Source organism: Streptosporangium subroseum (assembly GCF_900188345.1).
GTDB classification, from domain to species: Bacteria; Actinomycetota; Actinomycetes; order Streptosporangiales; family Streptosporangiaceae; genus Streptosporangium; species Streptosporangium subroseum.
In genome coordinates this window covers 1-44,082 of the sequence record NZ_FZOD01000077.1, presented here as the reverse complement: position 1 = coordinate 44,082, position 44,082 = coordinate 1, and the positions used below count along the sequence as shown (strand labels likewise).

Annotated in this window: 46 protein-coding genes; 19 read left to right on the top strand and 27 right to left on the bottom strand. The window is 66.6% G+C overall.

Annotated features, from left to right (window positions below; all coding sequences use genetic code 11):
* Nucleotides 1-184: 184 nt before the first annotated feature.
* The 6 genes from CHC08_RS41720 to CHC08_RS41700 form a co-directional block, all read right to left on the bottom strand.
* Nucleotides 185-535, bottom strand: coding sequence for a PRC-barrel domain-containing protein (locus CHC08_RS41720; RefSeq protein WP_089212917.1), 351 nt, complete (start codon nt 533-535; stop codon nt 185-187).
* Nucleotides 532-696 carry a hypothetical protein gene (locus tag CHC08_RS50160; RefSeq protein WP_179282518.1) on the bottom strand — a complete coding sequence of 55 codons (165 nt, stop codon included), beginning with the start codon at nt 694-696 and terminating at the stop codon, nt 532-534. The genes CHC08_RS41720 and CHC08_RS50160 overlap by 4 nt, the downstream gene beginning before the upstream one ends.
* Nucleotides 697-951: 255 nt before the next feature.
* On the bottom strand, nt 952-1,659 hold the full coding sequence (locus tag CHC08_RS41715) for a VIT1/CCC1 transporter family protein (protein WP_245878897.1): 708 nt from the start codon (nt 1,657-1,659) through the stop codon (nt 952-954).
* 3 nt (nt 1,660-1,662) lie between these two features.
* A complete protein-coding gene (locus CHC08_RS41710; protein ID WP_089212916.1) occupies nt 1,663-1,872 on the bottom strand; it encodes a hypothetical protein in 210 nt (69 codons plus the stop codon).
* Nucleotides 1,869-2,651, bottom strand: a complete 783-nt coding sequence (locus CHC08_RS41705) for a COG4280 domain-containing protein (protein WP_089212915.1) — start codon at nt 2,649-2,651, stop codon at nt 1,869-1,871. Before CHC08_RS41705 ends, CHC08_RS41710 begins: the two co-directional genes overlap by 4 nt.
* A 141-nt stretch (nt 2,652-2,792) precedes the next feature.
* On the bottom strand, nt 2,793-4,001 hold the full coding sequence (locus CHC08_RS41700; protein WP_089212914.1) for a metal-dependent hydrolase family protein: 1,209 nt from the start codon (nt 3,999-4,001) through the stop codon (nt 2,793-2,795).
* Between the two features lie 347 nt (nt 4,002-4,348).
* Here CHC08_RS41700 and CHC08_RS41695 point away from each other — a divergent pair, with 347 nt between their 5' ends.
* Nucleotides 4,349-5,587 (top strand): MFS transporter, encoded by a 1,239-nt coding sequence (locus tag CHC08_RS41695; RefSeq protein WP_179282517.1) that lies wholly within the window; start codon nt 4,349-4,351, stop codon nt 5,585-5,587.
* Nucleotides 5,588-5,627: 40 nt separating this feature from the next.
* On the opposite strand, the gene CHC08_RS41690 is transcribed toward CHC08_RS41695, so the two are convergent.
* The 4 genes from CHC08_RS41690 to CHC08_RS41680 are packed head-to-tail and all read right to left on the bottom strand — an operon-like array spanning nt 5,628 to nt 9,132.
* A complete protein-coding gene (locus CHC08_RS41690) occupies nt 5,628-6,293 on the bottom strand; it encodes a Chromate resistance protein ChrB (protein WP_218825741.1) in 666 nt (221 codons plus the stop codon).
* 30 nt (nt 6,294-6,323) lie between these two features.
* Complete coding sequence (locus tag CHC08_RS41685; RefSeq protein WP_245878896.1) at nt 6,324-7,808, bottom strand: amidohydrolase family protein; 1,485 nt, start codon at nt 7,806-7,808, stop codon at nt 6,324-6,326.
* On the bottom strand, nt 7,805-8,029 hold the full coding sequence (locus CHC08_RS48955; RefSeq protein ID WP_143653581.1) for a hypothetical protein: 225 nt from the start codon (nt 8,027-8,029) through the stop codon (nt 7,805-7,807). The genes CHC08_RS41685 and CHC08_RS48955 overlap by 4 nt, the downstream gene beginning before the upstream one ends.
* Nucleotides 8,026-9,132, bottom strand: a complete 1,107-nt coding sequence (locus CHC08_RS41680; protein ID WP_089212912.1) for a threonine synthase — start codon at nt 9,130-9,132, stop codon at nt 8,026-8,028. Before CHC08_RS41680 ends, CHC08_RS48955 begins: the two co-directional genes overlap by 4 nt.
* A 53-nt stretch (nt 9,133-9,185) precedes the next feature.
* On the opposite strand from CHC08_RS41680, the gene CHC08_RS41675 reads away from it, so the two are divergent.
* Nucleotides 9,186-9,941: a Type 1 glutamine amidotransferase-like domain-containing protein gene (locus tag CHC08_RS41675; protein WP_089212911.1), complete on the top strand. Its 756-nt coding sequence runs from the start codon at nt 9,186-9,188 to the stop codon at nt 9,939-9,941.
* Nucleotides 9,942-11,297, top strand: coding sequence for a serine hydrolase (locus CHC08_RS41670; protein WP_089212910.1), 1,356 nt, complete (start codon nt 9,942-9,944; stop codon nt 11,295-11,297).
* 159 nt (nt 11,298-11,456) lie between these two features.
* Here the strand turns inward: CHC08_RS41670 and CHC08_RS41665 are convergent, their stop codons facing one another.
* The 3 genes from CHC08_RS41665 to CHC08_RS41655 are packed head-to-tail and all read right to left on the bottom strand — an operon-like array spanning nt 11,457 to nt 14,106.
* Nucleotides 11,457-12,788 carry an alpha/beta fold hydrolase gene (locus CHC08_RS41665; protein ID WP_143653580.1) on the bottom strand — a complete coding sequence of 444 codons (1,332 nt, stop codon included), beginning with the start codon at nt 12,786-12,788 and terminating at the stop codon, nt 11,457-11,459.
* Nucleotides 12,785-13,747 (bottom strand): threonine ammonia-lyase, encoded by a 963-nt coding sequence (locus CHC08_RS41660; protein WP_089212908.1) that lies wholly within the window; start codon nt 13,745-13,747, stop codon nt 12,785-12,787. Before CHC08_RS41660 ends, CHC08_RS41665 begins: the two co-directional genes overlap by 4 nt.
* Nucleotides 13,744-14,106, bottom strand: coding sequence for a RidA family protein (locus CHC08_RS41655; RefSeq protein WP_089212907.1), 363 nt, complete (start codon nt 14,104-14,106; stop codon nt 13,744-13,746). The genes CHC08_RS41660 and CHC08_RS41655 overlap by 4 nt, the downstream gene beginning before the upstream one ends.
* 110 nt (nt 14,107-14,216) lie before the next feature.
* On the opposite strand from CHC08_RS41655, the gene CHC08_RS41650 reads away from it, so the two are divergent.
* Both CHC08_RS41650 and CHC08_RS52645 read left to right on the top strand, forming a co-directional pair.
* Complete coding sequence (locus tag CHC08_RS41650; protein WP_143653578.1) at nt 14,217-15,770, top strand: PucR family transcriptional regulator; 1,554 nt, start codon at nt 14,217-14,219, stop codon at nt 15,768-15,770.
* Between the two features lie 15 nt (nt 15,771-15,785).
* Nucleotides 15,786-15,911, top strand: a complete 126-nt coding sequence (locus CHC08_RS52645) for a hypothetical protein (RefSeq protein WP_275937246.1) — start codon at nt 15,786-15,788, stop codon at nt 15,909-15,911.
* Nucleotides 15,912-16,264: 353 nt separating this feature from the next.
* Here the strand turns inward: CHC08_RS52645 and rph are convergent, their stop codons facing one another.
* Complete coding sequence (rph, locus tag CHC08_RS41645; protein WP_245878895.1) at nt 16,265-19,024, bottom strand: rifamycin-inactivating phosphotransferase; 2,760 nt, start codon at nt 19,022-19,024, stop codon at nt 16,265-16,267.
* A gap of 405 nt (nt 19,025-19,429) precedes the next feature.
* Between rph and CHC08_RS48940 the strand changes: the two genes are divergently transcribed.
* On the top strand, nt 19,430-19,669 hold the full coding sequence (locus CHC08_RS48940; RefSeq protein WP_143653577.1) for a hypothetical protein: 240 nt from the start codon (nt 19,430-19,432) through the stop codon (nt 19,667-19,669).
* A 351-nt stretch (nt 19,670-20,020) separates the two neighbouring features.
* Here the strand turns inward: CHC08_RS48940 and CHC08_RS41625 are convergent, their stop codons facing one another.
* Nucleotides 20,021-21,223: a hypothetical protein gene (locus CHC08_RS41625; RefSeq protein WP_143653576.1), complete on the bottom strand. Its 1,203-nt coding sequence runs from the start codon at nt 21,221-21,223 to the stop codon at nt 20,021-20,023.
* A 631-nt stretch (nt 21,224-21,854) separates the two neighbouring features.
* On the opposite strand from CHC08_RS41625, the gene CHC08_RS41615 reads away from it, so the two are divergent.
* On the top strand, nt 21,855-23,321 hold the full coding sequence (locus CHC08_RS41615) for a hypothetical protein (protein ID WP_245878894.1): 1,467 nt from the start codon (nt 21,855-21,857) through the stop codon (nt 23,319-23,321).
* A gap of 150 nt (nt 23,322-23,471) precedes the next feature.
* Here the strand turns inward: CHC08_RS41615 and CHC08_RS41610 are convergent, their stop codons facing one another.
* Together CHC08_RS41610 and CHC08_RS41605 are read right to left on the bottom strand one after the other, a co-directional pair.
* Nucleotides 23,472-24,320: a CU044_5270 family protein gene (locus tag CHC08_RS41610; protein ID WP_089212900.1), complete on the bottom strand. Its 849-nt coding sequence runs from the start codon at nt 24,318-24,320 to the stop codon at nt 23,472-23,474.
* Complete coding sequence (locus CHC08_RS41605; RefSeq protein ID WP_089212899.1) at nt 24,313-24,885, bottom strand: RNA polymerase sigma factor; 573 nt, start codon at nt 24,883-24,885, stop codon at nt 24,313-24,315. Before CHC08_RS41605 ends, CHC08_RS41610 begins: the two co-directional genes overlap by 8 nt.
* Before the next feature lie 473 nt (nt 24,886-25,358).
* On the opposite strand from CHC08_RS41605, the gene CHC08_RS41595 reads away from it, so the two are divergent.
* A complete protein-coding gene (locus CHC08_RS41595; RefSeq protein ID WP_179282512.1) occupies nt 25,359-26,576 on the top strand; it encodes a hypothetical protein in 1,218 nt (405 codons plus the stop codon).
* A 473-nt stretch (nt 26,577-27,049) separates the two neighbouring features.
* Complete coding sequence (locus CHC08_RS41590; RefSeq protein ID WP_218825740.1) at nt 27,050-27,844, top strand: alpha/beta fold hydrolase; 795 nt, start codon at nt 27,050-27,052, stop codon at nt 27,842-27,844.
* A gap of 333 nt (nt 27,845-28,177) precedes the next feature.
* Here CHC08_RS41590 and CHC08_RS41585 read toward each other — a convergent pair whose 3' ends face one another.
* Nucleotides 28,178-28,705, bottom strand: coding sequence for a GNAT family N-acetyltransferase (locus CHC08_RS41585; RefSeq protein ID WP_089212919.1), 528 nt, complete (start codon nt 28,703-28,705; stop codon nt 28,178-28,180).
* 414 nt (nt 28,706-29,119) lie between these two features.
* Here CHC08_RS41585 and CHC08_RS41580 point away from each other — a divergent pair, with 414 nt between their 5' ends.
* On the top strand, nt 29,120-30,169 hold the full coding sequence (locus tag CHC08_RS41580; RefSeq protein ID WP_143653575.1) for a TolB-like translocation protein: 1,050 nt from the start codon (nt 29,120-29,122) through the stop codon (nt 30,167-30,169).
* Between the two features lie 3 nt (nt 30,170-30,172).
* On the opposite strand, the gene CHC08_RS48930 is transcribed toward CHC08_RS41580, so the two are convergent.
* A complete protein-coding gene (locus CHC08_RS48930; RefSeq protein WP_143653574.1) occupies nt 30,173-30,406 on the bottom strand; it encodes a hypothetical protein in 234 nt (77 codons plus the stop codon).
* Nucleotides 30,407-30,517: 111 nt separating this feature from the next.
* Between CHC08_RS48930 and CHC08_RS52640 the strand changes: the two genes are divergently transcribed.
* A complete protein-coding gene (locus CHC08_RS52640; RefSeq protein WP_275937245.1) occupies nt 30,518-30,643 on the top strand; it encodes a hypothetical protein in 126 nt (41 codons plus the stop codon).
* Between the two features lie 153 nt (nt 30,644-30,796).
* On the opposite strand, the gene CHC08_RS41570 is transcribed toward CHC08_RS52640, so the two are convergent.
* Nucleotides 30,797-31,093, bottom strand: coding sequence for a DUF6204 family protein (locus CHC08_RS41570; protein WP_089212918.1), 297 nt, complete (start codon nt 31,091-31,093; stop codon nt 30,797-30,799).
* A gap of 4 nt (nt 31,094-31,097) precedes the next feature.
* Nucleotides 31,098-31,736, bottom strand: coding sequence for a TetR/AcrR family transcriptional regulator (locus CHC08_RS41565; RefSeq protein ID WP_089212893.1), 639 nt, complete (start codon nt 31,734-31,736; stop codon nt 31,098-31,100).
* A gap of 219 nt (nt 31,737-31,955) precedes the next feature.
* Here CHC08_RS41565 and CHC08_RS50155 point away from each other — a divergent pair, with 219 nt between their 5' ends.
* Both CHC08_RS50155 and CHC08_RS41560 read left to right on the top strand, forming a co-directional pair.
* On the top strand, nt 31,956-32,105 hold the full coding sequence (locus CHC08_RS50155; RefSeq protein WP_179282516.1) for a hypothetical protein: 150 nt from the start codon (nt 31,956-31,958) through the stop codon (nt 32,103-32,105).
* A gap of 432 nt (nt 32,106-32,537) precedes the next feature.
* Nucleotides 32,538-32,891, top strand: coding sequence for a hypothetical protein (locus tag CHC08_RS41560; RefSeq protein WP_143653573.1), 354 nt, complete (start codon nt 32,538-32,540; stop codon nt 32,889-32,891).
* A gap of 306 nt (nt 32,892-33,197) precedes the next feature.
* Here the strand turns inward: CHC08_RS41560 and CHC08_RS41555 are convergent, their stop codons facing one another.
* Nucleotides 33,198-33,383 (bottom strand): hypothetical protein, encoded by a 186-nt coding sequence (locus tag CHC08_RS41555; protein ID WP_089212891.1) that lies wholly within the window; start codon nt 33,381-33,383, stop codon nt 33,198-33,200.
* A gap of 99 nt (nt 33,384-33,482) precedes the next feature.
* On the opposite strand from CHC08_RS41555, the gene CHC08_RS41550 reads away from it, so the two are divergent.
* The 3 genes from CHC08_RS41550 (at nt 33,483) to CHC08_RS41545 (ending at nt 35,387) form a co-directional block, all read left to right on the top strand.
* Nucleotides 33,483-33,800, top strand: a complete 318-nt coding sequence (locus tag CHC08_RS41550) for a hypothetical protein (protein ID WP_089212890.1) — start codon at nt 33,483-33,485, stop codon at nt 33,798-33,800.
* A gap of 392 nt (nt 33,801-34,192) precedes the next feature.
* Nucleotides 34,193-34,504 (top strand): hypothetical protein, encoded by a 312-nt coding sequence (locus CHC08_RS48925; RefSeq protein ID WP_143653572.1) that lies wholly within the window; start codon nt 34,193-34,195, stop codon nt 34,502-34,504.
* On the top strand, nt 34,491-35,387 hold the full coding sequence (locus CHC08_RS41545) for a zeta toxin family protein (protein WP_089212889.1): 897 nt from the start codon (nt 34,491-34,493) through the stop codon (nt 35,385-35,387). The genes CHC08_RS48925 and CHC08_RS41545 overlap by 14 nt, the downstream gene beginning before the upstream one ends.
* 83 nt (nt 35,388-35,470) lie before the next feature.
* On the opposite strand, the gene CHC08_RS50150 is transcribed toward CHC08_RS41545, so the two are convergent.
* From CHC08_RS50150 to CHC08_RS41530, 4 genes are all read right to left on the bottom strand, one after another.
* On the bottom strand, nt 35,471-35,644 hold the full coding sequence (locus CHC08_RS50150; protein WP_179282515.1) for a hypothetical protein: 174 nt from the start codon (nt 35,642-35,644) through the stop codon (nt 35,471-35,473).
* Nucleotides 35,645-35,908: a hypothetical protein gene (locus CHC08_RS41540; protein ID WP_089212888.1), complete on the bottom strand. Its 264-nt coding sequence runs from the start codon at nt 35,906-35,908 to the stop codon at nt 35,645-35,647.
* A gap of 390 nt (nt 35,909-36,298) precedes the next feature.
* A complete protein-coding gene (locus tag CHC08_RS41535) occupies nt 36,299-36,949 on the bottom strand; it encodes an HAD family hydrolase (protein ID WP_089212887.1) in 651 nt (216 codons plus the stop codon).
* 1,194 nt (nt 36,950-38,143) lie between these two features.
* Complete coding sequence (locus tag CHC08_RS41530; RefSeq protein WP_089212886.1) at nt 38,144-39,391, bottom strand: hypothetical protein; 1,248 nt, start codon at nt 39,389-39,391, stop codon at nt 38,144-38,146.
* A gap of 594 nt (nt 39,392-39,985) precedes the next feature.
* Here CHC08_RS41530 and CHC08_RS48920 point away from each other — a divergent pair.
* Together CHC08_RS48920 and CHC08_RS41515 are read left to right on the top strand one after the other, a co-directional pair.
* Nucleotides 39,986-40,846 carry a hypothetical protein gene (locus CHC08_RS48920; RefSeq protein WP_143653571.1) on the top strand — a complete coding sequence of 287 codons (861 nt, stop codon included), beginning with the start codon at nt 39,986-39,988 and terminating at the stop codon, nt 40,844-40,846.
* A gap of 602 nt (nt 40,847-41,448) precedes the next feature.
* Entirely contained in the window at nt 41,449-41,799 is a 351-nt protein-coding gene (locus CHC08_RS41515) for a hypothetical protein (protein ID WP_143653570.1), read from the top strand.
* 181 nt (nt 41,800-41,980) lie between these two features.
* Here the strand turns inward: CHC08_RS41515 and CHC08_RS50145 are convergent, their stop codons facing one another.
* A complete protein-coding gene (locus CHC08_RS50145) occupies nt 41,981-42,151 on the bottom strand; it encodes a hypothetical protein (RefSeq protein WP_179282514.1) in 171 nt (56 codons plus the stop codon).
* A 154-nt stretch (nt 42,152-42,305) separates the two neighbouring features.
* Between CHC08_RS50145 and CHC08_RS41510 the strand changes: the two genes are divergently transcribed.
* A partial coding sequence (locus tag CHC08_RS41510) for a tetratricopeptide repeat protein (RefSeq protein WP_179282513.1) occupies nt 42,306-44,082 on the top strand: 1,777 nt, incomplete at its 3' end.

Below are 44,082 nucleotides of genomic sequence, written 5' to 3'. Positions count from 1 at the left end.
GGCACTGGCTCGCGGGCCGGCTCGACGGTGGCGAGCGATCAGCGTTCCAAGGCGTCTTTGAGCTTCGCTGCGGGTTGGTCGACGTTGTTCGTGACCTGGTCACCGCGGCTTCAGTCCGTAGACGCCGGCTGCCGTGACGCGGCCGGCGGGCTTCTTTGCGCACCTTTTAACCACTGATTGATGACTACAGAGCGCCGGGGCCGTAGTAGCCGCCGAGCTTGCTGCGGTAGTCGGGCTCCTTGTAGGTCGCCTCGTCGAACTCGGGAGCGTTCTTGATCTCTTCCTTGGTACGGGAGATGTAGACCTTGCGCTCCTGGGGGTCGATCCGGGTCACCGTACCGGCGGGCAGCACGACCTTCTTGCCGAAAATCCAGAAACCCGTGTCGACGACGACGTAGCTGTCGCCCACGGCGTTGCTCTCCTCGTCCACCGAGCCGATTTTGCCGTCGGTGGCCTCAACGTCGAACCCGACCAGATCCAGTGCCTGGTTGCCGATACGGGCCTCGGGACGGTAGTTCCACAGATTCTCAGTCATGGCTGCTCTTTTCTCTTCAGCGATAGTGGGACACTCATGTCTCTACCCAGCGCAATCGCCGTAAACAAACGTGGGAAGGCCAAGAGCGCAAACGGCGGCCACCGCTCCAAAATCACCTTGGGATCAACACCGAGAGAAAAGGTTCCGGCCAGCTCGCCCATGTCCAGGATCCCCGTGGAGGCAGGCCAAGTCGCGGCCGGCCCTGCGGGGTGGGCGATGGCCGGCCGGCAAAGCCCGTACGCCGGTGGAGTCGCAGAAGGTCGCATCGGCGACGTCCATGACGGTGCCGGCGCGGCCTCAGTACCGACCGCCTGCCGATCTTCTCGGTCCATGGCCCGGTGTGTCCGATGGTTCCGGGCATACGAGCGGGGCGCCGCATCCTCCGGAGGATGCGGCGCCCCGCTCGTATGCCGGGTTCAGGAGATCGCGGCTCCCATCAGAGCGCCGATGCCGTAGGTCACGGCGGCCGCCGCCGCGCCGAGCCCGAGCTGGCGGGCACCGCCGAACAGCGGTGACCGCCTGGTGAGCCGGGCCACCAGCGCGCCCGTCCCGAACAGGGCGAGCCCGGTCAGCCCGGTCGACACGGCGACCGAGGGGAGGCCCAGCAGGAACGGCAGCACGGGGATCAGCGCCCCGATCGCGAACGCCAGGAACGACGATCCGGCGGCCACCCAGGGCGAGGGCAGGTCGTCGGGATCCACTCCCAGCTCCTCGCGGGCATGCACCCGCCAGGCGACCTCCGGGTCTCTGTGGAGTTGCCCGGCCACCTGGTCGGCCAGCTCCGGCGTCAGCCCCCGCGACTCGTAGACCAGGGCGAGTTCGCGCTTCTCGGCCTCCGGGTTGCGGGAGATCTCTCCGCGCTCGACGTCGATCTCGGCCAGGGTGAGCTCTCGCTGGGAGGCGACGGAGGTGTACTCCCCCGTCGCCATCGAGAAGGCGCCCGCGGCGAGCCCGGCCAGCCCGGCGACGGCGACCGCGGGGGCAGAGGCCCCGCTGCCCACCACACCCGCCAGCAACGCGGCGTTGGACACCAGCCCGTCCATCACTCCGAAGACGGCCGGCCGCAGCCAGCCTCCCGTGACGTCGCGATGGTGGGTGTGCAGCTCGGCGGCCTGCGTGGACAACGCCTACCTCCTGACGTCGACGACGAGGCTGACCACGAAGGACACGAGCAGGAGCACGCCGCCCACCACCGCCACGGCGCCGAGGGGCGCCAGGCCGGCCAGGGTGACGCCGAGCGTGACGGCGAGGGAAAGGACCACCGCCGCCGCGATCTTCCAGTCGTCGCCGATGATGAAGTCGTACCAGAACATGCCGAAGCCCTTCAGGAATCTCATCGGGCCACGACCTCCCTCCGCTTGTTCTTGATGCCGGGCAGAATCCGCACCATCACCTGGCTGACGACCACCCACGCCGCGAGCAGCCCGAGGATGGCCCAGTCGGCGCCCGGCCAGTGCAGGCTCTCGCCGTCGGCGGTGAACACGCCCAGTCCCTCGACGGCCCAGTACGCGCCGAACGACGCCAGCAGCAGGCCCACGCCGTATTTGAGAGTGTTCTCGGGCACCATCGCGAGAGGCTTGTGCAGGATCAGGCCGACGATCAGCACCAGAAGGCCCGCGACCACCGCGCCGCCGATGGCGGCGGTCATGTTGTCCGCGCTCAGGCCGAACGTGATCACGATGAACACGATCTCGACGCCTTCGAGGAACACTCCCTTGAACGACACCACGAAGGCGAAGGTGTCGATGCCGAAGCGGCTGTTCGCCACCGCCTGGCGTGCGGCGGCGGTCTGTGCCGCGAACTCCTCCTCCTCATCGTGCAGGGCCTTCAACCTCGACGACCGCAGCACCGCCTTGCGCAGCCACTGCAGTCCGAAGATCAGCAACAGCGTGCCGACCACGAGTTGCAGCAGGGACTCGGGCATCCACGTCCTGAGCGCGTATCCCGCGGCGAAGGTGAACGCCACCAGCGCCACCACGGCCGCGAGCACGCCCGCCATGGCGGAACGCCAGCCCCGGGTGACGCCCATTGCCAGCACGATGGTCAACGCCTCGACGAACTCCACGATCGAGGCCACGAATACCGAGGCCACCAGGCCCCATGTCGCACCGGTCACCGGCGACTCCTTAAAAGTAACATCTGTTTATTTGTATCAGATGTTTCATCAGATGCTTCGGTCCTGTCAATGGACGGTCTGGCGATGCCCGCGGGCCGTGCCCCGCCATGCGGTCGAGGTCATGGGAGAGCGCGCCGATCGTCATCGGGGCGAGTGCACCCGCCCTCCCTTCATGACAAAGGCGACCGAGCGCAACGCTTCGATGTCGATGAGCGGGTCGCCGTCCACGGCCACCAGGTCGGCCCACCTGCCCGGTGTGAGGCTGCCCGTCCGATCCTCGACACCGATCACCGTGGCCGCGTTCACGGTCAGCGCGCGCAGCGCCTCGACGGGCGGCAGGCCGCCGCCGACCAGGGAGATCGGCTCGTCGGCGTTGGCGCCGTGCGCGCGCAGCGGCGTGCCGAGGTAGTCGGACCCGGTGGCGATCAGCACGCCTGCCTCGTACGCCCGGAGCAGGGACGGCCCCATGGCGGCGATGGCCTCGCGCTGCTTGCGCAGGCGCCACTCGGGCAGCCCGTGGCCTCCGTCGACCGTCCGCTGGAAGAAGGTCCGCAGGTCGAACGTCGGCACGTAGAAGGTGCCCCGGGCGACCATCTCGGCGACGCACTCCTCGTCGAGGTAGTAGCCGTGCTCGATGGAGTCGACGCCGGCGAGCACCGCGGTCAGCACGCCCGACCTGCCCTGTGCGTGGGAGGCGACCCTGCGGCCCAGCCGGTGCGCCTCGTCGACGATGGCGGCGATCTCCTCGGCGGTGAAGTGCGCGTCGTTGGGATGGTCACGTTCGGAGGACACCCCGCCCGTGGTGCAGATCTTGATGAAGTCGGCGCCGGCCCGGACCGCCTCCCGTACGGCCTGCCTACACGCCCACGGACCGTCGGCGATCAGCGAGTCGGGCTGTGCGCGGGCCAGGTCCAGCGGCAGGTGGTGCGCGTCCGCGTGGCCGCCGGTCTGGCAGATCACCGGCCCCGCGGCGTAGATTCTCGGGCCGGGGATCGTGCCTTCGGCGACGAGGTCGCGAAGGTTGAGCGCGATGGCGCTGCCGCAGTCGCGGACCGTGGTGAACCCGGCCGTCAGCAGGGCCTCGCAGTCCTGGGCGGCGCGCACGGCCAGGATCTCCCTGGGAGGCAGGTGACGCCCCTCGGCATAGGAACGCAGCCCGGTCAGGTGCATGTGCACGTCGAGAAAGCCGGGCAGGAGCGTCCGGTCGCCGAGGTCGATCACCTCGTCGCCGAGCAGTCCCGGGCCGACCTCGGTGATCACGTCGCCGCGCACCGCGACGTCGACGTCTTTCAGGATCACCCCCTCGGTCACGTCGAAGAGTCTGGCCGCCCGTACCACCGTGGTTTTCATGATCACTCACCATCTGCTCGACAGGGGGAATGGGAGGTCGGCGCCTTCTCCCGGTGACCGGGGAGGCTGCCAGTGGATCTTGTGGTCGGAGAGGGACCGGTCGACCGATCCACGTCCTCAGGGCATCGCGCCCAAGTTTCCGACAGAAGAACTGATTTCGAACTTCTGTTAAAGGTAACAGAGAGGCTAATGTAACACTTGCACTTATCTAGAAGCATCTCTCGCCGGAGGCGGCAGTGGAGACCGAACCCCCTATCACTGGACGCCGCGGCCTACGTGGGCTCCTGAGTGACCTCAACCCCCGCAACATCGAAGGCCCCCGGCTCCCGCTGACCGTGTTCTGCCTGGTGGCACTGTTGGCAGGCTGGGACGACACCGCGCTTCAACTCGCGCTCCCCGAGATCAAAGAGGATTTCGGGCTCTCGGTCACGATGCTGGGCGTCATCGGCACGATCACGTTGATCGTGACCAACGCCGCGGGACTCCCGCTCGGATACTTGACCGACCGGGTCCCCAAACGCGTACGACTCGTCCAGTTCGGCCAGGTGGCGGCCAACCTGGGAGACGTCGTCCAGGCGCTGGCCCCCAACGTGGGCCTGCTCATCGTGGGCCGGACGCTCGGCGGGGTGAGCAGGCTGCCGAACGACGTGGCCCAGGTCCCGCTGCTGTCCGACTACTACCTTCCGTCCTCACGCGGGCGGGTCATCGCGCTGCTGCGGATGGCCGGCGGCATCGGCAGCCTCCTGGCCGCGCCGATCGCCGGCTACACGGTCACGGTGTACGGCTGGCGCACGGCCACGTTGATGCTGGCCGTCATGGCGACCACCGTCGCCTGCCTGACCTTCCTGCTGCGCGAACCCCGCCGCGGGGCGACCGACCGGGCCGCGGCCGGGCGGTCCGAAGCAGCCGATGGGACCGTCGCAGTCGAGCGGCCCGACACGGAGGAAAGGCCGCCGCCGCGGTTCTGGGAGGGAATCCGGGTCGGCTGGTCCATCAGGACCCTGCGGATCCTGGCCATCAGCAGCTTCGTGTATTCGATCATAACCGGGCTGGTCGGCATGGTCGCGTCCCTGATGGCGAAGCAGGATCTCTTCCTCGATCCGTTCCAGCGCTCGCTGGTGCTGGAGGGACAGATGGTTCTCGGGCTACTGGTGGTCCCGTTCGCCGGTGTGCTGGCCGACCGCTTCATGAAACGGCGCCCCGCTCTCCTGGCCGCCGTCCAGGGCGTGTGCACCCTCGGCATCGGCTGCCTGGTCCTGGCCCTGGGACTGTTCCCCTCGGTCCCGGTCTACATCGCGGTCAACCTGCTGTTCTCGATGATCGCCGGCGTTCAGGTGCCGTCCTTCATCATCCTCATCACCCAGGTGCTCCCCGCCCGGCATCGAGGCATCGGCCTGCAGCTCACCGCGCCCTTCCAGCTCGCCGGCGGGGTGCTGAGTCCCGCCCTGCTGGCGCTGACCGACGGCATGCCGTTGCGCTACACCCTGATCAGCCTCGTCCCGGTGGTCGTCGTCGCCGGCCTCATCCAGTTCACCGCCATGCGCTCGGTCGCCGGGGACGTCCGTGCGTCCATGGAGATGGCGTGAGCCGGGGTCATCCGTGCCGCCGGGACACCGCGTGAGAGGGTCAGGCCTCCTCGTCGGCTCTGCCGGTGCCCGAGGTCCGTTCGTAGACGTCGTTCTCGAAGTCTTCGAGGAGGGTCTCGCAGGTCGCCAGCCACCGCTCGCACTCGGCCCTGCCGGCGCCGCCGAACCAGTCACGATCCACGACCTTGCCGAACCATCGGTGGATCTTCTCCAGATCCTGCCTGATCTCCTCGGCCTCCTCGAAGGTGTAGTTGTCGCGGAAGCGCTCGAACTCGATCTCCTTGACGAACTTGGTCTGGCACTCCTCGATGATCTCTTCGTACTCCTTGCCCGCCATCTCCCTGAAGCTCTGGATGAGCGTGGCGTCCTGCTCCTCGTCGCCGAGGGGCACCTGGAAGAAGTAGGAGGTGCCGTCCAGCGAATGGATGCGCTGCCTGATCTGCAGCAGGTCCTCGCCGACCGTGCCGACGTCGGGCAGGACGCAGACGGCCTGCTGCAGGTAGAGGGCACCCAGGCGTTTGAGCTCCCGCCAGACGGAGACACGCACGCGGGAGGGCTCACTGGGGACCTTGTAGGTGAGCAGCAGCCACGTGCTGGGCAGTCGCGATTCGGCTGGCGCCACGGCCGGGCGCGACTGCTTCTTCCTGGTGCCGCTCTTCTCGGCAGGAGCCTTCTTCTGCGATGGCCGGCGAGCCGTCGGGCTCATAAACACTCCTTCGACCGGGAGTGCTCAACTCTATCGCCAGCACCTGATCGCACGGCCGGGCAGCGCGTCGAGGATCGGTTCGCCGTCACGCACCACGTGCCGTCCACCGACCAGCACGTGGGCGTACCCCGTCGACGGCCTGGTGCCGGCCGCGTAGGTGGCCTGGTCGCTGACCTCCTCCGGAGAGAAGACGACCAGGTCGGCGTCGCAACCGGCCTGGATCCTGCCCTTGCGTCGCATGGCCGGCACCGACTCCTCCAGCACCCGGGCCGGCAGCAGGCTGCACCGCCGCACCGCCTCCGGCAGCGAGAGCGCGCCGGTCTCGCGGACGTGGCGGCGCAGGACCTTGGAGAAGGTGCCGGCCGTACGGGGGTGAGTGACGGCACCCGGCGGCAGCGGCCAGGCCATCGGGTCCGGCGGCTCGCCTCCCGCCCACGTCAGCGGCATGGCGTCGGAGCCGACCACGGTGTCCTGGCTGAGCAGGGCGCGGTCCATGAGGGCCCGGTCGGCCGGGACGTCCTCGTTGAGGAAGTGGATGATCGCCAGGCCGCCCGGATCCGTGGCGCGCAGCTCACGCAGCCGTGCGGCGTCGGCCACCCGCTCCCCGGTCGGCGCGTAGGTGATCGAGCTCGGCCCGATGCCCATGGCGTGCAGCGACTCGGGGGCGAGGAAGGCGGCACCGATACCCGTCATGCCCGCGCCGTACGGGTAGGCCTCGGTCGTGACCCTGGCGCCCTCGGCGCGGACCTTGTCGACCAGCGTCAACACCCGGTCCACCTGGCGCAGGGACGTGCTGTTGATGTGGCAGTAGTGCATGTGTGCCCCGGTGGCCGCGGCCGCCCGCACCACCTCCTCGGCGCCGTCGATCGGGATGTCGGGAACCTGGTCGATCAGGCTCCGGGCATGGGTGTAGGTGGGCACACCCGCCTCGGCGGCGAGCCCGGCCACCGACAGATACTCCTCGGGGGCGACACGCGGGGCGTAGCCGATGAGCAGGCCGATCCCCAGAGCGCCGGCGGAGAGATCGTGACGGATCAGCTCGAACAGCGCGTCGAGCCGGCGCGGAGACGCCTCGCGCTGCCAGGCGGGGTTGCCAAGGTTGCGCAGCCCGGCGTCGAGGCCGCCCCCTGGCGGGAGATCGCCGACGGCGGTCATCCTGGCCTGTGCCCAGGAGGCGGAGAACCCGTAGTTGAGCGGGCGGCCCTGGGCGGCGGCCACGTCGTAGGCCTCGGAGACCGGGAAGACCCCCGCCTCCAGGTCGAGGACCGTTGTCACGCCGTCGAGTGCCTGAAGACGGTGGCCGGCGATGGTGTGTGAGTGGCTGTGCAGGTCGATCCAGCCGGGGGCGAGGACGAGCCCGGCGACGTCGAACGTCCGGCGGCCTTCGAGCGCGTCCGGCGACACCGCCGTGATGGTCCCGCCGGTCACGCCGACGTTCGCGACCGCGTCATGGCCGGTCTCCGGGTCGAGCACCCTGGCTCCCGCCAGCACCAGATCATGGGTCATGGTTGTCATGGCGCCACCATATGGACGGCATCGACGCGTGCTTTCGTCCGTGACGACAAAAACGAGCGGGGCTTCTCGTCCGTCCGGCCCATCCCGGCTGCGTCTTTCACCGGGGCGCCCTTCACGGGGACGCCTTTCACCGGGAGACCCTCTGCGGGGATGCCTTTCACCGGCACGTCTTTCACCGGCACGTCTTTCACAAGGGGGCCTTTCACGAAGGGGCCTTTCACAGGGATGCCTTGAGGCCGGAACCGCAGAGCGGCGCCACGATCGGTCCGCCGATGACCAGGGACGAGCCCTCCGCGCGCAGCCGCCGCACGGCCGCGTAGGAGACGGAGCCCGTCGGCTCGACCCACAGGCCCCGGGCGGCGAGCGCGGCGTGCGCCTCGGCGATCTCGTCCTCGCCGACCGTGACGAAGGCGCCGTGGCTGTCCTCGACGGCTACGAGGATCCTCGATCCCCTGGCCGGATCGGCGATGGCGATGCCCTCGGCGAGGGTATGGCCGGGCCGTACCGGTTCGGGCTCGTCGCGCCCCGCCGTCCAGGCCTCGGCCAGCGGGGCGCAGAGCTCGGACTGGACGGCGACGATGCGCGGGATGCGGTCGATCAGCCCTGCGGCACGCAGCTCGGCGAAGCCACGATGGGCGCCCAGCACGAGCGTGCCGTTCCCCGCGGGCAGCACCAGCGTCGCGGGTACGGCGCCGCCGAGCTGCTCGAAGATCTCCAGCGCGTAGGTCTTGGTGCCCTCGTGGAAGTAGGGGTTGTACACATGGCTGGCGTAGAAGGCGCCGCTCTCCTCCACGCGGGCGGCGGCGGCCGCCGCGGTGTCCTCGCGCGAGCCCTCGACCACGGTGACCCGGGCGCCGTGCCCCCTGATCTGCTGCAGCTTCTTCTCGCTGGTCCCGGCGGGGACGAAGATCTCCGCCGCGACGCCGGCGCGGGCCGCGTAGGCGGCCACCGCGGTCCCGGCGTTGCCGCTGCTGTCGGCGACCAGCCGGCTCGCGTTGAGCGCCCTGGCCAGCGCCACCAGCACAACCGCGCCCCTGTCCTTGAAGGAACCGGTAGGGGAGGCGAACTCCACCTTCAGGTACAGTTCGCGGTCCTCTCTGACCAGCGGGGTGTCGCCCTCGCCGAGGGTGACGTCGCGCCAGGGCAGATCGCCGGCGTCCAGGTAGCGCCACATCGACCGGACATCCGTACGCGGCGGCCACCGTACGGCGCCGAGCGGCAGGTCGAGCAGGCCTCCGCAGTCGCAGCGCCAGCGGTCGGCCGTCGGGGCGTAGGAGCTTCCGCAACGGCATTCGTAGGGAACGATCACGAGGCCCTCTTTCATCAAAGTAACATCTGCTACATTGAAACACATAGTTCACATTAAGGAGTAACGGCATGCCAGGCCCCATCGCCCTCATCGGGCAGAACGACATCGACACCCGAGCAGAACTCGACCGTCATCTGCTCGAACGGTCCGGTGGGAACGAGGTGCTCCTCATTCCCACGGCCACCGTGGAGTGGCCCCGGGCCCGCGCCACCGAGCTTCTGAACCAACGCGTCGGCTTCTACGAGGAGAAGCTCGGGACCAAGGTCACCGTGCCGGAGGTGTTCAGCCGGGAGGACGCCCACGACCCGGCGCACATTCAGGCCGTCGAGAAGGCGAACTACATCTTCCTGACCGGCGGGCGGCCCAAACCGCTGGCCGAGATCCTGCGCGGCACCCCGCTCTGGCGGGCGATCCTGGACAGGTGGCAGGCGGGCGCCGTGCTGGCCGGTGAGTCCGCCGGCGCCGTGGTGCTCACCGAATATGTGATCGACTCAGAGGGGGTGGGCAAGGGCGGCAAGGGACCGGTCGTCCCCGATCCCTACTGGTACACCTACGAGGCGACGGGTCTCGGCCTGCTGCCGGGCATGCGGGTGCTGCCCCACAGCGACACCGCCAAGGGCCAGTGGATGCTGACCTCCATGCTCGCCGCGACCTCCATCCACGTTCCGATCCTCGCCGTGCCCGAGAACGCCGGCGTCGTCCGGGGGCCCGACGGCGACTGGATCACCGTCGGCGCGCCGGGGGTCGTCGTCTTCCACAAGGGCGCCCATCACTCACTCGACGCCCTCGCCGCCGTCGAGCCGAACCCCGAGGCGGGGATCTGAATGGCCGGCCTCGACAGCCTGCGCGAACGCCTTGAGACGCTGCTCGCCGTACGCGCTCCCGAGCTCGGGGTGCCCGGCGCCACGGTGGGCGTCTACCAGGCGGGCGCGGAGTTCCACCTCTGCCACGGCGTCACCTCCACCGAGAACCCGCTGCCCGTCACCCCCGACACCCTCTTCTCGATCGGCTCGGTGACCAAGACCTACACGGCCACCGCCCTCGTACGGCTGGCCGGGCTCGGCAAGGTGGAACTGGACGCCCCCGTCACCCGCTACGTCCCCGAGCTGGCGCTCAAGGAAACCAAGATCACCGTGCTCCAGTTGCTCAACCACACCGCCGGGTTCGACGGCGGCGACGGCGCGGGCGGTCCCTCCAGGGACGACAGCGCGCTGGCGGCCTTCGTGGACAGGATGGCGCGGCTGGAGCAGGTCTTCTCACCCGGCAGGGTCGTCTCCTACAACAACGCCGCGTTCTGCCTGGCCGGGCGGGTCATCGAGAAGGTGACGGGCAAGACCTACGAGGCGGCGGTCAAGGAGCTGGTGTTCGACCACGCGGGGCTGCGCAACAGCTTCTTCGACGTCGCCGACGTGATCACCCGCAGGTTCGCGGTCGGGCACGGCAACAAGGGCGCGGACGACGGGTCCACCGCGGTCATCCACTCCTGGCACATGGAGCGTGACCGGGCGGCCGCGGGAGGTGTCTTCTGCGACATCAGGGACCTGCTCGCCTACGGCAGGCACCACCTCGACGACGAGGAACTCGCGTTGATGCGGCTGCCCTCCACCGACCTGCCCTACGACGACACGCGAATGGGCCTGTCCTGGACCCTGCGCGACCTCGGCGGGGTCCGGGTCGTCCAGCACGCGGGAGGCACCGTCTGCGGGGCTGCGGTCCTGCAGCTCGTTCCCGAGCACGACTTCGTGGTCGCCGTGACCGTCAACGCCATCGGCACGGGGTCGGGCACCCTGATACGGGAGATCGAGGAGGCGATCCTCGAGGACCACCTCGGCCTGGTGCCCGCGAAGCCGAAGCCGGTGAGCCTGACGGCGGAGAAACTGGCCGAGTACGCGGGTACCTACGACCGCGGCGACGGCCACCTGCTCGTGGTGCGCCCCGACGGCGATCGCCTGGAGGTCCTCAGGGAGTACTCCGAAGAGATCATCGCCCGCTACCGGGCGCGCATGCCCGATCTGGTCGTTCCCGTCCAGAAACCTCTCACGCTCATCCCGCTCGCGGGCGACGCCTTCTTCCAGGCCGACCGCTCCGGACGCCGGCCCGACGGCACGTTCGTCCGGCTGGCCGACGGCAAGGTCGCGGGAGTGCGCTGGTCGCACCGGGTGGCCCGGCGCGTCACCTAGAAACGCGTGGGGCCCTCGGATTCCTCCGAGGGCCCCACCGCCACGGGATCCGGTCACGGACCCGGATCGAAGGCTCAGGTCACAGAGCCGGATCGAAGGCTCACGATCACGGAGCCGGGTCAGAGGCTCAGGTCACAGAGCCGGGTCGAAGGCTCACGATCACGGAGCCGGGTCGAAGGTGAAGTCCAGCCGCACGTCCGTCAGCGTCACCGGGCGGCCGTGCATGAAGTCCCTGATCGCGTCGAAGACCTCGGGCATGTTGTGCACCGTCTGGTGCGCGGCGTTCTCGGCGAGGATGAGATGACTGTCGGAGAAACCCCCCATGACGGCGCGTGCGTTGGTCTCCGGCGTACGCCCGTCGAGCGTGCCGTTCATGAACAGAGCCGGTACGGCGGAGCTGACCGGCTCCCTGAACGCGTCCCCCAGGTCCGGCCCGCCGATCGCCTGGCCGATGTGGGGGAAGGGGAAGTTCATCAGGTCGTCCAGGAGCGACGTCTCCCGCTCGATCCTCCGCAGCCGCTCCGCCGTGGCCCCCGAGGCGCAGTCCATGACCAGCGCCATCAGGTTGTCGACCGGTGCCGTCCGCATCTTCCTGACGTGCCCGGCCCACCAGGTGAAGTCGCCGGAATCCATGGCCAGGAAGAGCGCGGGAAGCATCTTCAGGAACGGGTGGAAGCCCATCCCCGTCGCGGTGAGGGCCTTGACGTCGAACTCCCCGATCACCAGCCCGTCGACCACGGCGGGTTCCTTGCCCAGGCGCTCGAACACCCTGCCCATCAGGTCCAGCAGGTCGGGCACCCGCCCGTCCAGCTCGGGCGCCGCCGCCGCGAGCTCGGCGAGCCTGCCCAGATGACGGTCGGTGGCACTCGGCAGCTTGTAGGTGTCGTCCGGTCCCTCGACCCCGTAGAGAAGACTGCGGTCGACCCGCTCGCCGTGCCGGCGGATCACCGACAGCGACAGGTGGGAGCCGTAGGAGCCTCCGGAGGTGCGGAAGGTGTCGTAGCCGAGCGCCTCCATCAGCGCCGCGACATCGTCGGCGTTCTCCTCGGTGGTGTAGCCGTCGAGGTCGGTGCCCCGCTCCCGCCAGAAGGCCACGGTCTCCGCCGCCTTGGCCAGGTGCTCGGCGAGATACTCCTCGCGGGTGACCAGCCGGTCCAGCGGCAGGTCGAGCCTGAGGGGACCGGTCAGGTTGGGCCGCGACAGCCCGACGCCGCGCTGGTCGAGGGCGATCACGTCGCCGAACTCCAGGAAGCACAGGTAGCGGTCGGGCTGCGACGCCCAGGTGCTCAACCCCGACCCGCCGGGGCCGCCCTCCAGGTAGACCAGCGGCGGCCCGGGGTTGGGAGAGGTGCTCCGGATACGGGCGAAGGCCAGTTCGATCGTCCTGGATCCGTCCACGCGGCGGTTCTCGGGTACGGCGAACCACCCGGCCTCACAGGGGACCCGGGTGCGGCCGTCGTTGCTGATCAGGACGTGCGGATGGATTCTCAAGAGATCACTCCTTCGGCGAGCAGTCGCCAGTTGACGTTGCTTCCCGACAGCAGCAGCCCGGTGCGGGCGCCGTCGCGCAGCTCGCGGTGGACCGACAGCGCTGCCAGGCCCACCGCGGCCGACGGCTCGACGACGACCCGCAGCGCGCGGACCATCTCACCCAGCGCGGTGTGGATGGCCTCCTCGCCGACGGTGAGGACGCGCACCCCCGCGTCGGCGATGACCGCGAGGTTGACCTCGCCCGGTTTCGGGGCGGTGAGGCCGTCGGCGACGGTGGAGATCGATGGCGGCGCGACGGGCCGCCCGGCCGCGAGCGAGCGCACGATGCCGTCGGCGCCCGACGGCTGCACCCCGACGATCTCGACGGACGAGCCCGTCGTACGGGCCGCCATGATCGCACCGGCCAGCAGCCCGCCGCCCGAGCACGGCACCAGCAGACGCTGCAGGTCGGGATGGTCCTCCAGCAGTTCGAGCGTCGCGGTCGCCGCACCCGCGATGACCATGGGGTCGTCGAAGGGGTGCACGAAGGTCAGGCCACGCTCGGTCCGCAGGGCCTCGGCGCGTTCGAAGGCGACCGCCGAACCGGTGACGCCGTCCTTGACCACGGTCGCGCCGAGCGCCGCGACGGCGGCCAGCTTCTCGGGTACCGCCTTCTCCGGCATCACCACGGTGAGCTCGACCCCGAGTTCGCGGCAGGCGTGTGCCGCTCCCAGCGCCGCGTTGCCCGCGCTGACCGTGACGAGCCCGGCCGACAGCGCGCCGGGCGGCAGGGTCGTGATCCTGTACAGCGCGCCGCGCACCTTGAAGGAGCCGGTGAGCTGCAGGCACTCGGCCTTGGCCAGCGTCGGGCAGCCGGTCAGCGCGTCCAGGGCGGCCGAACCGAGCACGGGAGTGCGGACCACGCGGCCCAGCAGCGCGCTCCGTGCCCGCCGTACGTCATCGGTGGTCGGGAGCCTCACGACGCTCCGGACGAGGGCGGGTAGAAGGCGACGGCCTCGATCTCCACCAGCGCGCCCGGATGAAGCTGAACGCCGAAGGCGGAGCGGGCGGGGTAAGGCTGGGAGAAGTACTCCTCGTAGAGGGCGTTCAGCGCCGACCAGTCGGAGATCGAGGCCAGGAACACCTGGCACTTGACGACGTCGTCGCGGCTCAGGCCGTGCTCGGCGAGTACGGCGTCCAGGTTGGCCAGCGCCTGCCGCGTCTGCGCGTCGAGACCTTCGGGGAGCGTGCCGTCGGGGTGGAAACCGAGCCGGCCCGAGACGAAGAGCAGGTCACCGGCTCGCCGGGCGGAGGAGTACGGAGCAGGAGGTCTAGGCATGTCAGGGACTGTAATCGCGCCCGGCGGCCATGCGTCTCGTGCTTCCGGCCAGACTTCGGACCCGGCTGTCGGACTATCCGCAGAACGGACTGGTTGTTGCCATGAATCAGATGACGATTCCCCAGATTTCCCCGATTCCCCCGATGAGCCTGCGGTGGGTCGCCGAGCATGCCCGCCTTGACGTGCTGGCCGCCCCGCACGGCCTGGACGTGGAGGTCGGCGCTCCCACCATCCTCGACCCGTCGGCGGGTGCGGTTGTGCTGGCCGTCGGAGTGGACACGCCCTCGGCCAGAACCGAACTGCTGCGCGCGCTCGGCGTCGCGGGCGCGGCGGCGGCCGTCTTCCGGCCACCGGTGGAGCCGGGCACGCTCACGGAGGCCGAGCGGGCCGGGGTCGCGCTGCTGACCGCCGATCACACGCTCTCCTGGGGCCGCCTCCACACCTCGCTGCAGGCCGCGTCCGACCTCGGGCCGCACGAGCCGCTCGACGACCTGTTCCAGCTGGCCGACACCGTCGCCGCCACCGTCGGCGGCGCCACCACGATCGAGGATCCGCACAATCGCGTCCTGGCCTACTCCAACCTCGGCCATCCCACCGATCCGCCCAGGCGGCAGGTCATCCTGGAGCGGCGGGTGCCGGGGGAGTGGGTCAGGAACCTGCGGGACGCCGGAGTGTTCCACCGCTTGTGGAGGAGTGAGGAGGTGGTGAAGGTCGCGGCCTTCGACGCCCCCGGTTACCGCCCCCGGCTCGCCGTCGCCGTGCGGGCCGGAGGCGAGCCACTGGGCAGCGTCTGGGTCGTGGAGGGCGACCGGCCACTGGGCGTCGAGGCCGAACGCGCGCTGCGCTCGGCCGCCGACCTCGTCGCACTCGACCTGCTCAGCTCCCGCGCCGCGACCCATGCCCGCGGACGCGGGGACGCCGCCCTGCTCGCCGTACTCGACGGCCGCGCGGCGAGTCTGCTCACCAGGGAGGCCCTGGGCATGGCCCCGGTGGGCGCGATGGCCGTCATCGCCTTCGCCCCCGAGAGCTCGGGCATGGACGGCTCGGCCGAGGAGGTCGCCGCCGCGCGGCGCGTCGCCGACTTCGTCACGCTCACGGCCGCCGCCTACCACCGCCGCGTGTCCTGTGCGGTGAGTGGCGGGCGCGCCTACGCGCTGGTGAGCGACGTGGACCTGGCGCGCGAACTCGCCGGAAAGGTGGTCGATCGCGCGACGGCGACCCTGCGGCCGGCCGTGCGCGCGGGCATCGGCGCCGCCGTGAGCGACCTGACCGAGGTCGTCGCCTCCCGCCGCGAGGCGGACCAGGTGCTCAACCTGCTGGTGGGCAGGGCGGGACCCGCCGTCGCGGGGATCGACGACGTGCGGGCGAGGGTCACGATCGAGCGGCTGCGCGGCCTCCTGCGGGAGCATCCGGAGTTCCACGGGCTGAGCGAGGGCAGACTCGCCGCACTCGCCACCCAGGACGCGGAGAAGGGCACCTCCTGGGTGGCGACCGTCCGGGCCTACCTCGACGCCTTCGGCGACGTCGCCGTGGCCGCCGATCGCGTCGGCGTGCACCCCAACACCTTCCGATACCGCCTCAAGCGCATCAACGAGGTCTTCGGCCTGGATCTGTCCGACCCCGACGAGCGGCTGGTCGTCACCCTGCGGCTACGACTTGCTTGACGGCCGGCGCCATCCGTGCGGTTCGGGCACGTCGACCACGACCCGGCGGACCGGGGTGAGACGATCGAAGGGGAGCTGGTCAGGGCGGGTTTCGTCCAGGCCGACGCGCCCGAGGGGTTCCTCGCCTGGCGGCTCGCCTGAGATCAGGCGGGCGCGGCACCGCTGCCCCTGCAACGTGCTGAACCGATGTCTGACGCTCCGATGCTGGAGGCGTCGCACATTGTCGCGGTGAGCACGTACTCGCGGTAGCCGCTGCCGTCCGAGGCCGGCTCGCCGAGCCCAGCGAAGTGGTGTATGAGCCGGCCCGCGCGTGATCCTGTTTCTGCAGGTCAGCGGTAAGCGTCTGCGGCAAGTGCCACGCCCACCGGCTGGGGAAACTCATACACCATCTCCGTGGACGCAACCCGCGTTGCAGGCGGCGGTCGTGGGGTGGTCATCGACTGCCTGGCGTTGTTCGGCCGGAAGCTACGGGTGGGGCTTCCCTGTGTGGTCGGTCAAGGCAGGATCTCGATGTACCCGTCGGTTCCGTGCACGCGGATCCGCTGCCCGTCCCGGATCAGCCGGGTGGCCTGCTCCACGCCCACGACGGCCGGCAGGCCGTACTCCCGGGCGATCACCGCACCATGGGTCATCAGGCCGCCCACCTCCGTCACCAGGCCCGCGATTCCGACGAACAGCGTCGACCAGCTGGGGTCCGTGAAGGTCGTGACCAGGATGTCGCCCGATTCGAGATCGGCATCCGCCATGTCCAGGATGACGCGGGCCCTTCCCTCGATGGTCCCGGCGGAAACCGGCAGGCCGACCAGGGCGCCGTCCGGCACGTCGTCGCGCCGGTACGCCCCCGTGACGGCCTCGCCATCCGAGGTGAGCACCCGGGGCGGTGTGAGCGCGTGGTACGACCGGAACGCGTCCTTGCGCCGCCGGATGAGCCGGTCATCCACCTGGTTCGAGCGCACGACGTCGTGGAGTTCCTGGAACGTGAGGTAGAAGACGTCCTCCTTCTCAGAAAGCACGTCGGCCTGCACGAGGCGCTCGGCCTCCTCCAGCAGGGCCTGCTTGTAGACGAAATAGCGGCTGACGATGCCGTACTTCGGATACTCCCGGTACCCGATGAAGGTTCTGACCTGGTCGATCATCCGCTTGGCCTCGTCGGCTTTCCGGTCCCCGTCCGGCAGGTCCCGCAAGCGTGCCAGCACGTCCTGTTCCTTCTTCTGCGCCTTCTGCCGCCCTTGCTCGAAGCGCCGCTCGGCGGCGCCCGGCTCGAAGTTCCTGACGTTGTCGAGGATCGCGGGCACGAGCGTGGTGGGGCGCTCGCGCCAACGTGGCCTCGTGATGTCGATCTCGCCGACGCAGCGCATGCCGTACAGGTCGAGGTAGGCCTCTATGGCGTCGCGCGCTTCGGTCCCGCCCGCGAGCTTCGCCAGTTCGTCCAGGAAGCCCTCGTCCTCGACGCCCTGCAGGAACGCCACCACCTCCGCATGCGGGCGGATCACGTCCGCGACGTCGAGCAGCGCCAGCCCCATCTCCGACGTGACGTTGCCGGGGGCGGACAGCGTGAGGGTGTCAGCCGCGTTCTTCTCGCCCAGCCACTCCTGCAGCTTGTCGTTGAGCCACCACGTGGCGTCCATCCCCGCCATGATCGCCTGAAAGTTCAGCGGATCACCGAGAACTCGCTTGTGCTCCTCGAAGGCCTCCAGCAGGAAGTCGAACAGCGCCGGTCCTGTCTTCGTCCGGATGTCGCGCCCCAGGGCGGCGATGGACACCTGGCTGCGCTCGATCAGCTCGGTGACGATGGCCGGATCGGCCTCGATCGGGGCGGACGCACCGCCGGCCGGCGGCCCGCCGGGACCCGCGTCCGGGAGCGACGGGACGAAGTCGTCGCGGTCGAGGACAGTCTCCAGAGCGTCCCTGATCAGCGGATCGCCTCTCCCCATGACCTCCAGGAGGCCGGCGCGGCTCGCGGGCGAGGCCAGACGCGGGGTGACGTCGACGAACAGCCTCCCGCCGGCCTCGTGCATCGGCACCATGGCCGTCAGCTGCCACATGGAGAACCCCAGGGGCTTCATGGGGTCGGTCATCATCTGCCCATGGCCGACGGAGACGTAGACGTGATTCTCCTGGTCGCCGGACTCGGGGATGGGGAACAGCGTCGTGATCGGCCGGCTCTGAACGATCTGGAAGTCGTCATCGACCAGACACCATTCGATGTCCTGCGGGCGGCCGAAGTGCGCCTCGATCCGCCGCCCGAGCCGCACGAGCCGCATGACCTGCGCATCCGTCAACGCCGGCTGCTCCTGCCGTTCCGGGGCGATCGCCACTTCCTGCGTGCCGCCGGCCGGCAGGGCGTGAACGGCACGCTGTTTGGCGGCGATCGTCCTGGCGACGATCCCGCCGTCGCGCACCTTGAAGACGTCCGGGTTCACCAGGCCGGAGACCAGGGCCTCGCCGAGGCCGAAGCCGGCGTCCACGGTGGCGACCTTCCGGTTGCCCGTGACGGGGTCGGCCGTGAACAGGATGCCGGCCGCATGCGGGAAGACCATCCGCTGCACGACCACGGCCATGTCGACCGTACGGTGGCCGAAGCCGTTCCGCAGGCGGTAGGTCACGGCCCGCTCGGTGAACAGCGACGCCCAGCACCGGCTGACGTGGCGCAGGACCGCCGCGGGCCCCATGACGTTGAGATACGTGTCCTGCTGACCGGCGAAGGAGGCCGTCGGCAGGTCCTCCGCCGTCGCGCTGGATCGGACGGCGTAGGCGGCTTGCTCGCCGAGCTGGGCGAGCGCGTGGGTGATCGCCGCCGCGAGATCGTCAGGGAGGGCGATCCCTTCGATGGTCCGGCGGATCTCCGCGCTGAGCGTGCGGATCCCGTCCCGGTCGTCCGGGTTCAGGTGCGACAGCTCATCGAGCCGATCGTCGATCGACGGCGCCTCCGCCATGATCCGGCGGAAGGCGTCCGTCGTCACGCAGAACCCGGCCGGCACGCGGATGCCTTCGATCCGCGACAGCCCGCCCAGGTGCGCGCCCTTGCCGCCGACGACCGCGACCTGCGTCTCGTCGACCTCTTGAAGATCCACCACGTACTGCTCGATCACTGCGATACCTCCGAGGCAGCCGTGCTCCGTCGCACCGCACTGGTTGGTCGGGTCACCTGCGTCCCAAGCTCTGTCGAGCCTCTTGTCGCGTACGTCCTCATCCCTGGTCGCCTTCCCTCTGACGAGCCGGCCGGCCGCTCCGCCCAGTCCGGCGGCGCGCACCCCCGAGCCTCCGCCCCGAACGCCCGCAAGCGCACCGCCGGTCCCACCACTGGTTCGACGTCACCGCGTCCCCCATCCGTCGACAACAACACCCGCACGTCGTGCCCCCGTTTCCGCAGGTTGTGGCCTCGGCCGACGATTCTGCGCCACGACCCGGGTCTTGCCGCAAGCCCCCCGGTGCGCTATATCTTGGTAGTGGCAGGGAGAGGAATCTCCTTGCCTTTGCCTTTTGGCGTCACAGAGCGCGTAGGCGTCCGCTGGATCTTCCTCATCCAGGTTCACGAGTGTGTTCCAGGTCGAAGAGGGCGAGTCATTGCACGGCGATCCACCTTATGAGGGAACGTCTATCTACCGGTCTCGTCCAATTCGTTGCTACCAGCGCTGCGACTTCGTAAATTCGGGGACGTGAAGACACACGTAGTACAAATCCTCGTCCCTCAGCCCTCGGCCTGGTACAAGAACCCGAACAGCACGGGTGCCCAGGGCGGTTGCAGCCAGCACGGCACTCCCCCGTGTCACGAGGACATCGTCGCGAGCGTCATTCTTGCCAATGCTGCTAGCGACCATATCCAGTGGGCCGTCTGCCAGCGTGGCCTCCAAGAACTCGACGCCAATCATTCATTTCCCGAGGAAAACACCATCTGACGCTCCATAAGCAATGGCATATGCTTCACCAGTGGCGTCTGCCCTGCTCAGGGCAACTTCAACCGCGCCTTCGAGGCGCACTGACGCAAGGCGGACGTGCCCAACATCCGCGTCACGACACCCGGCACACTTGTGCCTCACTCCTGGCCGTGCTCGACGTTCACCCCCGGGTGGCGATGCGCATTCTGCGGCACTCGCAGATATCGATGACTACGGACATCTACGCGCAGATCCCAAACCCAGAAACGAAGGCAGCACTCGATCGGCTGAATCAGTAATTGGATGGCGATCGCTGATTCACTCGCTTCGGCGAGCAGTTCCGCATCAAAAGGCCTCGCCGACGCCGAGGCCTTATCCGGTGGTCGTCTCCAGGACCGGATCGGCCGCGAGGTGTCGGGCTCTCAGTAGTGGGACGGCGGCGGCGAGCGTGGCGAACGTGGCGAGGGCCAGGCCGGGGAGTAGGACCAGCGGTGTGGGCGTGGAGCCGCCGAACTCGGCGAGCCAGTGGACGGGCGCCCCCAGCAGGTTTCCCAGGATGTCGGCTAGGCCGGTAAGCCCGAGTAGCAGTCCGCCCACCCGGCCGAGCAGCCGTTCGGGCGTGATCGCCTGGCGGTGGCTGAGCAGAGCGATGGCGACGACGATCGTTCCGGTCAACGGGACGAACTCTCCGATCGTGTACCAGAGCTGTCCCCAGTCCGTACCGGACAGCGCGAGCAGCAGGATGAACGGCTGGCTCACCAGCACGGCCCACCAGGCCAGCCGGAAGGCGCCGAGCCTCCGGTGGAGCAGCACGGACAGCAACGCCCCCAGCAAAGGCGCGCTGTAGAGCGGCACCGTGACCGACCACCAGTAGAACTCGCTCAGTGACGCGTCTCTCTCCGCCGCGTCCATCACCGCGTTCCGTGCCTCGTCCGTCGCCTCGTCGACGAGTTCCGCGAACAGTGCCGACACCACCAGATACAGGGTGATCGCTCGCAACACCGGTTGCTTCGCGGTGAAGCGGATCCCCTCCGCCATCTCCCGCCACAGCCCCGCCCTGGGAGGCGGTGGCGCCTCGGTGGCGTCGACGCCGCGAAACAGCAACGTCGCCCCGGCCATCGCCACGCTGACGACGACCAGAAACGCGAATTCGCTCCCGTCCAGTAAGGACAGAATCGCTGCCAGACCGAGAAGGAGGGCCTGCGGCAACACCGACAGCAACGCGTTCGCCGGAACCAGGCGTCCACGCCCGACGATGGACGGCAGGTAGGCGTCCTGGCCGACCGGTGTCACCGCTGCCAGAGCGGCCATCACCGTCATCACCGCGAGGGCGTGCGGCCCGCCGGCCGCGCCCAGACCGTCTGCCACCGTGACGGAGGCCACCGCCACCATCCCCAGCAGGGCCATCACCACCAGGACGGACCGACGGCGCCGCACTCGGTCAATCAGCACTCCGAGGGGCAGCCCCAACAGAACAGGCACGAGATTCTCTGCGGCCCAGTCGAGGACGACCACATTGCGAAAATCCATCGCTGACTGCGGACCGTCTAGCAGCAGGGCCGGCTTGGCGAACATAAAAGCGATGGTGAGAGTGGCGGCGGCGAGGCTGAAGATCAGGAACCGCCGCGATCGTAATGAGCCGGGGGTGGTCATCCGGACATCATTTCCATGATCGTCCTAGCGTCGCAAATCACAGTGAAGATCTGCTGAACGCGGCCACGATTGCGGCCGCCACCTGGCGGTCACTCGATCACGGTGGAGGGCAAGACCCGAGCCTGCGGCTCCCCCTCCAAGGCCGCGAGCGCGGTTACTGCATCCCGGCCAACGGCTGGGCCGCGGTCGACCGCTCCCCGGCAGCGGTCGCCGTCGCCCCCGATGCCGTTTGCGCCAACGGTCCGCGTAGGGCAGGCCGCCCAGGCCGCGGTGGCGACCTCGGCGTCTACGATCCGCTCGAGCCGCTCCGAAGTGTCACGGATGCTCCGGTCGAAGGTGCGGGCGGGAGGATTCGCCGAGGTCCGGGACGCTCATCGGTCTACTTCCGGCTGCGCCAGTGCCGGTACAAACCCTGGCCACCCGTGTGAGGCCGAGGCGGCCTCCCACTCGAACCCATCCGGGTCGGTGAAGGTTCCGGCATCGCTTTCGATGACAAGCCGGTGGGATCCGGTTCCGTCGGGAGAGACACCCGCGTTCTTGGCGGCGAAACGACGTGAGTAGATGGCGGGCCCGGTTCGACGCGGTGGCCGCCGACCTCCGCGCCGCCCTGGCGTGGGCGGCGAACGAGCAGGAGCAGCGCGCGGCCGCGTACGGACTGGCCCGACACCTGGCGGAGCTGACATTCACCCGCAACCTGGTCGGCGAGTCCCAGCAGCGCTATGAGCAGGCGGCCGCGCTCACGACCGACGCTGCCGCCATCGCGTCGATGCTCAGGCACGCCGCGGCCGTGGCCGGCTGCCGGACGCGTGGTGATGACATGTACCGCCTGCACCGCGCCGCTGCCGACGCCGCCCTTCGATCAGGGGACAACGCCGGTGCCGCCGCCGACCTGGCGACCGCCGTCACCAACGCCTACCGATTCTCGAGCACGTTCGTGAGAATCCCGCGCCCGCAGGAGGCGATCGAGTTGATCACCCGGGCGCGGGAACTGGCCGGCGACGATCCGGCTGCCCAGGCGGCGGTGGCGCTGGCCGAGGCCGGGGTGCTCACCGACGCCTTCGGTGCCGCTCAGGGCCCATCCGACAACGCCGTGCCGGAAACGATCGCGCGCGCCGAGCGGGCGGTCGAGCTCGCCGGCCGTACCGGCGACCCGCTCATCGAGTCCGCCGCGTTCGACGCGCTCATCACCGCCCAGAGCTGGGCCGGGGACACCTTCGGCACCGCCGCCACGGCCCGGCGCCGGATCATGCTGCTCTCCTCCACACCGAGTACTCCGATCGGCACCCACGAGCTGATCGACGCGCTCGGCATGGCCGCGCAGACCAGCCTCGGCTCGGGGGATCTGCTGGGCGCCCGCCGGTGGGCACGACAGCTCGCCGAGCATCCGTCGCTGGCCGAGGTCGGCCACCGTGCCACGAGTTGGCTGCTGGTCGCCGACGCGCTGGCGGGCAACGTCGACGAGGTGGTCACCGGCAGCACCCTGTTCCTCGACGCGTGGCAGCGAGCCGGCCGCCCGGCCACGTCGGCCCTCGGCCCAGCGGCAGCAGCGGTTGAGATGATCCACGACCTCCGTGACGATCACGACGCCGCGCGCGAATGGCGGGCGGTCTCGGATCAGCTCGGCGACTCACCGGAGCGCACCTACGGATACGGGGCCGTCTTCGACGCGATGAGGATGCTCCACCGCGGGCAAGCCGAGAAGGCCCTGGAGCGAATGGCGCCCGAGCCCGGCGAGGTCTGGAAGTGGGTCACCTGGATCTGGCTCCACTGGTACGTGGCGCTACGCGCCGAAACCGCCGTACTCGCCGGAAGCCCCGACGCCCGCAATCGCCTGGCCGACGCCCGGACCATCACAGCCGGCAACCAGGTCGCCGGCGCCATCGTGGAACGGGCCGAAGCACTGCTCGCTGGTGACCGGGAGAAGCTGCTCGCCACCGCGGCGACGTTCGATGCCGCCGGCTGCCGCTACCAGACGGCGCGGACCATGGTGCTCGCGGGCGGGGACCACGCCCCTCCGTGACGAGGCCGTACTCGCCGACTTCGGCCTCGCCCCGATGACCCTCCCCCGACACCTGTGATGACCTCTCCTGCTTAGCGATCTCATATAGCAAGGCCCCCAGTGCGTGGAAGCGGGATGCGGCGAGGTCTCCGGCCGCCGTCGGCTCAGGCGTTACCGAGGAGGCTGGTCCGTCCAGCCAGCGGTCACCCAGATGAATCTCTCGCTCAACATCACGCTTCCGTCGTTGCCGGGGAGATAGGTGGTGCGCGTCACTTGAGCGGTCTCGGGATCGACGACCAGCTTGATCTCCCACCCGATATCAGGATCGGGAAACCGCAGCTCCTGCCCGCCTTCGACCGCGCCCGTGCTCTCGACTCCCGGAATCGTGGCGAGTGCCCGGAACGCTGCGGAACGGACCTCCGGCGGCGTCGGCAACTCCGAGATCAGCGTGACAAGCGAAAAGAGAGGGTCACCTCGCTGCTCAGATGCGGTCATGGCGCTCTCACGCCCCTGAAGCCCGGTGAGCCGCGCTTTCAACGCCTCGGGATCTGCCGGCAGCCTTTCGAGGTCCTCGATGCTCACCTCGGCTCCCTTGAGCATGAGCGGGTCCGGGTCTGGTACGACGACGCCGGGAGGGTTGCCCGGATCCCCCACGGACCAGCGCCGGCCGTCGCGCGTGATCCAGCTCTCCTGACGCGAACTGTCCACATCCCGCACCTCACGTTTGACGTGCCAGTAGGTCCCGGAGCCTTGGGGCGTGCGTTCCGCGCTGGCAGCGGCCATGAGCAGCACCTCCCTGCCTGAGGTGGGTACGCCGGCGGGCTTGATCACGCCCGTGACGAGCACGGCGACGACCGCCGCGGCGGCGGTGGCCAGGGTGAGCGCGGGTACAAGCCACCCGATCCGCCGCCGCGCGCGGCCTCGCATCCGGTCCTGGAGTCGGCCTCTGCTGCGAGTGATCGCCTCAGCGGGCGGCTCAGGCTTGGTCAGCAGGGTGGCGAGTGCGTTCAGGTCATCCATGGGCGGTCTCCTTGTCGATGAGAGCGTGGATTTTCACGCGCGCTCGGCTGAGCCTGGAGCCCACCGTGCCGGCGGCGATGCCGAGCGCCTGGGCCACTTCGTCGTAGCTGAGCTGGCCCAGGGCCACGAGCAGCAGAACATCGCGCTCGCCGCCGGACAACGCGGCGAGTGCCTTCGCCAGGTGCGGCTGCATGCGCTGAGCAGCGACGGAGTCGACGACCTGGTTCTCGTGGCCTTCTACAACGGGTTCCGGGCCGAGCCGGGCCAGCGCCCTGTAGTGGCGTTTCTCCTTGCGCCGGTGCCTGGCGATCAGATTGGTGGCGAAGCCGAACAGCCAGGGCCGCAGGCCCCCGCGTTCCGGGTCGAACCGGTCGCGCTTGTCGAAGGCCAGCAGGAACGTCTCGGCCGTGATGTCCTCGGCGATCTGCGCGTCCAGCCGACCCGCCACATACAGGTAGATGTCGCGGTAGTAGCGGTCGTGCACGGTGGTGAACAGGTCAGGGTTGCGCCGATACCGGGCGACGAGTTCGGCGTCGGTCACTTGTTCGCCCACTTCGGCGATCAAGTCCTTATCTCCGACATAAGCCTGCCTTCCGGATGGTAGCTACGATCACCCATCCTTCGCCGCAAGCCAGGATCGTCTTCCCTCGGGCGTCCTACACCCGGCACGTGAGACATCAAGGTCCACGGTGCACCGGCCCGGACAAGGCAGTGTCACTGCTCGCGGGCCCCGGCCGGCTGCAACCATGCAAGTTCTGCGGCTACCCCGTAAGCCGCTCAACGAGAATCAGGGCGAGCGGCAGCGGTTTTCCTCATCCATCCTGCCGCCGTGGGCGCGTAAGACCCCGCGCATCACCGAGGTGTTGCCGCTGCGGTATCTGCACGGCCTGTCCTCGAACACCATCGGATCAGCTGAACCAGCGAGAAAACGTCACTGCGCGGTCATACTGCCGCCGTGGCGGCGCAAACTCCCCCTTATAGGACTTAAACCGACACGGCGGACACGGGTCGTCCGCCGGCGGATCACATGGAGTCGTCTTGGGAAGTTTCGCCAGAAGGAATTTCATCGCCGGGCTCGCCCTGGTCGGCGCGGCCGCGGCGGTGGCAACCGCGCAGGCGGCACCCGCGGCGGCGGCACCTGTGCATGCAGCACCCGCGCACGCGACACCTGCGCAGGCGGCACCCGCGCAGGCGGTCGAGACGTGGAAGCTCATCGGCAAGGACGTGTTCACCGGCGAGGCCGAGAGCTCGCGCGGCCAGGGCGTCACCACTGACGGCACTCACTGGTACTTCTCCAGCAGCAACGGGCTGGAGATCACGGACATGCAGTACAACACCATCTTCAAGCGCTCGCCGGCCATTCCGTCCGAATTGGCCAACCCCTCGCCGTTCGCCTACAAAGGCCTGAACCACATCGGCGACATCGACTACGCCAACGGCAAGCTCTACATCTCACTCGACACCAGCACGCGCGATACGGTCACCGGCGGCCGCTACGACACGCCGGTGTTCGCCGTCTACAACGCCGCCGATCTGAGCTTCACCGGCCAGGCCGCTGCCCTGAAGCCGCCGCACGGCGTGCAGGACATCGCAAGCTGGGTGGCCGTCGACACGGACAAGGGCCTCGCCTACGGCATGGCCTACGGCAACGCGACGGAAATCGCCGTCTACAACCTGCGCGACTGGACGTTCAACAGATACATCCCGCTGTCGCAGACGGTCGACCAGGCCCAGGGCGGCAAGATCCATGACGGCTGGATGTACTTCGCCTCGAACGACGCGGGGAAGAACATCTCCCGCGCCAACCTGACGACCGGCGAGGTCCAGGTGCTCTTCAATCTCAAGGTTCCCTACGCTCAAGAGGTCGAAGGCCTGTCGCTCCTGGAGACACCGGACGGTCTGACCCTCAACATCCTCAACCGGGAGCAGCCGGAGCCGAACGGTCCCAGCAACGTCACCTTCTACCACTATCGGCTGGAGCTGCCGGGCACGCCGGTCATCAAGGGCTCGCCGAAGGTCGGCGGATTCGTGACGGCCGACCCGGGCACGTGGACCCCGGATGCGAAGTTCAGCTACCAGTGGCTCGTGAACGGCAAGCCGGTGGCGGGCGCGACCGGGTCGCGGTTCCACCTCGTGGGAAAGTACCTCGGCGACACGGTGACCGTCCAGGTGACCGGCACGTGGGCCGACGGGACGTCGAGCACCGTCGAGTCCGGGCCGATGACGGTCGTGACCGGCTCCGGCGCGAAGAAGTGAGGGGTCACGACGTAGGCTGACCCCCGTTGTGGCGACGCAGCCGGGCCGCACTACCGGCGCGGCGCGGCCGAGTTCGAGCGCCGCATCCTGAGTCGCACGTATCCGCCCGGAGCGTTCCTGCCGCGCGTGCTCTCGCTCTCCCGGGAGTTCGGGGTCGCGCGGCACGGTCGCGCCTCCCACGATGGTCAACGGCGTCTCGCCCCGCTCGGATGGCTGATGTGGGTCGGTGGCGTGCGATCGTGTAAGGCGGTGTTGCTGTACGGGTTTCTGTACGGCAGCAGGAGCGATCATTCGCTTTCAAGCACAACCACCCTGGTCCCCCTCGCCGCCCTGAGATCAGCGGTCCCGTACGGCTGCCGCCGTGTGTGGGCAGTGGCCGGCGTCGCTGTCACCGTTGCCATGGTGCGGGCGGCCCGTACTCTGCTGGATCCGACGTCCTACATTCAGGCAGGTTCACGGTGAGGATGGGCAACGTGTGGTCGGAATTCACGGTCGTCCGCGACGGGGTCAGGCTGGTAGGCCGGGACTACGGCGGACCGGGACCGGCCGTACTGCTGCTGCACGGTCTGGCGGGTCACTGCGGAGAGTGGGACGCAACCGTCGAGTGGCTGCGGGAAGGACACCGCGTCGTCACTCTGGACCAGCGAGGCCACAGGCTGAGCGAGCGACGCCCGGCCGACACCTCACGGGACGCCTACGTCAACGATGCCGTCGCCGTCGTCGAGACGCTGGGGTCAAGCTCCGTCATCCTGGTGGGGCAATCCTTGGGCGGGCACACCGCGATGCTGGTCGCGGCGGCCCGCCCTGACCTGGTCCGGGCGCTGGTCCTGGTGGAGGCGGCTCCGGGCGATCCCGATCCCGACGGTCCCGCGAGGATCGGGCGGTGGCTGGACACCTGGCCTCTTCCCTTCGCTTCCCACGCCGCTGCGGCCGAGTTCTTCGGGGGTGGTCCGGTCGGCCTCGGGTGGGCGGATGGTCTGGAGTCACGGGCGGACGGCTGGCATGCCCGGTTCGACCGTGACGTGATGGTCGCGTCATTGAAGGAGAACGCCGAAAGGCCCTTCTGGACCGAATGGGCTCAGGTGCGCTGTCCCACGCTGGTCGTACTCGCCGAACACGGCATCATCCCTTCCCGGGATGTCGAGAGGATGGTCCGACAGCGTCCCTCGACGACAGTGGTCCGGGTTCCCGCCGCCGGCCATGACCTCCACCTCGAAGACCCCGTGAGCTTGCGAACCGCCATGGAAGCCTTCCTCCTCACTATCTGATCCGTAGATCCCCAAACGATGTCCAGGGACGTTCAGGCCGGTTCGCCGGGCAGGTCGCGAACGATCCGTCTGTTCGTATCAATCCGGCTCAGTCCAGGGGCGTACGGCTTGGTGGCTCCCAAGTTGGCTCCCAGAATCGGAGTGCCGACGGTTTTACAGCGGACCGCTGTTCTCGATTGTGCTGCGTCTCCGACCTCGTCATACGGACTCCGTCTCGGCATTGTCCAAGAAGATCATCCCGCGCATACCCGTGATACACCGTAGAACCACCCTCAGCACGACGGCGAGGTGTCCCATGCGGAAAGTCGCCGAAGCCACCGCCTACTGACAGTCTCAAGAACGCGTTGGCACCCAGTAGCGGCGCTTTTGCCCGGCCATATCGACGAACCGGCCACCGTTCGCCTCGATCACCCGCTGGGACGCCGTATTCGTGTCGTCGCACGTCAACAGCGCCTCGGCAATGCCGAGCGAACGGGCAATCGGCAATGCTGCGGCGAGCATCGCGGTCGCATGCCCCTGCCACCGTGCGCTGGGCCGTACGTCGTAGCCGATGTGGCCCCCAGCCTTCTCCAAGGCCGGAATGAGCCGGTGGCGGATCGCCAACCTGCCCAGCAGTCGCTCGCCTTCAGCCCACCACAGCGTCGTCATCGGCACGAACCCGATCGCTTGCGCGGCCGCTTCCTCCCGCTCGCCCAGCACGCGCGTGACATACGCAGCGAAGGCCGACGGGGCATGTAGAGCCTGCGGGTCGACGTCGGTGACGAACCAGGGAACCGGGTAGTCGCGGTCTGCGCGAAACTCGGTCACCGCGGCCAGGAACGACGTCCGCAGTCTGGTAGTTGGATTGATCAGTTCTGGCATCCGACCATAATGCTCGCCCCACATCACACGGCCCAGCCGTCATTCGTCGGATGGCTCCAGCGCGACCTGGTGGTTTCATGCGCGTCACGGAGAGATGCGCGCCGGAGGCCGTCCCTGAGTACGCTTCGCCTCTCATCGAGTCTCTCAACCGATGCTTCGACACCGGCTCTCCGCTGGAGGTCGTCATCCGAGGTGCCGGCCATGTCCTCAGCCGGCCGGGTCCATGATTGTCGAATGAGAAGTGGGGCGAGCCTTTGCTGGCTGCGGTCGCCGCCACCTGCACACAGGCACCGTGTCGATCGCTGAATATTGCTCAGCGTTCCGCACATATTCCGAATCTTCAATGCGGCGTCCCGTTCGCGCAGCGGCCCTTATCCTCGGTTCGCCGCTTCTCCCCATCTCCACGCGAGCCTGGTGGATCACGTCAAGGACAGCGCGAGCCTGACTCGGACGCCTTCACAGATTACGATCTTTCTCTATGCTGCCATCGTGATCCGCTCCCTTCTGTTACGCGGCGTGCTATCTGTGAGCCTGCTTCTGTCCACGGTCACCGCCATTCCCGCATCTGCCCAGCAGCTCATCAACGCCGACATCGAGGTGTCCGAAGCCGGCGTCGTACTGCATGAACAGAACGGCGATCCGTGGCGGGTGACCGCCTTCAGCAAGGAGGTGTCATCATCCCGCCGCGCCGCCTATCTCCGCTCGTCCGGTGGGCTCTCCTTCGCGGCGAAGAAAGGGTACGGCGAGCTCGAACCGGCGCCGAAAGGCGGAAAAGTCGCGGGCGTGCCCTACGCCTCTCCCGGGGCGTTCAACTCCGTTGTCATCTTTGACAGCGCGGGCAAAGCCAAGCGCATCAGTACCGTACGGAAACCCCTGAACGCCACTACGCCCATGTGGGCACGTGATGGTCGCAAACTCGTCCTCAGCATCCAGAAGGATGAGATCGACACCGTCGGTTTTGTTATCGTTGACACCGTAACCGGCACCTCGAAGGCCGTCATGGTCCGCGGCGTCGACCCGCCCTCGTCCTTTCAGTGGACTCCGGACGGCAAATATCTGGTCGCCGGCATCGGGGACCCGTACGCCGGAGTCCGTGTGTACCGGCAGGACGGACGCACACATCGCACGCTACGCAAGATCGGCTTCATGCAGGGCCAGGATTCGTTCTCGCCCTCGGGCAGGCAACTCCTCACACTGTGCCTGTCGGCGAATGCCTCGAACTACTGCCTGTGGGACTTCAAGTCCGGCAAGCTGGTCAAGCGTGTCAGTGACAAGGGGATGCGGTCGACGATCGGATGGTGGGACGATCGGCATCTGTCCCTCATGGTCAGCGACGACGACGGTACCCGGGCGGTAGTGATCGGCCTAAACGGCGAGATCACCCGTGTGCTGGCAAGTTTCACGGAGAAAGCCACGCGAGCATGGGTCAGCCTGGTCTACACGCCCAGCCACTTGTCAGGATGACTCTCAGTGCGGTGCAGAAAGATCGGTTTTCTCTCGCCGTAGCCGGGCCAGTTCTTCCTGCTCGGACTCCGCCGGCGCCGTGGTCTCGTCGCCGCTGCCGTGCTGGGCGGCGAGCCGGTCCATGTGCATCCAGTTGTTCAGCCCCCGAGCAGCGGAGACGACCGGATGACCTTGCACATGGCAGCGAGCATCCTTGGGTGGGCCGCTCTCCTGCTTGGCTGCGCGATCGGTGCGCATGGCCTCTTCATACTGAAGACCAACCGGTTGCCCAACTGGTATCACCGGTACGATCAACGCCCGGCACGGCCGGTTGCCTGGTCATTCCTGTCGATGGCCACTTTCGTGGTCATGACTACCCTGCCTCAGGTCATGAACTGGGCATCATGGCTGGTGCTCGCCTTCACCCTCCTCGCGGTTGTCCCCTTGGCGGGATACCTGGTGCTGGCCATGAAAAAACGAGTTCGCCGGCAGTGACCGATACTCCGGTGGTTCTGTAGGCGAGCAGCGACAGCGTTTGTCGATCGGCGGTGACAGCGATCATTTGTAGGAGTAGGCGATGTCGCTGAGAAGTAGCAGCGCTTTTGGACTGCGGTGGGACGGAATCCATGTCCTGCCCTGGCTCGTCGGTCACATCCGGCGCCCCTTGGGACGAATCTTGATGTCGCGCATGTCGGTCACCGCGAGGTGCAAGATCTCATGCGGGTGCCCGTGCGCCTCCAGCGCGACCATCGCGCCAAGCGCCGCCTCGTCCTGGCCGTCGTCCGGGCCTGCCGGCACCTGGCAGCGGAAGGTGAAGACCGTCACGCTCTGATCATGGGTGAAGGTTCCGGCCTCGGTATAAGCGGTGCCGCCTGCGGCCAGGACGGCGGCCCGCCCGGCGTCGTCGAGCCCGGTGAACTTCCCTCTGATCGTTACCCTGAACAACTGCTCATTCCTCTCGTACGGCATAGCCGAGCAGGCGCTTCCCCATGAGTTCCTCCACGGCGTCGATCAGCTCCAGCACTTTCGCGGCGATAGCACCTGGCCGCTGGCCGGCTGCGGTCCGGCTGCCGATCTCCGACAGGACCATGCTGTGCAGGCTCCCAAGCTGCCAGGCGACAGCCCGCGGCAGCGGGTCACCGGGCGTGGCGCCGGTCTCCTGGACCAGCTGATCGGCCAGCTCGGCGATCATCTGGTGGGCGAGTTGTTCCAGCCGGGCGGTCAGCGTGGGCGCGGCCCGCATCATCTCCAGCACGCGGCCGAACCCCTCGCTCAGCCCGAGCCTGCGCTCACGCCCGCGCACCTCCTGCCGCAGCCGCGCCAGGATCGCATCGGCCGCCGACTGGCCGGGCCGGCGCTCGCGCACGATGTCGGCCAGCCGCTGCGGTGAGGCCTCCTCCGGCGGCAGGACGAGGTCCTCTTTGGCCTGGAAGTAGTTGTAGACGGTGTTGACCGACACCTCGGCGGCCGCGGCGACCTCGGCGATCGTGACGTTGTCGAAGCCGTGCGCGACGAACAGGCCGATGGCCACATCGGAGATGCGTTGCCGGGTCTGTCGCTTCTTGCGCTCGCGCAGCCCTTCAGACATATGTGGAGTCTATTCCAAATTTGGAGTCGATTGCAGTTTGTGTCTTCCGCACGGTCTTGGCGGCCTGGCCTCGAGTCGCGCCCTACGCACCTCGACGGGATAAGGAGAGCGGCTCACCCCGGCGTTTTGGCCAGCGATGAGCCGGACACCGTCAAGTCGGCAACACGAACACCATCAGCAGCACGCCACCTTGTCCCCCGGTCCGACGCCCTCGGGCGCGTGAGCATCGCGATCACCAAGGATGTCTACGGACATCTGATGGAGGGAGACAAGCGCGCGGTGACGGAGGCCGTTTCCGGGACTCTCCTGGGCAGAGCGGTGCCTTTGGCTCCCAGGTTGGCTCTCACCGACACCGAAGAGACCGGTTGAACACCACAACGAAGAAGGCCCCTGATGGCGTAATGCCTGTTCAGGGGCCTTCTTGCATCTGTGCAGCCGGAGGTACTCGAAACCCCAACCTTCTGATCCGTAGGCAAGGGCAGATGCCCCGTCAGCAGGAGCCCGCCCTGCTCAGGTGGTGGTTGCGGGTCGGTGGCGTGTGATCGTGTAAGGCGGTGTTGCTGTATCGGCTGCTGTACAGCGCTTCTCTCCCTGAGCTATGGCATGGCCCATCAATCCGACCTTGTAGGGGCCAGCAGTCGATTGCCCACAGGCAGCCATGCTGGGGCTCTGAGATCTTGATGTCCCATCGACAAATCACATAACAGGGTGCGAAGAATATATGACCCTACGTAATCTGATGAGCTACAACCAGTAGGGGCGGTGATCGGCCCCGCTCGCTTGACAGCTAGGGAGGTTGCAGTGACTGACCGCACACCCAACTGGTTACAGGCGGCAGAGAGCCCTTCAGTTCGGGCCGCACGCATGAATCTGGCCAATGTCTTGGCAGCTCAAGTCGACTCGGCCCGGCATCTGCCGTTGCTGCAGCAGCCACTGTTAAATTGGCACGAGGGCGACGCGATGGCGCGTCTGCTGGACGAATTGGCCACGGTCCTTGGCGATGAGCCGCTCGCCGAGCTAGCTGGCGAACTCGCCGATCAGCTTCGCGACCGGCTCGGTCCGATGCCCGGATACGATCCGGAGGCAATGGTTGCTGCTGTCCTGGCGAACGTGGAGCGACGACTCAACTTGGAGACACCCCCGGACGCCTCTTGACACACGGTCGCGGCCTCCTCATCGCTGCGCCCCCGAGCCCCGGCATCGAGGGCGCCGTCATCAGCGGCCGATCAGCCGCCGAAGTACAACGGGTTGGGATAGCTCGCCATCAGCGACGCGATGGTCATCATTCCGGCCAACATGAACCACCTCCTGTGAAGTCACTATTACGTAGAGCAACAATGCGACTTGCGAGAGATCGCTGCAACCGATTCGCTCGATCATCCTGACTGCGACTTTCACCCGTCTCGACGATCGCGTTGTGCTCATCGCCGCCCCAGGAAAGGCTGTCGCTAAAAGATCCATTCATGAACAGGTCTTTTCGGCGACGATCACCACCGATACTCCGGAGCCGTCAACGTCGCCTGCGATGCGCAGCTGGCAGCGGTCTGGCGCGAACTCGTTCTGGTCGACCAGGATCCGGTCGTCGCCGGTGTATTCGATACCCTCGATAACGACAACAACCGGCAGGCTGTCGGATGGTGTGTCCATGACCGGCAGGCATGACGGGAGCGGCCGATCCACAGGGGCCGTTCGCCTTACCGTGGCCGCCGATAGGTTCGCCGGTACCTGCCTGGATAGCCCGATGACATGCTCTCCATACTGGTCCGCTGGGGTCTCCGCCTCCTTGCCCTCCTGATCACCGGCGCCATGCTCCGCACTCGACTGGCCAGCGGAGGAGCCGCCGTCGCCTTGGCCGCAGCCGCGGTCGGCTACGGAATACTGCAGCCGGAGCCGACGGCGACCGGCCGCATACACGTGGCGGGCGTGCAGCCCGGCATCGTCTACGGCCCGCAAAGGCGCCTCGAAACCCAACTGCGGCTCACCCACGAACTCGCAGGACTCGACCACAACGTCATCGTGTGGGGCCAGAGCAGCGCCAGACTCGATCCCGCAGAGTTCCGTTAGTAAGGCAGATGCCAACGGACAGGGTGAGCCCTCGACTTAGACAGGAACCCGACTGATCGTCCCCTTAGGTCGATGCACCCCTCCAGTAAGCGGATTCCAGGGCAAGTAATCCGGCAGCGACACCTCTCCCAGGCCGCTCCAAAGTGATCTCTAAGGCCTGGCGCTCTATCCTTGAAGTTCTAGAGCCTAGATTTGGCGTAAAACAGGCGGGATGCAACTTAAATCTTGAATATGTAAAATCTGGGCAAAGAATTTTGGACGTAAGGCAATCTGGGCTATCTAGATGATTAGGATTTGGTGGCTCAGCCGAGCTTTCAGGGCAGCTCACTTATAACCGCTATGTATCTTGGAGATAGAGAAGCATGGAAGCTCACGGAGAGGCAGGTAAGGACATGGCGACCGAATCCTGCACAAAACGAGGAGCCCCAGCTCCAAGCGGGTCCACCCTCAAGATCGATCCGAACTATTCACTCGCACATGATCTCCTCGGCAATATCCTCGCTTGGTATTCAGCGAGGATCGGCGAAGAGATGACCTCGAATCCCGGAGGAGTGTCGATCAAGCGCTACTCGGAAGAGCGAAATTCATACGTCGAAAAGCAACGCCTGTTGCGCCAATCGGATCAACAGGAATTGGCCAAGGCAGTAACGGACTATCGTGTAGTCCTTCAAAATCTAAAGTCCTCAGATCATGGCCAAGAGTGAAGAGGAAAAATACGCGCTCACGCCCGATGAAAATGAGCGTATTTTCCATGACATAATCGTCGATCAATATCTTTCTCGAAATCTAGGCCCGGAAGAGCCTCGCGTCTGGATTCTTGGTGGTCAGCCAGGTGCTGGAAAGTCAACTCTCATGCAGAAGATTGGCAATAAAACAGCAACCGAGATCGGCTGCGATCTATTTCGAATTCACCATAAGGAGTATGAGAGATTACAGATCGAAAATGACGAAACGGCCGCGTTTTACACGAATTTCGATGCTCGCATCTGGACCGAAAAAGCCGCCCGCTACCTGATTGAACATCGGCAATCTGTCATATTCGACGGCACTTTAAGTCGAGAACTCGCCGCCTTGAGCTTGATAAAGATGTTTAAGGCCGCCGATTATGAAGTCGACGTCGTTTTTGTGGCGACACCGAGTGCAGTTAGTCTTCTTAGCTGCCTAAAACGTTACGTATTGGGAGCCGGGCCCGAGTGGGTTCCTTCCAGAATTCCCCGCCTCGATACGTATAACCATTTTTACCTTGGCGTTTTGGAAACTGCTCGTAAAATCGAGAGTGAGTCGGACGTCGATTCGGTCCGCGTCTTTCTTAGGCGTGACGCGACCTGGGCTTATGTGAATAGGCAAATAGAACCAGGAAGATGGCAGAATGCTCAGCGCATAGTTAATGTTCTCGAAGGTGAACAGAACCGTACATGGAGCCGCGACGAAACATTAAAGTTTCTAGAGGATTTCAAACTTCTACAAGATACCTTAGTGGGACATGATTCTAAATGGGAGGCATGGTTTAGAGAAGTTGAGAAAAAAGCTGAACACCTAATGGCTCCAGGGCTCGAATTTCCACAGCTTTCCCACGGTCAGCCGTAACAGGAAAAGTGAGCCGTAATTCCAAACCTGGCTCGCAAAGAATGATGCTGCATTTAGGTTCTATTAGATCACTCATCGCCAGCTTACCGGCGGATAATGTTGTCTCCAGTGATGGCCACCCCGAAGATGGTATGGGCCGCGATCGACTGCTCACCGGACGCAATCACCGTCACCCCTAGGGGCACCGCCTGCGCCCGCATGCCCCGAATCTCCTTGGTCAATGCAACGTCAGCGGCTAGCATCTTGGCGATGCGCACTCATAGCGCCGCCTCCAAGTTCCCGTTACCGGGATCGCCGACCAGGTCGGCCACCACTTCCGGTGTCGCCTCCGCTACATCTTGGACTCCGAAGATCCGCTGAAGGATTCTTCGTCCCCACTTCGCTGTCGCATCCGCCGCGTCTTCTTGTGCCTGCGTTAATACCGAGCCTCCATAGGCGCCGATTCCCGCGGTCACATACGGAGAAAACTTCACCGCCAGTATTGCGAGATCCCCACCCATGGCTCCGATCTCCGCCACCACGACGAGACCTCAGATTGTGACCGCCACATCTAGATCATGGCGAATCCGCCCCACCACCCTACCCACGCGAACGAGAAATCACCCAGCCACCAACGTCTCTATCGCCTTCGCCGTGTGGATGAGCACGCAGGTGATGTCATCCGCAACCAACCAAGAGATCAGGCCGGGGTCAACCGCTGACTAGCACACGACCTTTCCGAACTACGAGCCGAGTCAGGGATTTCAACCCCAGACCCCTTCATTACGAGTGAACGGCGCGTCCCAGGTGAGCAGACTGACGTCCTGGTCAAGCGGTAGATGCAGTTCGGTGGCGTGTGATCGTGTAAGGCGGTGTTGCTGTATGAGCTGCTGTACGGCGCTCCCCCGCGGAGCTACGACTTGGCCGCTCGATCACCGCTCGGCATGCAATATCTCCATCGCCTGAAGCACGTCAGTGACGACATGATCCGCATTTTTTTCGTGGCCCGGCCATGTTCCTCGGTCGATCCAGATCGTCCGCAGGCCAGCTGCGCGTCCTCCGCCGATGTCCGCAACGAGGTGATCGCCAATCATCCATCCCCCGTCCGCGAGAGTCGCACCGCAGCGCTTGGCAGCGATCTCGAACAGACCGGTGTCGGGTTTGCGGATGCCCTCGACTCCGGACAATGCGTAGGCGTCTACGGCATCGGCCAGTCCCGTGCGCCGGATCTTGCCGAGCTGATTATCCGCCGTCCCATTGGTGACGATCGCCACCCGCCAGCCCGACGCGCGTAGCCGAGACAGGCCATCCATCACTTGGGGTCGGCAGCGAACGAGGTGTGGCATGCGCCGGCGGTAGCGGCTCCACAGTTCGTCGACGGATTGGGGCAGCTCGAAGTGGTCACGTACTTTGGCGAAGAAGACCTCACGGTGCGGGTAGCCAGTCCGATCGAGGGCAACCAGCCAGTTAACCGCCTCATGCCCCAGGCCACGCTCGTCGGCGAACTCCCCGATCCACGCCTGGAATGCCTCGTCCAGGTTGATGAGGGTGTTGTCCAGGTCGAAGAGCGCAAGGGGTTGCACGGCAACCCACCCTAATCAAGTCGCTACCCCGAACTTGCATGGTGCGAGGATTTCTCCACGCAGTCATAGACAAGTCTCGAAGACCGGCGGCTCAGAACATCGAGATCTGATCCGTCATCGTGACTGACCTGCGATGATCTCCTAGAAGACGTTGTGAGCTGGACTTTTGGCTTTCACTAGTTCTCATCGTTTCGCGCTGCTTCTCGTGCCCATGTGCCCTAAGTGTGCCCTGCCCTCGCAGACCTAGGCAATCTTGGATGTCCAATCCAGCCACCTGCGAAACCGGCCCGATCATGAGGCTGAACAGGGATTACGCTTGGGAGCGTTTCGCATCATTTCTGTCGGTTTCGGCGCTCCCACGGGACCGAAACCGTCCCAAGCGACAGCTCGCCACGAACCTCTTCGGCGCGAACCTCACCGATGTGGTGGGCCTGCAGCTCGCGCCCGGGTGGGGGACGGCCGACGCCAGGGACTGCCGCGCCATCAGAGGTGCCCGGCATCGGGTGATGGTGCCCGGTTTGCCACCCGGCCAACAACTCACGGGAGGGCAACTTCCCGCAAGGTAACCGATGATTACTACCCGGTAGATCGGTGCTCTTTTCGGATCGATTTCGATCGGGAGACTGCGCTGATCAGGGACACGGCCTCGATACCGCCTCAGTGAACTCCGCACCACAGTGGAGTTCGCCGCATTTCCGCAGGTTGAATGGCTCTTACCCTGCTCGGCCTCGTCAGCGAACGGATCTAGGACGACGGAAGCCTCGCACCGTACCGGTGAAAGCATCCGATGCGAGGTTCCCACTAATGGGATCTCGGGTCTGAGTCCCATGTCGGTGCCCGTTCTGGGGCTTCGGTCTTCAGCCCCGAAGAATGTGTTCAGCCACAGCACGCGCCACGCCGCCTAGAACGGCGGTGAAGGCGCTGAGGCCAAACGCGATCAGCCCACGCGAACGCCGATCTTCCTTGGGCGGTTCCTGCGCATCGGTCCTACGGAGATGCTCAGAGCGCCGGCCGGGGCGTTCGCCATCGTGGGGGGAGAAGGATACGACCATCGGGGTCATGCTCCTGGTGTTCGTCCGCCTGAGGGCGGGGTGACATCTGGCGGCGAGCCACCAGACGAGATCGCGGTCGAGCGATCCATGGAGCCGTTCGACCTGCTCACGAACAAGGGAAGACGCATGACATGTGGCTTGGTTACTGCTCCCCGAAGTGCGCTGCCGCCTTCTTCCGGATTTGAACGAGGCGTTTGGAGATCGGGCTGTGGTTCTTGTAGCCCATGAGGCTCGCGATTTCATTAAGCCTGGTGAACCCGCTACGCAGCAGGACAACGACCTGCCGCTCGCGTGGATCCAGCAGGGCAAGGAAGTCTGCGTACACCAGGTCGGCTACCACCTCCGTCTCCGGCCCTTGCACGGGGATGGTGTCGGTCAGTTCGACGAACCGGACCTTGACCTTAGAGCGCTTGCTGTACAGCTTGCGTTCGAAGTCCTCTCGCGCGTACGACCAATGTTCGGAGAAGTCGTCCTCGACGCGGTTGGAGCGCACGGCATCGAGGATTCCCCGCAGTCGGCCGTTGGCGTCGGCGTGCTCGATGGTCAGCTGGACGACTTCGGCGGCCTCGGCCTCCCCTCGCCATAGGTCAGTGCCCACGCGAGGGCTCGCGGCGACCGCGCCTTCGAGGAAGGTCCCGTCCTGTAGCGGGACGGGTGCCTCATCGATGGTGGAGTCCACGACGGGAAGATCGAAGAGGATCTCCTGGATGGCGGCGGTGACCGGCGGGAGCCAGAAATCCAGGTTGTGGGCCAGAAGCCGGATCGGGTCGGTGTCGGAGAAGGCACGCAGCTTCGATCCTGAGTCGAGGTCTCGCCATACTCTCGAAGCCCACGCCCGTGACAGGCGCTCTTCGAAATCGGTGGGAAGGAAGTGGTCGACCGGCTCCATCCCGGTGAGGTACGGCCACTGGCCGCCACGCAACAGCGGTAGTCCGTGCCGCTGGAGAGTCGAGCGCGGCAGCAGGTGAAACAGCGGCGCGTATTCGTGATAGCGGCTGATCGTCCTCGGAACGAACACCACGTTCACATCGCCGCGCTCAGCGACCTCGCGCATCATAGCTGGGAGGTTTTCCTCGGAGAAGAACCGGCGCCGGAACTGAGCGCACTCCCACAGCATGTTCCACTCAGCGACGGCCAGCCGCACTCCGTCCCTGTTCCCCACGCCGGTCAACGGCAGCGTGACGTACTCGGGTGGCAGAGGCTCGTGCGGACGGACCACTCGCTGGTAGAGGAAGGCCGCCGACTGGCTAAAGGTTCGTGGGTACATCTCGGCGGTGGCCTCGTCGGCGTCGGCGAAGAACTGCTCGCGCTGGAAGGCCTCTATCTCGGCGGAGGTGAGTTCGCGCTCGTCGGTCATCAGCCCTGAATCTTGGTCGGTGGTGTCAGCCATGTCTACATCACGACACTCGACGCCGTTTTCGTTCCGCGAGCGCCGCACGGATTTCAAAGGGTCGCCGCTTACCCAAGCCCGCTGTACTTCGGAGGTTGAGATGGTGCATCCCGGGCCCCGCCCAGGGATGCCATCAGCCCGCTCTCGTGGCCGAGTCGCCGGCCGAGGTCCTCCATCACGGCCTCGGCCAGCCGGGCCGGGTCGTGGCCAGGCGGGTGACCAAGCCCGGTGCGGGCGAAAATGGGGCCTGGTGGAGGTTGCCCACCGACCTGGTCGAGACACCCGCCGCCCACGACGCTCGTCGCCCAGGAGCACAGTCGCTGGCGGAAAAGAAGCAAAACTATGCGCGAACTAAGTAAGAGATCATATAGCCATACGCCATAGATCATTTGCTCAGCCGATAAAGATCGTTTTCATTAACCCCTCGCTCAGCAGCAAAAAAGAAGATCTCTTGGGGTCTATTCAGATCATAACTTAGAAGTTATATATAGTCTTCATTAGTAGTCATCAGATGTCATAGACCCTTGCCCTGCCAGCAGATGCGCGCTTAGCGACGTCGCCGCACCAGAGGACGCGACACCCGACACTGGACACATGAGCCGACGTCCTTTCCCCTCGCCGATCGCCCCAAGCGATCTTTCTCTGTCGCAGGCAGAGACGATCGAGTGGCTGCTCGACCGCTCCAAACGACGCAACAGAACCGTCCCGCTTCGACGTGCCCTCGTGCAGGACACCGAAGACGGGCCACGGCTGCGCACCAAACCTGGACCTCTGCACCAGCTTGTACGCAGTGATCATGCGCTCGACCTGCTGCTCCTGGTGCACGCTGTCACCGCTGGAGGTGATTTCAGCGTGACCGAGCGGGCCGAGACCTGGGGGCGCGCAAGCGGCGCGTCTTTTCAAACGGACGGATCCGCGAGCGTTGCTGTCTCACGTCTGTGGCGCAAGCTGGAGCAGCTGAACCTAATCAAGCGAGCCAATAACGGACGACTTGTAAAAGTCACCAAGCTGCTGGAGGACGGATCGGGCACCCCATACACGCGGCCCCGTGGATCCGACACAGGTCCACGAAAAGACGTGTACTTCCAGCTACCTTTCCAATACTGGACAGAGGAGATGCACAAGAAGCTCGACATGCCAGCCAAGATCGTCATGCTCATTGGCATGAGTCTGCGCCAGACGAACTTCGCCCTGTCGGAGACCCCGACCTTCGCGAGCTGGTACGGCATCTCGGAGGCAACCCTGAGGCGCGGCATCAAAAAGCTGCTTGAGAAGGAGCTCCTCGTCAAAGTAGATACGGAGACGTACATCACGGGTGAGACGCGCACAGGTTACGGCTTCCGCACTCGATACACCTTCCGTCCCCCTTATGACCTGAATGTCAAAGCCGACCGAGAAGGCGGTGACTCCGAGACCCCCGCAGAGACGCTGGTGTCCCCAAAAGCATCCCTCTAGGTTCATCTGCCTGTGCGATCGACGGGACCAATCGCCGGTTAACACTCGCTACGACGAGGAACTGGTCTAGGAAGACCCAGGGCCACATCGCCGCAGTGGTCACAAAGTCTGCATCTCGCTCAACGTCCACAGTGCTCATGACCGGGCAGTGCAACGGACCCGCAAACGGGATCTCAACAGAGAAAAGTCCGGAATCCTTCGGATGCTCCTGCTCGAACGCCCAAAGCAAACCGCTTGTACCACCGTGAAGAACCCAGGACGCGGCATAAGCAAGTCAGGTCGTCCAGGCTCAACACCATGATCCATGAGATCGCTGCGGTGGAATCGTCATGCTCTACCTCATGTCCATACAGCCGGGGTTTTCCCAACTGACGGCGAGCTCCCCGGATTGCGCCCGGGGAGCCGCTCTACCAAGAACCGCCCAGAGAAAGGCCAGCCCTATGAGCACAGTAGAAGATCCCGCTGCCACCGGGGTAAGCGATCCCCCAGTGAACCTTTTCGCCGACGCCGGTTTGCGGCTCGGTGCATCGGCGGGCCTGGGCCGTACCGGGGATAGGTAGGGACCAGTGTCAACTATGCAGGCCGCGGGCACATCGGCGAGCGTGTCCGAGACCTCACCCCCGGGCGTCGGCCAGGTCATTCTCAAGGCCGTCAGCCCCGGCGCGGCCCTGACCGCCGTCAGCTTCACGGGTACGTTTCCCCTGCTGATCTGGGGAGGTCTGAGCGTCGTGCTCGTGGTCATCATGATCTGCGCGGTCATGGTCCTAAAGCACTCTGAGGAAAGCACGCCGTTCGAGCGGTTCATCCTCCTCGTAATGGTGCTGCTCAACCGCTCGCCGACACGGTTCCTGGAGTGGCGAAACACCACCCGGCGTAAGAAGCGTCGCACCCCGTCGACCAGTCCTTCCCGTGCTCTCACCACGGTTGAGGCTACGGAGCAAGAGGCAGCCTGAGCCAGGAGTCGTCACGTTCGACCCCGGGCGGCCACCTGCTGCTCGTCTTCCAGGCCCTTGCTCAGGTCCATGCGACCACGGGACGTCAATCACGGTGAGCTCGCTGGCGGTGGCCCGGACGCTTCAGAGGCGTCGGCGGCCGGCCCAGGCGGTGAGGTCCCGGACCTGGCCGATCGTGTCGTCAGCGGTTGCTGATCCACCAGATGATCAGGGTCACGGTGGTGGTGCCGGCGGTGTAGGCCAGGCCGCGTACGGCGGCGAACAGCGCGGCGCGCGCCAGGCGCCGGGCGGTGCGCTGGCGTACCCGCCGGGCGGGGGTGGCCGGGGGCTGGGGCTGGGTGGGGGTGGTCATCGGGCTCTCCTTTATCGGGGTGGATCGATGACCAAAGAATCTGGGCGGCAGCCGTTCGCCTTCGAGACGTAACAGTGATCCTGTTTGTCTGACCTGGTTAGGGCCGATGGTGTGTGCTGGAGGTGAACAAAACCGAACAGTAGAAAAGGCCGTGATGAGCGCGATCGACCCCCGGAAGATCCATACGCGCCACGACCTGACCCAGCAGCTGGCCCAGCTGTTTCGCGATGGTGGGTGGAGTATCCATCGCCTCGCCGGCAAAGCCGGGTTGAGCACGGCGACCGTGCAGGCCATCCTCAAGGACGACGCCTTGCCGCAGGCCAAGACGCTGAGCGCATTCGTGCGCGCCTGCGGGCAGGATCCCGCGCCCTGGGTGCAAGCGCGGGGCCGCGTCGTTCGCAGCGAACAGCAGGCCAAGCAGGCCGGACCGGTGTATCTGCCCTACCGCAGCGCCACCTTCGTCGGCCGCGGCCAGGCGCTAGCTCGCCTGACCGCAGCCCTGCCGGCGCCGGGCGCAGCGGGTAAAGCCGCGGGGGCGGGTGGGGTGGTGGTGCAGGCCGTACACGGCCTGGGCGGGATCGGTAAGAGCGCCCTGGTCGCGCACTGGGCCGCCACCCATCTGGCGGAGCACACCCTGACCTGGTGGATCACCGCCGAAACCCCGGCCGGCATCGAGCAAGGCCTGGCCGATCTCGCGGTCGCCGTGATGCCGGAGCTGGCCGGGCAACCGCTGGAGGCATTGACCGCGCAGGCGGTGCGGTGGCTGGCCGGTCACACCACCTGGTTGCTGATCTTGGACAATGTCACCGCCCCCGCCCACATCCAGCCCCTGCTGGCCCGGGCTCCCACCGGACGTTTTCTGATCACCAGTCGGCTGGCCACCGGTTGGCATCAGATCACGTCGGCGGTGGTGCGCCTGGACGTGCTGGAAGAAGATGAGGCGCTGGGCCTGCTCACCACCATCGTCACCATGGCCCGGCCCGGCGCGAGCCTGCTGGGGGCCGCGCGACTGTGCGCGGAACTCGGCTACCTTCCGTTGGCGATCGAGCAGGCCGGCGCCTACCTCCACCAGAGCGGCCTCGCTCCTTTGGCCTATCTGGATCTGCTGGCTGGCAATCCTGCGGTGATCTACGATCAGGCCGCCGAGGGCGCTGACGCCGAGCGCACCATCGCCCGCATCTGGCGCGCCACCCTGGACCGTCTGAGCGACACCCCGCTGGCCGGGCAGGTGTTGCGGATCCTTTCTTGGTACGCCTCCGAGGCCATCCCGCGCACCCTGCTGGAGGAGATGGGCGAGCCAGTGCTGGTGCAACAGGCGATCGGCCGACTGGCCGCCTACAACATGATCACTGTGGCCGATGACGACACCCTGAGCCTGCACCACCTGGTCCAAGCCGTCGCCCGCACCCCCGACCCCGGCGACCCGCACCGTGCCGAGGCCGATATCCAAGCCGCCCAGAACCAGGCCATCCGCCTGCTGGACGACGCAATCCCCGCCAACCCGAAAGAGCCAGCCGACTGGCCGCAGTGGCGCATTCTGCTGCCCCACATCACCGCCCTCGCTGGTCATCTCGACATCACTGATGCGACCGATGTCCTCGCCCACTTGCTCAATGAGAGCGGGCTCTTTTTGCGTGACCAAGGCGCCATCACCCGTGCGATCAGTCACTTTCAGCGCACCCACGCCGCGTCCACGCAAAGCTTGGGCGCCGACCACCCGTCCACGCTGACCTCCCGCAACAACCTGGCTTACGCCTACCAGACCGCAGGGGACCTGGAGCGGGCGATCCTCCTGTTCGAACACAACCTCGCCGATCGCGAACGAATCCTGGGCACCGACCACCCGTCCACGCTGACCTCCCGCAACAACCTAGCCAGCGCCTACGAATCGGCCGGAGACCTGAAGCGGGCGATCCCCCTGTTCGAACACA

Excerpts from the sequence above, each read along its gene's own strand:
- CHC08_RS41610 (WP_089212900.1), bottom strand. The coding sequence starts at position 24,320 with ATGGATGACCTGAACGCACTCGCCACCCTGCTGACCAAGCCTGAGCCG.
- CHC08_RS41625 (WP_143653576.1), bottom strand. The coding sequence starts at position 21,223 with ATGTTCGCCAAGCCGGCCCTGCTGCTAGACGGTCCGCAGTCAGCGATG.
- CHC08_RS48930 (WP_143653574.1), bottom strand. The coding sequence starts at position 30,406 with ATGCGCACCGATCGCGCAGCCAAGCAGGAGAGCGGCCCACCCAAGGAT.
- CHC08_RS48925 (WP_143653572.1), top strand. The coding sequence starts at position 34,193 with ATGGCGACCGAATCCTGCACAAAACGAGGAGCCCCAGCTCCAAGCGGG.
- CHC08_RS41530 (WP_089212886.1), bottom strand. The coding sequence starts at position 39,391 with ATGGCTGACACCACCGACCAAGATTCAGGGCTGATGACCGACGAGCGC.
- CHC08_RS41555 (WP_089212891.1), bottom strand. The coding sequence starts at position 33,383 with ATGGACACACCATCCGACAGCCTGCCGGTTGTTGTCGTTATCGAGGGT.
- CHC08_RS41675 (WP_089212911.1), top strand. The coding sequence starts at position 9,186 with ATGCCAGGCCCCATCGCCCTCATCGGGCAGAACGACATCGACACCCGA.
- CHC08_RS41550 (WP_089212890.1), top strand. The coding sequence starts at position 33,483 with ATGCTCTCCATACTGGTCCGCTGGGGTCTCCGCCTCCTTGCCCTCCTG.
- CHC08_RS41670 (WP_089212910.1), top strand. The coding sequence starts at position 9,942 with ATGGCCGGCCTCGACAGCCTGCGCGAACGCCTTGAGACGCTGCTCGCC.
- CHC08_RS41700 (WP_089212914.1), bottom strand. The coding sequence starts at position 4,001 with ATGAAAACCACGGTGGTACGGGCGGCCAGACTCTTCGACGTGACCGAG.
- CHC08_RS48920 (WP_143653571.1), top strand. The coding sequence starts at position 39,986 with ATGAGCCGACGTCCTTTCCCCTCGCCGATCGCCCCAAGCGATCTTTCT.
- CHC08_RS41690 (WP_218825741.1), bottom strand. The coding sequence starts at position 6,293 with ATGAGCCCGACGGCTCGCCGGCCATCGCAGAAGAAGGCTCCTGCCGAG.
- CHC08_RS52640 (WP_275937245.1), top strand. The coding sequence starts at position 30,518 with ATGACTACCCTGCCTCAGGTCATGAACTGGGCATCATGGCTGGTGCTC.
- CHC08_RS41585 (WP_089212919.1), bottom strand. The coding sequence starts at position 28,705 with ATGCCAGAACTGATCAATCCAACTACCAGACTGCGGACGTCGTTCCTG.
- CHC08_RS41545 (WP_089212889.1), top strand. The coding sequence starts at position 34,491 with ATGGCCAAGAGTGAAGAGGAAAAATACGCGCTCACGCCCGATGAAAAT.
- CHC08_RS50160 (WP_179282518.1), bottom strand. The coding sequence starts at position 696 with ATGGGCGAGCTGGCCGGAACCTTTTCTCTCGGTGTTGATCCCAAGGTG.
- CHC08_RS41565 (WP_089212893.1), bottom strand. The coding sequence starts at position 31,736 with ATGTCTGAAGGGCTGCGCGAGCGCAAGAAGCGACAGACCCGGCAACGC.
- CHC08_RS50145 (WP_179282514.1), bottom strand. The coding sequence starts at position 42,151 with ATGACCACCCCCACCCAGCCCCAGCCCCCGGCCACCCCCGCCCGGCGG.
- CHC08_RS41680 (WP_089212912.1), bottom strand. The coding sequence starts at position 9,132 with ATGAAAGAGGGCCTCGTGATCGTTCCCTACGAATGCCGTTGCGGAAGC.
- CHC08_RS41710 (WP_089212916.1), bottom strand. The coding sequence starts at position 1,872 with ATGAGATTCCTGAAGGGCTTCGGCATGTTCTGGTACGACTTCATCATC.
- CHC08_RS41650 (WP_143653578.1), top strand. The coding sequence starts at position 14,217 with ATGACGATTCCCCAGATTTCCCCGATTCCCCCGATGAGCCTGCGGTGG.
- CHC08_RS41655 (WP_089212907.1), bottom strand. The coding sequence starts at position 14,106 with ATGCCTAGACCTCCTGCTCCGTACTCCTCCGCCCGGCGAGCCGGTGAC.
- CHC08_RS41685 (WP_245878896.1), bottom strand. The coding sequence starts at position 7,808 with ATGACAACCATGACCCATGATCTGGTGCTGGCGGGAGCCAGGGTGCTC.
- CHC08_RS41720 (WP_089212917.1), bottom strand. The coding sequence starts at position 535 with ATGACTGAGAATCTGTGGAACTACCGTCCCGAGGCCCGTATCGGCAAC.